Raw genomic sequence first — 54,454 nt, forward strand, 5'->3', positions numbered from 1 at the left:
CGCAAGCTTCTGGATCAGGGCCAGGCTGGCGACAACATCGGTGCGCTTCTTCGCGGTGTCGAGCGTGAGGGCGTTGAGCGCGGTCAGGTTCTGGCCAAGCCGGGTTCGGTTACGCCGCACACGAAGTTCAAGGCAGAAGCCTACATCCTGACGAAGGAAGAGGGCGGCCGTCATACGCCGTTCTTCACGAACTACCGCCCGCAGTTCTACTTCCGTACGACGGACGTGACGGGCATCGTTCACCTTCCGGAAGGCACGGAGATGGTGATGCCGGGCGACAATGTGACGGTCGACGTCGAGCTGATCGTGCCGATCGCCATGGAAGAGAAGCTGCGCTTCGCTATCCGTGAAGGCGGCCGCACCGTCGGTGCCGGCATCGTCGCATCGATCACTGAGTAAGAACGGCAACCTTCCGACGCGGCGCGGTTACCCGCGTCGCAGCGGAACAAGGAAGTGACACATGAACGGACAGAATATCCGTATCCGCCTCAAGGCGTTTGATCATCGCGTTCTTGATGCCTCGACGCGGGAAATCGTGTCTACGGCGAAACGCACGGGCGCGAACGTGCGCGGCCCGGTGCCGCTGCCCACGCGTATCGAGAAGTTTACTGTGAACCGGTCTCCTCACATCGACAAGAAGAGCCGCGAGCAGTTTGAGATGCGCACCCACAAGCGGCTGCTCGACATTGTCGATCCGACGCCGCAGACGGTCGACGCGCTGATGAAGCTCGACCTCGCTGCTGGTGTGGATGTCGAGATCAAGCTCTAGGGCGCAAGACAAAAAGTCAGGAACCCGAGCCTCTGTCCGTGACAACGGGTGAGGGGCTGGGAACCCCGAAAGGAAATCGAACCGATGCGTTCAGGTGTTATCGCACAAAAGATCGGTATGACACGCGTCTACAACGAAGCGGGCGAGCATGTGCCCGTGACGGTTCTGCGCATGGAGAACTGTCAGGTCGTTGCGCAGCGTACCGAGGAGAAGAACGGCTATACGGCTGTTCAGCTTGGCGTTGGACTGGCCAAGGTGAAGAACACGTCGAAGGCGCTGCGCGGCCATTTCGCGACCGCTTCCGTCGAGCCTAAGGCCAAGGTGGCCGAGTTCCGTGTGTCGCCCGACAACCTTCTGGATGTCGGCGCCGAGATCACGGTCGAGCATTTCGTCCCCGGCCAGAAGGTCGATGTGACGGGCACCTCGATCGGTAAGGGCTTCCAGGGTGTCATGAAGCGCCACAATTTCGGTGGTGGCCGTGCAACCCATGGTAACTCGGTTTCGCACCGTTCGCATGGTTCGACCGGTCAGCGCCAGGACCCCGGCAAGGTGTTCAAGGGCAAGAAGATGGCCGGGCACATGGGCGCGCATCGCGTGACCACGCAGAACCTGGAGATCGTCTCTACCGACACCGAGCGTGGCCTTATTCTGGTCCGCGGTGCCGTTCCCGGTTCCAAGGGTGCTTGGATTACAGTGCGTGACGCCGTTAAGGCTCCGCTGCCAGACAATGTGCCGATGCCGGCCGCTATCCGTAGCAATGGCGCTGCAAAGGCTGAAGAAGCTGCCGCCACCGAGGGGGCTGAATAATGGACATTAAAGTTACGACCCTCGCAGGCAAGGATGCCGGGAAGCTGAAGATCTCGGATGAGATTTTCGGTCTGGACCCCCGCGAAGACATCCTGCACCGCGTTGTGCGCTGGCAGCTTGCCAAGAAGCAGCAGGGCACACACAAGACCAAGGGACGCTCGGAGATCGCGCGTACCGGCGCGAAAATGTACCGTCAGAAGGGTACGGGTCGCGCGCGTCACTCTTCGGCTCGCGTGCCTCAGTTCCGCGGCGGTGGCCGTGCTCATGGTCCGGTCGTTCGCGACCACAGCCACGATCTTCCCAAGAAGGTTCGTGCGCTCGGCCTTAAGCATGCCCTGTCGGCCAAGGCGAAGGATTCCAGCCTCATCATTATTGATGATCTGGCACTCGCCGACGGCAAGACGAAGTCCCTGGTGGAGAGCTTCGCCAAGCTCGGCCTGAGCAACGCTCTGCTGATCGGTGGCGCCGAAGTCGATGCCGGCTTCAAGCGCGCTGCCCAAAACATCGCCAACATCGACGTTCTGCCGGTGCAGGGCATCAATGTTTACGACATTCTGCGCCGCGGCACGCTGGTCCTTTCCAAGGCCGCCGTCGAGGCCCTTGAGGAGCGTTTCAAATGACGGAGCTTCGCCACTATGACGTGATCGTCAGCCCGGCGATCACCGAGAAATCGACAATGGCGTCGGAAAACAACCAGGTGGTCTTCAATGTGGACCGCAAGGCGACGAAGCCGGAAATCAAGGCTGCTGTCGAGGCGCTCTTTGGCGTCAAGGTGACCGGTGTCAATACGCTTGTTCGCAAGGGCAAGGTGAAGCGTTTTCGCGGAACGATTGGCCGCCAGAGCGACGTGAAGAAAGCGATCGTCACGCTGGCCGAAGGTCATTCCATCGACATCGCGACTGGCCTCTAATCGGGCGGCGAGGAAGAGACAATGGCACTGAAGAAGTTTAAACCGGTAACCCCAGGCCAGCGCCAGCTGGTCATCGTTGACCGCTCCGGCCTTCACAAGGGCAAGCCCGTCAAGGGCCTGACCCAGGGGCTGACGGGCAAGGGCGGCCGCAACAACACGGGTCGCATCACCGCTCGCTTTCAGGGTGGCGGTCACAAGCGCACCTACCGTCTGATTGACTTCAAGCGTCGCAAGCTTGATATCTCGGCGACGGTGGAGCGTATCGAGTACGATCCCAACCGTACGGCGTTCATCGCGCTGGTGCGTTACGAAGACGGCGAGCTGTCCTACATCCTCGCTCCGCAGCGTCTGGCTGCCGGCGATAAGATCATCGCCAGCGACAAGGCGGTCGACGTAAAGCCGGGCAATGCGATGCCGCTCGCGGCGATGCCCATCGGCACGATCGTGCACAATGTTGAGATGAAGCCCGAGAAGGGCGGTCAGATCGCACGCTCAGCCGGCGCATATGTTCAGCTCGTCGGTCGTGACCAGGGTATGGCGATCCTTCGCCTCAATTCGGGCGAACAGCGCCTGGTGTCTGGTCGTTGCTTTGCAACCGTCGGCGCGGTGTCCAACCCCGACCATGGCAATGTCAGCCTGGGCAAGGCCGGTCGCAAGCGCTGGATGGGCAAACGCCCGCACAACCGCGGCGTCGTCATGAACCCGGTCGATCACCCCCATGGTGGTGGTGAAGGCCGTACCTCCGGTGGCCGTCACCCTGTGTCGCCCTGGGGCAAACCCACAAAGGGCATGAAGACCCGGTCGAACAAGTCGACCGACAAGTTCATCATGCGCTCGCGCCACAAGCGCAAGAGCTAAGGAAAGGTAGCGGCAAGTGTCCCGTTCAGTCTGGAAAGGCCCCTTCGTCGACGGCTATCTTCTGAAGAAGGCCGAGAAGGTGCGCGATAGCGGCCGTAACGAGGTCATCAAGATGTGGAGCCGTCGCTCCACCATTCTGCCCCAGTTCGTGGGTTTGACCTTCGGTGTTTACAACGGCCAAAAACACATTCCCGTTTCCGTCTCCGAGGAGATGGTCGGTCACAAGTTTGGTGAATTTGCTCCGACCCGCACCTATTACGGCCATGGGGCGGACAAGAAGGCAAAGAGGAAATAACGATGGGCAAGGCCAAAGCGCCGCGCAGGCTTGCTGACAATGAGGCCCGTGCCGTATTGCGCACGATCCGCGTCAGCCCGCAGAAGCTGAACCTCGTTGCTGCGATGATCCGCGGCAAGAAGGTGGCGACTGCGCTCGCCGACCTGGAGTTTTCGCGCAAGCGGATCGCCGAAACCGTCAAGAAGACGCTGGAATCGGCAATTGCAAATGCGGAAAACAATCACGACCTGGACGTGGATGCGCTGGTCGTGGCCGAAGCCCATGTCGGTAAGTCGATCGTCATGAAGCGGTTCCATGCGCGTGGTCGTGGCCGCGCCAGCCGCATCGAGAAGCCATTTTCACATCTGACGATTGTCGTGCGTGAAGTGGAAGAGAAAGTGGAGGCCGCCTGATGGGTCAGAAAATCAATCCGATCGGGTTCCGTCTCGGTATCAACCGCACGTGGGACTCTCGTTGGTACGCCAATGACGGCGAGTACGGCGATCTGCTGCATGAGGATTTCAAGATCCGCAACTATATCGAGAAGGAGCTGAAGCAGGCTGCCATCTCGAAGGTCGTGATCGAACGTCCGCACAAGAAGTGCCGCGTGACCATTCACTCTGCGCGTCCGGGCCTGATCATCGGCAAGAAGGGTGCGGACATCGAGAAGCTGCGCCGCAAGGTCTCGCAGATGACGAATGCGGAAACACATTTGAACATCGTCGAGGTCCGCAAGCCGGAGATCGATGCCACGCTGATCGCTCAGTCGATCGCTCAGCAGCTCGAGCGCCGTGTGGCTTTCCGCCGTGCCATGAAGCGTGCCGTCCAGTCGGCCATGCGTCTTGGTGCCGAGGGCATCCGTATCAACTGTGCGGGTCGTCTTGGCGGTGCGGAAATCGCCCGCATGGAATGGTACCGCGAGGGCCGTGTTCCGCTGCACACGCTGCGCGCCGATGTCGATTATGGCACGGCCGAAGCAAAAACCGCTTATGGCATTTGCGGCGTCAAGGTCTGGGTCTTCAAGGGCGAGATCCTTGAGCATGATCCGATGGCTTCCGAGCGCCGTGCCACCGAGGGTGACCAGGGCGGTAGCAGCAACCGGCGTCGCGAGAACGCTTAGGAATTTTGGAGTAGAGAACGATGCTGCAACCAAAGCGCACAAAGTTCCGCAAGCAGTTCAAGGGCCGTATCCACGGCGCTGCCAAGGGCGGCACGGAACTCAACTTCGGGTCCTTCGGTTTGAAGGCGCTCGAGCCGGAGCGCGTTACTGCGCGCCAGATTGAAGCGGCCCGCCGCGCGATCACACGCTACATGAAGCGTCAGGGTCGCGTCTGGATCCGCATTTTCCCGGACGTCCCGGTCACGTCGAAACCGACCGAAGTTCGTATGGGTAAGGGCAAGGGCTCCGTTGACTATTGGGCCTGCCGTGTTAAGCCCGGCCGCGTCATGTTTGAGATCGATGGCGTTGGTGCAGACATTGCGCGTGAAGCGCTGCGTCTGGGCGCTGCAAAGCTGCCGGTCAAGACGCGCTTCGTGCAGCGTATTGCAGAGTAGGAAAGGCGAACGCTATGAAGGCTGTTGATGTCAGGGCGATGACGCCGGACCAGCTCAACGATGAGCTGACAAAACTCAAGAAAGAGCAGTTCAACCTCCGCTTCCAGAAAGCGACCGGACAGCTCGAGAAAACCGCGCGCGTGAAAGAAATCCGTAGGGATATTGCGCGCATTAAGACAATCGCGGCCGAGAAGTCGGCCGGCAGCAAGGCCTGAGGACAGCGAACATGCCAAAGCGCGTTTTGCAGGGCACCGTGGTGAGCGACAAGAACGACAAGACCGTTGTCGTCCGTGTCGAGCGTCGCTTTACCCATCCGATGATGAAAAAGACGGTGCGTATGTCCAAGAAGTACAAGGCGCATGACGAAGAGAATGCGTGCAAGGTCGGCGATGTGGTCATGATTCAGGAGACCGCGCCGATTTCGAAGGACAAAAATTGGGTCGTCCTCAAAGACGCCCAGGCACAATAAACATTGAAATTGCCGGGAAGCGGAGTATCTGAGCCGCTTTCCATTGAACGAGAAGGCGGCCAGTCATGATTCAGATGCAAACAAACCTCGATGTGGCGGACAATTCCGGCGCCCGTCGTGTCATGTGCATCAAGGTGCTTGGCGGTTCGAAGCGGAAGTATGCCTCCGTGGGCGACATCATTGTCGTTTCCGTGAAAGAGGCGATCCCGCGCGGCCGCGTAAAGAAGGGCGACGTGATGAAGGCGGTTGTTGTGCGCACGGCGAAGGACATTCGCCGCGCTGACGGCAGCGTCATCCGTTTCGACAAGAACGCAGCTGTTCTCGTCGACAACAAGAAAGAGCCCGTCGGCACGCGTATTTTCGGACCGGTTCCGCGCGAGCTTCGCGCCAAAAACCACATGAAAATCATTTCGCTCGCGCCGGAAGTGCTCTAGGAGGCCGGGGATATGCAGAAGATCAAAAAAGGCGACAACGTCGTCGTGCTCGCCGGCAAGGACAAGGGCCGCACCGGCGAAGTGGTGAAGGTGATGCCGAAGGAAGACAAGGCGCTCGTGCGCGGTGTCAACCTGGTTCGCCGCCATCAGAAGCAGTCCGCTCAGGCAGAGGGCGGCATCATTACGAAGGAAGCGCCAATCCACCTGTCGAACCTGGCGCTGGCCGACCCGAAGGATGGCAAGCCGACCCGCGTTGGCTTCAAGGTCCAGGAAGACGGCAAGAAGGTGCGCGTGGCAAAGCGCTCTGGAGAATTGATCGATGGCTAATGCTCAGTACCAGCCGCGCTGGAAGAAGAAGTATGATGAGGTGATCCGCAAGGAACTCCTCGATACTTTCAAGTACGAGAACGAGATGCAGGTGCCGCGCATCGACAAAATCGTCATCAACATGGGTGTTGGCGAGGCGACGGGCGATTCCAAGAAGCCGACTTCGGCTGCTGAGGATCTTGCCAAAATCGCCGGTCAGAAGCCGGTCATCACCCGTGCTTCGAAGTCGATCGCCGGTTTCAAGGTGCGCGAGGGCATGCCGCTCGGCGCCAAGGTGACGCTCCGCAAGGACCGCATGTATGAGTTTCTGGACCGCCTCGTGACGATCGCGCTTCCGCGCGTCCGCGACTTTCGCGGTCTGAACCCGAAGAGCTTTGACGGCCGTGGCAACTTCGCCATGGGCCTGAAGGAGCATATCGTGTTCCCCGAGATCAACTATGATCAGGTCGATCAGATTTGGGGAATGGACATCATCGTTTGTACGACTGCAAAAACCGACGACGAAGCGCGGGCCTTGCTCAAGGCCTTCAACTTCCCGTTCCGGCAGTAACGGCAGGCGAGAAGAAGGACACTTTAAATGGCAAAAGTCAGCGCAGTCGAAAAGAACAAGCGTCGACGCAAGATGGTCGATCGCTACGCTGCAAAGCGCGCAGAGCTCAAGGCGATCGTCAAGGATCAGTCCAAGCCGATCGAGGAGCGCTTCCAGGCGCAGCTCAAGCTTGCTGCTCTCCCGCGCAACTCGTCCAAGACGCGTATCCGCAACCGTTGCGATGTGACCGGGCGTCCGCGTGCGTATTACCGCAAGCTTAAGATGTCGCGTGTCGCGCTGCGTGAACTGGGCAATAACGGGCTCATCCCGGGCCTGGTCAAGTCGAGCTGGTAAGGGGTAAGAACGATGTCCGTGAATGATCCGCTCGGCGATATGCTGACCCGTATCCGCAACGCCATCGGCCGCAACAAGCCGAAGGTTTCTACCCCGGCTTCGCGTCTGCGTGCCCGTGTGCTCGATGTTCTCAAGGCCGAAGGGTATATCCGCGATTATAGCCAGGTCGACTATGACAATGGCAAGTCCGAGATCGAAATCGAGCTGAAATATGCCGAAGGTGGCTCCGTGATCCGCGAGATCGCGCGTGTTTCGAAGCCGGGCCGTCGCGTGTATGTGTCGGTGAAATCCATCCCGCAGGTCGCCAACGGTCTCGGTATCGCCATCCTTTCAACGCCCAAGGGCGTGATGGCTGATCACGAGGCGCGCGAACAGAATGTGGGCGGCGAGGTGCTCTGCCAGATCTTCTGATCCGGCAGCAGGCATACGCAAAGAACGAGGGCAGACAAATGTCTCGCATTGGCAAAAAGCCGGTCCCGGTTCCACAGGGTGTTACTGCCCAGGTCGAGGGCCAGACCGTGACGGCCAAGGGGCCGAAGGGTGAACTGAAGTTCGTCGTCAACGACGAAGTTTTGGTGAAGCTCGAGAACGACGCAATCGCTGTTGACCCGCGCGATCAGTCCAAGGACGCTCGCTCCAAATGGGGCATGTCGCGCACGCAGATCGCCAACATCCTTCAGGGCGTGAAGGACGGTTTCGAGAAGCGTCTTGAGATCAATGGCGTCGGTTACCGTGCTGCGATGCAGGGAAAAAACCTGCAGCTTTCGCTTGGCTATAGCCACGAAGTGATTTACGAGGCTCCGGAAGGAATCAGCATCAGCTGTCCGAAGCCGACCGAAATCGTCATCGCAGGCATCGACAAGCAGGTTGTCGGTCAGGTAGCGGCTGAGATTCGCAAGAAGCGTGGCCCCGAGCCGTACAAGGGCAAGGGCGTCAAATATGCGGACGAGACGATCGTTCGCAAAGAAGGCAAGAAGAAGTAGGAACTCGAACCATGGTCTCGAAAGTCTCCGTCAAGCGGCGTGCGGGACGTGTTCGCCGGAAGATCAAGGCGGTCTCCAATGGCCAGCCCCGTCTTTCGGTCTACCGTTCCTCCAAGAACATCTATGTCCAGGTTATCGACGACGCCAAGGGCCATACGCTCGCGGCTGCTTCGACCCTGGACAAGGACCTCAAGGGTCAGATCAAGACTGGTGCCGATTCTGCTGCTGCTGCCGCCGTTGGCAAGCTGGTTGCAGAACGCGCCAAGAAGGCAGGCGTAGAGGAAGTGGTCTTCGACCGCGGCCCCTATCTTTTTCACGGTCGCGTCAAGGCTCTGGCCGATGCCGCCCGCGAAGGTGGCCTGAAATTCTAAACCGTTCGGGCGCTTCTGAAGGGGGCGCCCGAATTATCATTTTCAACCCCGTGCTTCCGGAAAAGAACAAGGAAAAGGGCAATGGCACAAGGACGTAGGGACGATCGCCGCGAGCGTGAAGAGCGCGACAGCGAATTCGTCGACAAGCTTGTACATATCAATCGCGTCGCCAAGGTGGTGAAGGGTGGCCGTCGTTTCGGTTTTGCCGCACTCGTCGTGGTCGGCGATCAGAAAGGCCGTGTTGGCTTCGGTCATGGCAAGGCACGCGAAGTGCCGGAGGCCATCCGCAAGGCGACCGAGAGCGCCAAGCGTGAGATGGTTTTCGTTCCGCTGCGCGGGGGCCGTACGCTGCATCACGATGTTTCGGGCCGTCATGGCGCCGGTCGTGTTCTCCTGCGCGCCGCGAAGCCTGGTACCGGCATCATCGCCGGTGGTCCGATGCGCGCCGTCTTCGAGACGCTCGGCGTTCAGGACGTGGTGGCCAAGTCGCTCGGCTCATCGAACCCCTACAACATGGTTCGTGCCACTTTCGATGCCCTGAAGCATCAGTTGCATCCCAAGGACGTTGCTGCCCAGCGCGGCATTAAATATTCCACGCTCCAGGCGCGCCGCGGCGCTGCTGCAGGCGGCGAGGAATAAGGATCACGGCAGATCGGCTCGTTTTCCAACGGGCTTTGATCGCCAGGTTTGCAAGGATTGATGAAAATGGCAGAGAAGAAGAAGGGCAAGACGGTCACCGTCGAACAGATCGGCAGCCCGATCCGCCGCCCGGCCAACCAGCGCCAGACGCTGATCGGCCTTGGTTTGAACAAGATGCACCGCCGTTCCACGCTTGAGGACACGCCGTCCGTGCGCGGCATGATCGCGTCAGTGCAACATCTCGTCCGCGTCGTGGACGAGGCCTGAGGATCCCAGGAGCGATATTATGAAACTGAACGAACTCAGGGATAAAGAAGGCGCCACCAAGTCGCGCAAGCGCGTCGGGCGGGGCATCGGTTCGGGCACCGGCAAGACCGGTGGCCGCGGCGTGAAGGGCCAGAAGTCACGCTCGGGCGTGTCGATCAACGGCTTCGAGGGTGGTCAGATGCCACTCTATCGCCGTCTGCCCAAGCGCGGCTTCAAGAACATCTTTGGCAACGACTTCAATGAAGTGTCGCTCGGCCGCATTCAGGCCGCGATCGACGCCAAGAAGCTTGATGGCAAGGCTGTTATCGATGTGGCAGCTCTGGTCTCTGCCGGTGTTCTGCGCCGTGCAAAGGATGGTGTTCGCGTCCTCAGCGACGGTGAACTGAAGACCAAGGTCACGCTCGAGGTCGCCGGTGCCTCCAAGGCTGCTGTCGAGAAAATCGAGAAGGCCGGCGGAACGGTCAAACTGCTCGAAGCAGCGGCCAAGGCCGAGTAATCCGATCCACAGGCGGCGGGCGATTGTCCGCCGCTTGCATCTATGCCTGTCAGACCCTATTTCGGGTTTTCGACAACGTGTGCCCGTATCGATTCGATAATCTGCGGGGCATGACGAAGCGGAGAATTCTTCATGGCATCGGCAGCGGAACAGCTTGCGTCCAATCTCAATTTCGCGGCCTTCGCGAAGGCTGAGGATCTCAAGAAACGCATCTGGTTCACGCTCGGGGCGTTGCTGGTTTATCGGCTGGGCACCTATATCCCGATGCCGGGCATCAACCCGGATGCTTTCGCTCAGGCTTTTCAGCAGCAGTCTGGCGGTGTTCTGGGCATGTTCAACATGTTCGCCGGTGGCGCCGTGGAGCGCATGGCGATCTTTGCCCTCGGCATCATGCCGTATATTTCCGCCTCCATCATTATGCAGCTCATGACATCGGTCGTCCCGTCGCTCGAGCAGCTGAAGAAGGAAGGTGAGCAGGGCCGCAAGGTCATCAACCAGTATACACGCTACGGCACGGTCATTCTCGCGACGGTTCAGGCCTACGGCATTGCCGTGGGATTGGAAGGCGGCGCGAACATCGTTGCTGATCCGGGCTGGTTCTTCCGTATTTCCGCCGTTATCACGCTTGTCGGCGGCACCATGTTCCTGATGTGGCTGGGTGAGCAGATCACCGCTCGCGGTATAGGTAACGGCATCTCTCTCATCATTTTCTCCGGCATTGTCGCTGGTCTGCCTTCTGCCATCGGCGGCACGCTCGAGCTTGGCCGCACTGGCGCGCTGTCGACCGGCCTCATCCTCGCGATCATTGTTCTGGTCGTTGCGGTGATTGCCGTGATCGTGTTCTTCGAGCGCGCCCAGCGCCGCCTTTTGATCCAGTATCCCAAGCGCCAGGTCGGAAACCGCATGTTCCAGGGCGACACGTCGCACCTGCCGCTCAAGCTCAACACGGCCGGTGTGATCCCGCCGATCTTCGCTTCGTCGCTTCTGCTGCTGCCTGCAACTGTCGCCGGTTTCTCCGACACGACACAGCTTCCTGGCTGGGCGTCCACCATGTTGGCCTCTCTGGGCCATGGTCAGCCGCTGTTCATGTTTCTCTACGCGGCGCTGATTGCATTCTTCGCCTTCTTCTACACGGCCATCGTGTTCAATCCGAAGGATACGGCCGACCAGTTGAAGAAGCATTCGGGCTTCATTCCGGGCTACCGTCCTGGCGAGCGCACGGCAGAATATATCGACTATGTTTTGACGCGTATCACCGTTATCGGTGCCATCTATCTTGTCTTGATCTGCCTTCTGCCGGAGTTCTTGATTTCGGCCACCGGCGTTCCCTTCTATCTCGGCGGCACGTCTCTGCTGATCGTGGTGAGCGTTACGCTCGACACTGTTGCCCAGATGCAGGGACATCTCATTGCCCATCAGTATGAAGGGCTGATCAAGAAATCCAAATTGCGTGGGGGTAAGAGGGGACGATGAGGCTTATACTTCTTGGACCGCCGGGAGCGGGTAAGGGCACTCAGGCCCAGCGGCTGGTCGAGAAGCACGGCGTTCCGCAACTCTCCACGGGTGACATGTTGCGGGCCGCGGTTGCAGCCGGAACGGAAGTCGGCAAGCGCGCGAAAGCCGTGATGGATGCCGGGGAGCTGGTGTCGGACGAGATCGTCAACGCGATCGTTGCAGAACGTATCGATCAGCCCGACTGCGCGAACGGTTTTATTCTCGACGGATATCCGCGAACTCTTGCGCAGGCTGATGCCGTTGAGGCGATGCTGGCCGAACGCGAAGTCAAGCTCGATGCGACCATTGAGCTTGTGGTCGACGACGCGGCTCTGGTGGGGCGTATCGAAAAGCGTGCGCAGGATGCCATCGCTGCCGGCCAGACGCCGCGCAAGGATGACAATGCTGCGGTTTTCGACGAGCGCCTGCGCGAATACTACAAAAAGACTGCAGCGCTGATTGGCTATTATCATGCCAAGGGTTTCCTGCGGCGGGTCGATGGGATGAAGTCCATCGATGAGGTGACAGCAGAGATCGAGCAGGTCCTCGCTTCACTTTAGGCCGAGGCGTTCTTCGGCAGTGCTTGACTGCGTGGTGTTTATCGATTAATGCCACTCGGTCTCCTGATCGAACGTAACGTTGGTCGGGCCGTCAGGCTCGGCCTTCTTGTTTGTAGGAACAATCATCTCCCGCAAGGGCCGGCCTCCACCGGACGCGGGCAAACGAAGCGCCGGGGAACCGGCTCACATGGAGAAGAAGATGGCCCGTATTGCAGGCGTCAATATTCCGACCAACAAGCGCGTTGTGATTGCGCTTCAGTATATCCACGGTATCGGTCCGAAGACCGCCGGGGATATCGTCAAGCAGGTCAACATCCCGCTCGAGCGTCGCGTCAGCGAGCTTACCGATGCCGAGATTCTCGCCATCCGCGAGACGATCGATCGCGACCTGCGCGTTGAGGGTGATCTTCGCCGCGAAGTTTCGATGAACATCAAGCGTCTGATGGACCTGGGCTGCTATCGCGGCCTGCGTCACCGTCGTTCGCTTCCGGTCCGCGGTCAGCGCACGCACACCAATGCACGCACCCGCAAGGGCCCTGCCAAGGCAATCGCCGGCAAGAAGAAGTAATTGAGTGAGTAGCGAATAGCGAATAGCGAATAGAAGCCGATCTTGTTTCTACCCGCTACTCGCTAACCACTATTCGCTTCTCCAGGTGGAGCCGCTGGTGTTACGGCGGTGTAGAGATCGACTGAAAGGAAGATTATGGCCAAGGAAGCCGCACGCGTTCGGCGTCGCGAACGTAAGAATATCTCGTCGGGTGTTGCTCACGTCAATTCGAGCTTCAACAACACGATGATCACCATCACGGACGCACAGGGCAATGCCATTGCCTGGTCGTCCGCTGGCGCACAGGGCTTCAAGGGCTCGCGTAAGTCGACCCCGTTTGCGGCCCAGGTTGCTGCCGAGGACTGCGCCCGCAAGGCTGCCGAGCATGGCATGCGCACGCTTGAGGTTGAGGTTTCCGGCCCCGGTTCGGGTCGTGAGTCCGCGCTGCGCGCGCTGCAGGCTGCCGGCTTCACCATCACGTCCATTCGCGATGTGACGCCGATCCCGCACAATGGTTGCCGTCCGCGCAAGAAGCGCCGCGTATAATCAGAGTTTTGCCGCAAGAGCGCTTCGGCGCTCCTCTGTGGTTTTCCAGATCGCCCGTCACGAATGGATTGTGGCGGGGTAACGGAAGGAACCCGGAATGATCCAGAAAAACTGGCAAGAGCTTATCAAGCCGAACAAGGTCGAGTTTTCGTCCAAGGGCCGCACCGTCACCACGCTGGTGGCTGAGCCTCTTGAGCGTGGCTTCGGTCTGACGCTCGGCAATGCACTGCGTCGTGTGCTCCTGTCGTCGCTTCGCGGCGCGGCCGTGACCGCGGTGCAGATCGACGGCGTGCTGCACGAATTCTCGTCGATCCCCGGCGTGCGTGAAGATGTGACGGACATCGTTCTGAACATCAAGGAAATCGCGCTCTCCATGGAAGGCGAGGGGCCCAAGCGCATGGTTGTGCGCAAGCAGGGACCCGGCACCGTGACGGCTGGCGACATCCAGACCGTAGGCGATGTGGAAGTTCTCAACCCCGACCACGTGCTGTGCACACTGGACGAGGGCGCGGAAATCCGCATGGAATTCACGGTCGACAACGGCAAGGGTTATGTCCCGGCCGAGCGCAACCGCGCCGAAGACGCGCCGATCGGTCTGATCCCGGTCGACAGCCTCTACTCGCCGGTTAAGAAGGTCTCCTACAAGGTCGAAAATACCCGCGAGGGCCAGGTTCTCGACTATGACAAGTTGACCATGACCATCGAGACCAATGGTTCGGTGACGGGCGAGGACGCGGTGGCTTTTGCTGCGCGCATCCTGCAGGACCAGCTTGCGCTGTTCGTCAACTTCGAAGAGCCGCAGAAGGAGCAGCCCGCCGAACAGGTGGCCGAGCTCGCCTTCAATCCGGCGCTTCTCAAGAAGGTGGACGAGCTGGAGCTTTCGGTTCGCTCTGCAAACTGCCTGAAGAACGACAACATCGTTTATATCGGCGACCTGATCCAGAAGACGGAAGCCGAGATGTTGCGCACGCCGAATTTCGGCCGCAAGTCGCTCAACGAAATCAAGGAAGTGCTGGCTTCGATGGGCCTTCACCTCGGCATGGATGTCGAGGACTGGCCGCCGGAAAATATCGAAGAACTCGCCAAGCGCTACGAAGACCAATACTAGGCCCGTAGAGCCCGCCAAGATCGGGCGACGGGGATTGAAGGAGAAAGGCCATGCGTCACGGAAAATCCGGCCGCAAGCTGAACAGGACGGCAAGCCACCGCAAGGCGCTCTTTGCCAACATGGCGGCTTCGCTGATCGAACATGAACAGATCGTCACCACTCTGCCCAAGGCGAAGGAACTTCGCCCGATCGTGGAAAAGCTGGTGACGCTCGGCAAGCGTGGTGACCTGCACGCCCGTCGTCAGGCCATTTCGGCCATCCGCGACGAGAGCCTGGTCAAGCGCCTGTTCGACACGCTCGCTCCGCGTTATGCAGAGCGCAATGGCGGCTACACCCGCATCATGAAGGCGGGCTTCCGCCATGGCGACAACGCACCGATGGCTGTCATCGAGTTCGTTGACCGCGATGTGGAAGCAAAGGGCGCTGCCGACCGTGCGCGTCTCGAAGCTGAAGGCGGCAACGAAGAGGCGGAGGCCGCATAAGCCGGCCAGTCTTGTACGTGCTTTTAAAAAAAAAAAGGGGCTTCGCGGCCCCTTTTTTGTTGCGCAAATTTCATTCTTTACGGGGCGGAGCCTTTCAATGTGCACAATGCTTTGAGAAAAGCGATTTGCGTCGCTGCACGATCATTAGCATTCTCCAGAAACGGATAGAGGCCAGGCATATGCGGATGCGTTCTGTTTTCCTAAGCGTTGTTCTTTTTGCTTCTTTTGCTGGAACCGTGGTCACGGGTTCGGTCCAAGCGCAGCAGGATGAAAACGGTACTCTGCGTGGATTCCTTTCCAACCTTCTGAATGGAGATGAAAGCAGGACGCTGGCTATCCCGCAGCAGAAAGCTGCAGAACGTCGCGTTCCTTTCGGGCGGGCCGATATTCAGTTGTCGTTCGCGCCATTGGTCAAGGAAACGTCGCCTGCAGTGGTGAATGTCTACGCATCGTCCACCGTTCAGGTGCGGTCGCCTTTCATGGGCGATCCGTTTTTCGAACAGTTCTTCGGCAGGCCTCAAATGCCGCCGCGCGTGCGTTCCTCGCTCGGTTCCGGCGTGTTGGTCGATCCAAGCGGTGTCATCGTAACGAACAATCACGTCATCAGCGATGCAGATGAGGTCAAGGTGGCGCTTGCGGACGGGCGTGAGTTTGAAAGCGAAATCCTGCTCAAAGACAAGGCACTCGATCTCGCGGTTTTGAAGATCTCCGGCAATGATGCCTTTCCGGCCGTCGGATTGGGCAACTCTGACAATCTCGAGGTGGGTGACCTCGTGCTTGCCATCGGCAATCCATTCGGTGTCGGCCAGACGACAACCAGCGGCATCGTGTCCGCGCTTGCGCGCAGCCATGTGGGCGTGTCCGATTTCGGTTTCTTCATCCAGACCGATGCAGCGATCAATCCGGGCAATTCCGGCGGCGCGCTGATCGATATGCGGGGGCAGGTGATTGGCATCAACACCGCCATTGTCAGCCGCAGCGGCGGTTCCATTGGTATCGGTTTTGCAATTCCCGCCAACATGGTGCGTGCGGTGGTAAATGCCGCACTGTCCGGTGCAGAGACTTTCGAGCGGCCATTCTTCGGCGCTTCCTTCGATCCGGTAACTGCACAGATTGCCGAGGCGCTGGGCATGGAGCGTCCCGTCGGCGCGCTGGTGCGTGAAGTGGCGCCGGACAGCCCCGCCGAGCGTGCCGGCCTGCGACCCGGCGATGTGGTGGTCGCCATGGACGGTGCTGATATCCAGCACCCCGATGCGCTCGAGTATCGGCTCGTGACGCATCCACTTGAGGAAAAAGGCGTCATCGGCGTGTTGCGCGAGGGGCGGACGCTGGAACTGGGCTTCACGCTCGAGCGCCTGTCCGATGGAGGAGACCCGACACCGGTAACGCTCGAGGGGCGTGGGCCCTTCGCCGGCGCAGCCATTGCCGCTCTCGAGCCGCGTCTTGCCCAGCGTCTGAAACTGCCACTGAACAAGAAGGGGGTCGTCATTCTGGAGGTCGACCGGCGTTCGCCCGCTGCCAGTGTCGGCCTGCGCCCGGGCGACATCATCCGCGAGGTCAACGGGATCGAGATTGAAGACGTGGAAACGATGCAGGTCGTGGCCGGTGACACAAGCCGCCGCTGGGCCTTTTCCGTGGAGCGGGACGGGCGCATATTGCGTCAGCGCCTGCGCTTCTGACCTGCCTGTTCGATGACTGACCAATGAGTGATCTCTTTTCCAATCCCGATGAAAGCGGCGCGCGCGTCAACCGTCCGCTCGCTGATCGCCTGCGGCCACAGAAACTCGACGAGGTGGTGGGCCAGGAGCATCTGACGGGCCCCGATGGGGTTTTGACCCGCATGATCGCAAGCCGCTCGCTGGGGTCGCTCATCTTCTGGGGACCGCCGGGCACCGGCAAAACCACGGTCGCGCGTCTTCTGGCCGGTGAAACGGAGCTGGCCTTCGAGCAGATCTCGGCGATCTTCTCAGGCGTGGCGGACTTGAAGAAAGTGTTCGAGGCGGCCCGTCTCAGGCGCAGTCAGGGAAGGCAGACGCTTCTGTTCGTCGACGAAATCCATCGCTTCAATCGCTCGCAGCAGGATTCGTTTCTGCCGGTGATGGAGGACGGCACCGTCGTGCTGGTCGGCGCGACAACGGAGAACCCGTCCTTCGAGCTCAACGCTGCGCTTCTGTCGCGTGCCCGTGTGCTCAATTTCAACACGCTCGGACCGGAAAGCCTGTTGCGCCTGCTCGAACGCGCTGAGGCGCTGGAGGAAAAGCCTTTGCCGCTGGATGAAGAGGCGCGGGCGGTTCTTGTGCGCATGGCCGATGGCGATGGACGCGCTTCGCTCACGCTTGCCGAAGAGGTCTGGCGTGCGGCGCGGGAGGGCGAGGTGTTCGATGCGGAGGCGCTGCAGCGTGTCGCCCAGCGCCGTGCCCCTGTCTACGACAAGGGGCAGGACGGGCACTACAATCTGATTTCCGCCCTGCACAAATCCGTTCGCGGCTCCGATCCCGACGCGGCACTGTATTATCTCTGCCGCATGTTCGATGCGGGCGAGACTCCGCTCTATATCGGCCGCAGGCTTGTGCGCATGGCTGTGGAAGACATTGGTCTTGCCGATCCTCAGGCTCTCGTCATCGCCAATGCGGCCAAGGATGCCTATGAATATCTCGGATCGCCGGAGGGCGAGCTCGCTCTGGCGCAGGCTTGTGTCTATCTGGCGACAGCACCGAAATCGAATGGCGTCTACACCGCTTTCAAACAGGCCTTTGCCGACGCGAAGGCCAACGGCTCCCTTCTGCCGCCCAAGCACATTCTCAACGCGCCGACCAAACTCATGAAGGAGACCGGTTACGGGGCCGGCTATGCCTATGATCACGACCAGCCGGATGCGTTTTCCGGGCAAAATTACTTTCCCGAAGAGATGGGGCGCAAGCGCTATTACGACCCGCCGGAGCGGGGTTTTGAACGTGAGATCCGCAAGCGGCTGGATTATTGGGCGCGCCTGCGCAAGGAGCGGGGAGAGCCATGATGTCGACGCTTGTTGATTTTTGCGCAGCTTCTGCGAAAAGGGCGGCATGAACCATCTGCTGATCGTAGCTGCCGGCGGGGCAATCGGCGCCAGCCTGAGACATTTGACCGGCCTTGCTGCCATGCGGTTGCTTGGAACTGGCTTTCCCTGGGGGACGCTGACGGTCAATCTGGCCGGCTCATTTGTAATGGGCGTGTTCGTCGAGTGGCTTGCACGGCGTGTAGGGGCTTCGCCGGAATTGCGATTGTTCATGGCCACAGGGCTGCTCGGCGGGTTCACGACGTTCTCGGCTTTTTCGCTTGATGTTGCCGTCCTGTGGGAACGGGGCGAAAATTTGCTGGCCGCATCTTATGTGCTTGTTAGTGTCTGCGGCGCGATTGCCGCGCTGTTCGGCGGGCTGTATCTGGTTCGGCATTTCGCCTGAGACGACTTTTTATGGATATGTGAAATGGCTGGCGTACAGCAGATCGAAGTGGACAAGGACGAGAGCGGAATGCGGCTTGACCGTTGGTTCAAGACGCATTTTCCAGGGCTCGGTTTCGGTCATTTGCAAAAGCTCCTGCGCTCTGGCCAGATCCGGGTGAGTGGCAGCCGTGCCAAGGCCGACACGCGTCTCGAGCCGGGGCAGGTGGTGCGTGTGCCCCCTCTGGATGTCGACCGCAAGGGCGATGGGCAGGCGACCGCCCACAGCCTGCGCAACACAGGCGATGCTGAAGCGCTCTCTCAAATGTTGCTCTATGAGGATCCGAAGGTTTTTGTCTTCAACAAGCCGGCCGGTCTTGCCGTGCAGGGTGGTTCGGGCGTCAATCGTCATGTGGACGGCATGCTGGAGGCGCTGCGGAACAAGAAGGGCGAAAAGCCGCGCCTGGTCCATCGCCTCGACCGCGACACGTCGGGTGTGCTCGTGGTGGCGCGCACGCGTCAGGCGGCCATGCGGCTTGCCGAGGCCTTTCGCGCCCGCGACACGAAAAAGACCTATTGGGCTCTCGTGAAGGGCGTGCCCAACAAAGACGAAGCGCGCATCTCCACCTGGCTCGCCAAGGAGCAAACGCCCGATGGCGACCGCATGCGCGTCGTGAAACACGGCGAGCCGGATTCCGATCATGCCGTTTCCAACTATCGGATTGTGGAAAGGGCTGGTTCAGCGCTCTCCTGGCTCGAAATGGAGCCCTATACGGGCCGTACGCACCAGCTTCGCGTTCACGCTGCCTATATCGGGTGCCCGATCATCGGCGATCCGAAATATTTCGAAGCCGATCAGAACTGGGAGTTTCCCGGCGGCATCCAGAAACGTCTGCATCTGCATGCGCGCCGCATCGTCATCCCGAATCCGGGGGGCGGCAAGATTGACGTGACGGCACCGCTGCCTCCCCATATGCGCCAGAGCTGGAACCTTCTCGGGTTTGATGAAGCCTCTGCGGAGGAGGGCGCGTGACGGCGCTGTCTCCCGGCCAGACGACGGGTCGGCAAGACGCAATAGATGCGTTCGCGACCGTCATTATGCTCGGCTTGACCCTGACATGGGGCGTCAATCAGGTTGCCATCAAGCTGGCCAATGTCGGCTTCAATCCAATGTTGTCCATGTTTCTGCGTTCTGCGGTGGCTACATTGCTCGTTTTCCTTTGGTGCCGCTACCGCGGCATTCACCTGTTTGAGCGCGATGGCACTCTGAGACCGGGAATACTGGCCGGGCTTCTATTCGGTTTCGAGTTCATCCTGGTATTTCTCGGTCTCGATTACACATCGGCTGCGCGCGGCGCTCTGATGCTCAACACAATGCCGTTTTGGGTCCTGCTTGGCGGCCATTTCTTCCTCGGAGAAAAGATGTCGGCGCTGAAATTCGGCGGGCTTCTCCTGGCCTTTGCAGGCGTGGTGCTTGTTTTCTCGGACAGTCTCAGCCTACCGGGACCCGATGCGCTCTTTGGCGATGTTCTGTGTCTCGTCGCGGGCATTGCATGGGCCGCCACGATTGTCGTTATCAAACAGTCCAGCCTCTCCAATGCAGGAGCGGAAAAGACTTTGCTCTACCAACTTTCCGTTTCGGCCATTGTTACCGTTCCATTCATCCCGTTCGGCGGGTCGCTTTTGCGCGAGGTAAGCGCACTGGCAACCAGTGCATTGGTGTTCCAGGCCGTGTTCGTCGTCTCCTTCACCTATCTCGTCTGGTTCTGGCTGATGCGCCGTTATCCTGCATCAGGGCTTTCCAGTTTCGCTTTCCTGACGCCAGTCTTCGGCGTTTTGTCGGGTGGCCTTCTTCTGGGCGAACCCCTGACTATCAAAATCCTTCTGGCTCTTTGTCTGATCGCCATCGGACTGACCGTGGTCAACCGGCCGCGCCGTCGCGTCGTCCCCGCATAGCGAAATGACAAACACACACTATATGTAGACCCATGCGCGACCTTCTGAACGATCTTGAAAGCGGAAAGACCCCGGCGGAGCTAGATCCGATCCGACGGGCGCAGAGCACCATTCGCAAACCACTTCCCAAGCGCTTTTACAACGAAGTCTCGCTGAGTGCCGACGAGGAGGGTGGTTTCTCGGTTCAACTCGACGGCAAGTCGGTGCGGACCCCGGGAGCAAGCGCCGTTGTTTTGCCCAACGAGGCGGCAGCGCTTTTGGTGGCAGCGGAATATGAGGCTCAAGGTGAGCACATCGATCCTGCGACGATGCCTGTGACCCGGCTTGTCAACACGGCGATAGACGGCGTTGCCGTTCACAGCCAGGCTGTGCTGGAGGATGTTCTGCGCTACAGCACGGGCGATCTTCTGTGCTACCGCGCAGCGTCTCCGGAACGACTGGTGGCACTGCAGGCAGAGGCCTGGGATCCCGTTCTGGATTGGGCGCAGGAGCATATGGGCGCGCATTTCGTGCTGGCGGAGGGGGTGATCCATGTGGAGCAGCCCCGAGAGGCAATCGCTGCCGTGAGCGCGTATTTGCGCCAGAAAAACGATCCCTTCCGACTGGCGGCTCTTCATGTAATGACCACGCTGACAGGGTCGGCGCTGCTGGCACTCGCGGTGGAAGCTGGCGCACTCGATCCCCTGGCGGCATGGAAAGCCGCTCATGTGGACGAGGATTGGAACATTTCCCTGTGGGGAGAGGATGGCGAGGCCGCACAGCGCCGCGCCTTTCGCGAACGCGACATGATGGCCGCCGCAAAGCTTTTGGCTGCGCTCGACTGATACCGGTAGGCTTCGGCTGGCTGTTGCCAGCCGCTACCGGCCACCGAACATCTGGTAGATGACACCGGCAATCTCGCTTTCCAACGGAAACGAGAGCATTCCCATGACCGAGTATCCGAGCAGCCAGGGCATCAAGTAGAACCGGATCATGAAGAAGAACCAGGCGACGTAGACCGGCACCAGCGGTTCCAGCAGGAAGCCCGGCGTGATGGGCCGAAACAGTTTCAGTATCGGATCGGTGACGCGCACGAAAAAGCGCATGAAGAAAAAGCTGGAGTCTTCGGGCAGGAATATGCCCATGGCGGCACGCCCGATCAGCGTCCACATGATGACGCCCAACACATAGTCCAGCACCAGTACCCAGATTGGAAATGCAGCCATGCTTCCCTGCATCAAGTCTCTCCCAGCACGCGAATCGGGGGCGGGTTATCCCGCCCCCGAACGCCGATCATAGCGTGATCAGTGTTTGTCAGAAAGAATGGCCGGACCAGTCGGCACGCGTGTTTCTTCCACCATGCGCTGGATTTCTTCATCGGGCGCAGGCGTCAGCAGCGTGACCACCACCATCGCAACCAGGCTCACGGCCATGCCGACAATGCCGAAGCGCAGATGGTCCAGTCCGAACCATGGCGTTCCGCCAGTGTAGACATAGTAGAGGTAGAGGCTGCCTGCGATGAAGCCTGCGGCCATACCGGCAACCGCGCCTGGCCTGTTCGCCCGTTTCCACCACACACCGAGGGCGAGCGGGAAGAAAAGCCCGGAACAGGCAAAGCAGAATGCCCAGGCAACGGCACCAAGAATGCCTGTCAGCTGAAGCGATGCGATCAGCGCGCCCAGAGCACCAATGCCTACCAGCAGGATGCGTGCCACGATGAGCCGAACCGCCGTGTCGGCCTTCGGGTCGATCATCTTGTAGTAGAGATCGTGGCTCAACGCGTTGGCGATCGCCAGGAGCAGACCGTCAGCGGTTGACATGGCAGCTGCCATACCACCGGCAGCGACAAGGCCGGATATCACATAGGGAAGCCCTGCGATCTCTGGTGTTGCAAGCACGACGATGTCCGGCCGCATGAAGAACTCGTTGAGCTGCAATATGCCATCGCTGTTCTGGTCGGCAATCGCAAGGAAGCCCACACTTGACCAGTTCTGGATCCAGGCCAGCGATGCCACCTCCTCAAATGGCTTGCCGATGATGGCGGTTGGCAGGTTCGGATCAAGAAGCTGCAGTTTGGTGAGTGTCGCCAGTGCCGGTGCCGTGAAGTACAGCAGGAAAATGAACAGCAGCGACCATGCCACGGATTTGCGCGCCGACCGCACGGTCGGGGTTGTGAAATAGCGCATCAGAATGTGGGGTAGGGAAGCCGTTCCGCACATCATGCAAAGAGCAAGTGTGATGAACTTCCATTCTGCATAGTCACCCACCGGGCCGGTATGCGGCGTTGTGAGCACTGAAAGGCCCGCTATAGCTTCGGCTGGCGGGTTCAGGCCGTACTGGGCCTCGAAATTCGCCATGTTTGCTGCCGCTTCGCCATAGGTGAAATGCGGGATGAGACCGAAGCCCTGGGCATTCGACATCCAGATCACCGGAACCAGATAGGCGATGATCAGCACGATGTACTGCGCCACCTGCGTCCACGTGACAGCGCGCATTCCACCCAGCATCGAGCATAACAGAATGCCCAGAAGGCCGAACCACACACCGTAGGAGAATGGAATGTGGAGCGCGCGCGCGGCGATGGTGCCGGTCGCGTTGATCTGGGCGGTCACATAGGTGAACGATGCTACGACCAGAACGATCACGGCGCACAGGCGTGCGAGATTGCCGCCATATCGTGTGCCGATGAAGTCCGGTACCGTGTAGCAGCCGAACTTACGCAAATATGGCGCCATCAGCGAGTTGACGAGCACATAGCCGCCGGTCCAGCCGACGATGAAGGCCATATAACCATAACCGCCGAAATAGACGCCGCCGGCAAGGGCGACAAACGATGCGCCAGACATCCAGTCCGCTGCGGTCGCCATACCATTATAAACGGCAGGAACCTGCCGCCCGGCTACATAATAGGCGTCCACTTCCATGGTGCGCGAAAGCCAGCCGATAAGGGCGTAGATCGCGATGGTGAAGGCGACGAACAGAATGCCGATCGTGTCGGCGCCAACACCTAACTGTTCCAGAACCGCCATCAACAGGATGAAGGCAAGGAACCCACCGGTGTATATCGCATACACCCGGCCGATATTGTCGATGAACCGTCCTTGAATCAAAGCCATGCCGGTTCCTCCCTATTCTTCTTCGCCAAAGCCGAACTCGTCGTCGATGGCATCCTGGCGCCAGTTCTGCACCCAGATGATGACGACGAAAGCGATCAGCGAGCCCTGGGCAATCATGTAGAAGCCGAAGGGGAAGCCAAGAAATGTGAATTGGTTGAGTGTCGAAACCATTGCTGGAACTACAAGTGAGAAGAACGCCCACAAGGCCAGAACCACGATTGTCAGGTTCCTGGTTTTGGCCCAGTAACGATCCCTCACATCACCTGCGTCATTAGCGGACATGGTGTCCTCCTCCCTAAAAACGTCAGCGACGAAAGTCGTTAACTGCCGCCATTGCGGTTCTGTGGATTAGGAATCACAATGGCATGTCTCAAGCATTGGGCATCTTCTGAGCAATGAAAATCGAGACATTGGTCGTATGACAGGAGGATGTGTCTTATGGGAATTGCCTGGATCAGGGGGATGGCGTTTCTGCGTGAAGCGGCGGCTAGGCTCACGATCAAACGTGATAATGCGCCCATTGATACGGTGGACGCGCTTTGCACCTTCATTGCCACGCGGTCCTCGTTTGTCGCTCAGAAAAAGCTCTACGGCTATCTGAAGGCGCGGATGGGGACGCGCTATCCGTCAATGTTCGAGGATGATGTGTTCGTCCAATCCATCAACGTGGCCAAGCTCCATGTCTTCGCGGCCTGTCTCTCCGATCTCACCCTTCACGCTGTCGCGAAGATCGCTTCCGAAGGTCTGCTAGATCGGGAAGAGGCTGCTGCGCTGGCCCGTCATTGCCATTCAGAGGGGCTCACCCACAATCGGGATGCACTTCCCCAGTCGGAAACGGTGGATGAATGGCGTGACGCGTTTGAAAAGCGCATCGCGAAGACCCATTGGCAGAATGTGGCGGTAGACGGAGGGGCGTTTACCGAGAGCCCGCAGGCGCTTTTCCGTTGGGCGCCGATCGCCGATCAATTGAAGCGCCACGACAGGGAAATCGTGGAAAACTCGATCCGTTTCGCGTTCGGTGAAGTGACCCGCGCTTTTCGTGCGCGCGCCGACTTGTCTGCTCTCGCCCGGAACTGGAAGAACCAGCTGAAAAGCGGCTGAACAAAAAAAGGGGCCCCGTCCGTGGACGGAGCCCCCGCAATCGCCTTGGGAGGAGCGATTAGACCGAGTAGTACATCTCGAACTCGACCGGGTGCGGCGTCATTTCGTAACGCAGAACTTCCGCCATCTTCAGTTCGATATAGGCGTCGATCTGATCATCGTCGAACACACCGCCAGCCTTCAGGAAGCCGCGATCCTTGTCGAGGCTCATGAGCGCTTCGCGCAGTGATCCGCAGACGGTCGGAACCTTCTTCAGCTCCTTCGGCGGCAGGTCATAAAGATCCTTGTCCATGGCCTGGCCGGGATGAATCTTGTTCTTGATGCCGTCGATGCCGGCCATCAGCATAGCTGCGAAGGCCAGATAGGGGTTTGCGCCCGGATCGGGGAAACGGACCTCGACGCGTTTGGCTTTTGGTGAGGAGCCAAACGGAATGCGGCATGAAGCAGAGCGGTTGCGGGCCGAATAGGCGAGCAAGACCGGAGCTTCAAAACCCGGAACCAGACGCTTGTAGGAGTTGGTGATCGGGTTGGTGAAGGCGTTGATAGCCTTGGCATGCTTGATGATGCCGCCGATATAGAACAGACAGTTCTCCGACAGACCTGCATATTCATTGCCAGCGAAGGTCGGCTTGCCTTCCTTCCAGATCGACTGGTGAACATGCATACCCGAGCCGTTGTCGCCATAGATCGGCTTTGGCATGAAGGTTGCCGTCTTGCCATAGGCATTGGCAACCTGATGAACGCCGTATTTGAACTTCTGAACGCTGTCTGCGCTCTTAAGCAACGTCTCGAACTTGATGCCCAGTTCATGCTGTGCGGCACCGACCTCGTGGTGATGCTTCTCGACGATCACGCCCATCTCGGTGAGAACCGTCAGCATTTCCGAGCGCATGTCCTGAGCTGAATCGATCGGCGGCACAGGGAAATATCCGCCCTTCACGCGCGGGCGGTGGCCGAGATTGCCCGTTTCATATTCCGCATCATCGTTGCTTGGCAGTTCGCTCGAGTCGAGCTTGAACCCGGTGTTGTAGGGATCTGCCTTGTATTTCACATCGTCGAAGATGAAGAATTCCGGTTCGGGGCCGACATACACGGTATCGCCAATCCCTTCCGACTTCAGGAAGGCTTCTGCCTTCTTGGCCGTGCCGCGCGGGTCGCGGTTGTAGGCCTCACCCGAAATCGGGTCGAGAATGTCGCAGAAAATGGCCATGGTCGACTGGGCGAAGAACGGGTCCATATGGGCCGTATCGGTCTCCGGCATCAAAACCATGTCGGATTCATTAATGGCCTTCCAGCCGGCGATGGACGAGCCGTCGAACATAACGCCGTCGGCGAACATGTCCTCGTCCACGGCGGAGACATCCATGGTGACGTGCTGCAGCTTGCCTTTGGGATCCGTGAAGCGCAGATCGACAAACTTTACGTCGTTTTCCTTGATCTGCTTCATGATGTCTTGTGCAGTGGTCATATTCGCCTTCCTATTTGCGATGGTCTTGCCTGATGATCCCGGAGGTGTTCCGGGAAAGAGAATAATTGCGGATCAAACGGCGTCGGCACCGGTCTCGCCGGTACGGATGCGGATAACTTCTTCCACATTGGTCACGAAAATCTTCCCGTCGCCGATGCGGCCCGTCTGGGCGGCCTTGCGGATCGCCTCGATTGCCGCATCAACCGTTTCGTCCGGCAGGACAACTTCGATCTTCACCTTTGGGAGAAAGTCGACGACATATTCTGCCCCGCGATAGAGTTCGGTGTGCCCCTTCTGGCGCCCGAACCCCTTCGCCTCGATCACGGTTATGCCCTGAAGGCCGATTTCCTGAAGGGCTTCCTTCACTTCGTCGAGCTTGAAGGGTTTGATGATCGCTTCGACCTTTTTCATGCCTTAGTGGCCTCCAAATGAGTTCAGGAACGGTGATCCCGCGCCCCTTGTTGTTCCGGTTCGAATAAAGCACGAAACATGCCAACTCCAATGAGAGCCTTGCATGAACCGTGCCAATCGCTGCATTGTGTCCTCCGGATGCTACAATCGCACGGGTTTTCAGGCAGCGACATGTTGCGCGCTCACCTTTGAAAATCATCAAGGGACACATGTGGAGCGCGGCACAGTTTGAAGCCTGCTTAAAAAATATGCAATGCGCTCAATAAAACGGCAGCGAGTGATGCATTTGGAGATCGTTACGCCTGAAGAGATGGGTAGGGTGGACCGCGCCGCCATCGCTGATGGGCCGCTGGCCGGTTATTGTCTGATGCGCCATGCGGGCGCGGCGGTGGCAGGTGAAATCCTGGCTCGCTATGCGGAAGCAGAAGGCGTTTTTGTCCTTTGCGGTCCGGGCAACAATGGCGGTGACGGCTATGTCGTTGCGCGCCTGCTGGCAGAACGAGGCCTCCGTGTCCGCGTTTTTGCCGAGGCCAAACCGGTCGCGAGCGGCGATGTGTCGCGCGCGCTTGAGGATTGCCCGGTTGAGGCAGAGCCATTCACCGCTTTCCAACCCACGCGAGGATGGATTGTGGTGGATGCGTTGTTCGGCGCAGGCCTGAAACGCCCGCTTGAAGGGAGGGCAGCCGAGATTGTCGCCAGGGTAAGCAGCAGTGGGCTGCCTGTGGTCGCCATCGATCTGCCTTCCGGCGTTTGCGGGGTATCCGGAAAGCCACTCGGCGCCGCCCTCTCGGCGGAAGTGACTGTCACCTTTTTTCGCAAGAAGCCGGGGCACCTCCTGGTGCCGGGACGGCAAATGTGCGGTGACCTTGTCGTTGCGGATATCGGCATCGCAGACAGCGCGCTTGATACAGTTGGTGGAGCACTTTGGGAGAACCAGCCTGCTTTGTGGCGGGAAGCCGTGCCGAAGCCCTGTATCAGCGCGCACAAATATTCGCGCGGTCATGTGGCGGTAATTTCTGGTGGGGCAACCTCGACGGGTGCGGCTCGGCTTGCCGCGCGGGCAGCGGCGCGTGCGGGGGCAGGGGCCGTGACGATGCTTTCGCCCACGAACGCGCTTTCGATTAATGCGATGCATTTGACATCGATCATGTTGCGCAAGGCCGACACGGTCGGCGAGTTGCAGGCCTTCCTCGCCCACCGCTTACCCTCCGGGGTGGTTCTGGGACCAGGAGCAGGCACTGGAGAGCGAACGCGCAGTTTCGCACGCGCGCTTCTCCATCAGGCCAATGACGCAAGCGGGTTGGTTTTCGATGCTGACGCCCTCACGGCCTTTAGCGACAAGCCGGATATGTTTTTCGGTATGATCAAGGGTTCCGCCGCGCAGGTCGTTCTCACGCCGCACGAAGGGGAGTTCTCCCGACTGTTTCCAGGCCTGGAGGACGCGCCAGCGATTTCCAAAGTGCAAAGAGCGCGGGAGGCGGCAAGACGGTCCGGGGCGACGATCGTGCTCAAGGGGCCTGATACGATCGTTGCGGCGCCCGACGGGCGAGGGGCAATCAATGCCAACGCTACGCCACATCTGGCAACGGCCGGATCAGGCGATGTCCTGTCAGGAATTGCCGCAAGCCTTCTGGCTCAAGGGATGCCGGCCTTTGAGGCAGCGTGCGCTGCTGTTTGGATTCACGCAGAATGCGGTCGGTCATTCGGACCCGGTCTGATCGCCGAAGACCTGCCTGAAATGCTGCCGAAGGTGCTGCAGGGACTCGCTTGAGAAAACGCTCCCTGGACTTCGCCAGTTGGCCCTTGAGCCCCATGTCGAATTCATGAACAGCAGCTTGGGCATGCTCCCTCGACGCCGGGTCAATAACGGCGCATCAACCCCACCAGACGCCCCTGGACCTTCACCCGGTCGGGGCCGAATATCCGTGTCTCATACGCCGGATTGGCAGCCTCAAGGGCGATCGATGCTCCCTTGCGACGGAAACGTTTCAAGGTCGCTTCTTCCTGATCGACCAAAGCAACCACAATCTCGCCGGGGTTGGCAGTCTGCGTTTCGCGGATGATGACGGTATCACCATCAAAAATTCCCGCCTCGATCATCGAATCGCCTTTGACCTCCAACGCGTAGTGATCGCCTCCACTCAGCATGTCTGGAGGCACGGCGATGGAATGGGTCTGGTGCTGGATGGCATCGATCGGAACACCCGCAGCGATGCGCCCCATGACAGGCACGGAAACGACACCGGCGAGAGCGTCGTCATTGCTGGCTGCCGGTTTGGGCGGGGCAGGTGGCGCTTTGCCGAGGCTGCCTTCGATAACGCTTGGAGAAAATTTGCGTGCGCCCGCATTCAGGCCCGGCGCAATCGAATCGGGCAGGCGCAACACCTCGAGCGCACGGGCGCGATTAGGAAGGCGTCGGATAAAGCCACGTTCCTCCAGGGCGGTGATCAACCGGTGAATGCCAGACTTGGACGCAAGGTCCAGCGCCTCCTTCATTTCATCGAAGGAGGGCGGGATTCCGGTCTCCTTCAAGCGCTCGTGAATGAACAGGAGAAGTTCGTGCTGCTTGCGGGTCAGCATGGTCGCCACCGAGAATCAGTTAAAAACAAAACCAGAACATACTGTATATGTTCCAGTTGTGTTCCGCAACTGCCGGTATTTTCTTCTCATTTAGGCGCTATGGCGCGTCAAACAGAGCCTTTGCGCCATCCGCTACGAACTGAACAGCGAGAGCAGCCAGTATCACGCCGAGAAGTCTGGTCAGGATCGATCGTCCGGTCTCGCCCAGAAAACGATCGACGCGCTCTGCGAGCGTAAAAACGGCATAGGTGATGCCGATCGTCGTCAATAGAATTGCCAGCAGTGCGGCGGTTCCGCCGAGACCGCCGAATGAGCCGGAAAGAAGCACCGTGGCCGAAATCGCGCCGGGGCCGGCAATCAGAGGTATGGCCAACGGAAAAGCTGCGATGTTTCGGATCATGTCGCGCGTGATGGCGCGTTCGGCACTTTTTTCATGCCGCTCCTGGCGGCGTTCGAATATCATTTCGAAGGCGATGAAGAAGAGAAGCAGACCGCCTGCCACACGGAAAGCAGGCAGGGTGATCCCGAAAATGGAAAGTATCGCACTGCCGGCCACGCCGAAGAGTGCAAGGACTGCGAAACCGATGATTGCGGCGCGAACTGCGACCTGATTCCGCTCAGATCGGTTCATTCCGACCGTCAACGCCAGAAAGAGCGGTGCCAGACCCGGTGGATCCACGGTCACGAGCAGCGTGACGAATGCGTTGAACAAGGTCTCGTAACCTGCCATCGGGGCCTCCCTTCAGACTGTCTAACCCAGTTGGGAGGCTTCAGAAAAGCTCTGATTGCGACCCTGTGCGCGTGTGCTGCGTCAATTTGTCTACGACACCATTCACAGACCAGCCATATGCGTCTGAAATCGCGTTGGATTTCCTTGGCTTCCGTCACTGCTCCGATTGGAGAATCAACGGCGCTTCATATATAAGAAGTCAGTGATTCCTTATTCTGTGTGTGACTCGATTTGACTGACCAGACAACGCCGACCGGATCGGGCGAGCCCGACGATATCGAGCCGATTTCCATCATAGAGGAGATGCAGCGCTCCTACCTCGATTACGCGATGAGCGTTATCGTGAGCCGCGCTCTGCCGGATGCGCGCGATGGTTTGAAGCCGGTGCATCGGCGCATTCTCTACGCTTCGCATGAGAGCGGTTATCACTGGAACCGCAAGTATGTGAAATCGGCACGTCCGGTCGCCGATGTGATGGGTAAGTATCACCCTCATGGCGATGCGGCGATCTACGATGCGCTCGTGCGCATGGCGCAGCATTGGTCCATGCGTTTGCCGCTGATCGATGGTCAGGGCAATTTTGGCTCAATTGACGGCGATCCGCCGGCGGCCATGCGCTATACCGAATCGCGGCTTACCAAAGGCGCTCACGAGCTTTTGGAAGACATCGATAAGGAAACGGTCGACTTCCAGGACACGTATGACGGTTCCGGCAGCGAACCCAAAGTGCTGCCGGCGCGCTATCCGAACCTTCTGGTCAATGGTTCCGGTGGTATCGCGGTTGGTATGGCGACCAATATTCCGCCGCACAATCTTTCGGAAGTCATCAATGGCTGCGTGGCCATGATCGACAATCCGGCGATTGGTCTGCCTGAATTGCAGGAACTGATTCCGGGCCCGGACTTCCCGACCGGCGGTCTCATTCTCGGGCGTTCCGGCATCCGCAGCGCCTATGAGACCGGACGCGGTTCCATCATGATGCGCGGCAAGGTTGCCATCGAACCGGCGCGCAACGACCGTGAAGCGATTGTGATTACGGAAATTCCCTACCAGGTCAACAAGGCCTCGATGATCGAGAAGATGGCCGAATTGGTGCGCGACAAGCGCATCGAGGGTATTTCCGACATCCGAGACGAAAGTGACCGCCAGGGCTATCGCGTCGTGGTTGAGCTGAAACGCGATGCGGTTGCCGATGTCGTACTGAACCAGCTTTATCGCTTTACGCCGCTGCAAACCTCCTTTGGCGCGAACATGGTGGCGCTGAATGGCGGCAAGCCCGAGCAGATGAACCTGCTCGATCTCTTGAAGGCCTTTGTCCATTTCCGCGAAGAGGTCGTCAGCCGCCGCACTAAATATCTGCTGCGCAAGGCGCGTGACCGCGCGCATGTGCTGGTCGGTCTTGCCATCGCTGTCGCCAATATCGACGAGGTGATCAAGCTTATCCGCCATGCGCCCGATCCGCAGACAGCGCGGGAGCAATTGATGGAGCGCCGTTGGCCGGCCTCTGACGTGGAAGCCTTGATCCTTCTGATCGACGATCCGCGGCATCGCATCAATGAGGATGGCACCTATAACCTTTCCGAGGAGCAGGCACGCGCAATCCTCGAACTGCGCCTGCAGCGTTTGACGGCACTCGGTCGCGATGAAATCGCGGATGAGTTGAACCAGATCGGCGCGGAAATCAGCGATTACCTGGAAATCCTGGCATCGCGCGCTCGGATCCAGCAAATCGTCAAGGATGAGCTTATCGCGGTCCGGGATGAATTTGGCACGCCCCGCCGGACCGAGATCACGGAAGGTGGAGCCGACCTTGACGATGAGGATCTGATCCAGCGCGAGGAAATGGTCGTTACCGTCACGCGCAAGGGTTATATCAAGCGCGTGCCCCTTTCCATCTACCGGGCGCAGGCGCGTGGCGGCAAGGGCCGTTCGGGCATGTCGACCAAGGACGAGGATTTCGTCACGCGGCTGTTCGTGGCCAACACGCACACACCCATTCTGTTCTTCTCCTCACGCGGCATTGTCTACAAGGAAAAGGTCTGGCGCCTGCCGGTTGGCACGCCGCAATCCGTCGGCAAATTCCTGCGCAACATGCTGCCGCTTGAGGAGGGCGAGAGCATTACGACGATCATGCCGCTGCCTGAGGACGAGGAGAGCTGGGGTGCGCTGGACGTCATGTTCGCCACCACACGAGGCACGGTGCGTCGCAACAAACTTTCGGATTTTGTTCAGGTCAATCGCAACGGCAAGATTGCGATGAAGCTCGAGGATCCGAACGATGAGATCCTCGGTGTCTACACCTGTACGGAAGATGACGACGTGCTGCTGACCGCAGCTTCGGGCCAGTGCATCCGGTTCTGTGTCTCGGATGTGCGCGTTTTTGCGGGCCGCAATTCGATCGGCGTGCGCGGAATTAATCTGGCGGAGGGCGACCGGGTTATCTCCATGGCGATACTTTCCCACGTCGAAGCAAGCCCGGCTGCTCGTGCCGCTTATCTCAAGCAGGCAGCGGCAGAACGCCGGCAGGCAAACGGGGATGAGGAAGACGTCGCTCTTACCAACGAGGAACTGGGAGAAGAAGAGAGCCTTTCACCTGAACGCTATGAGGAATTGAAGGCCCGGGAGCAGATGGTTTTGACCGTCAGCGAATTCGGCTATGGAAAACGCTCCTCGAGCTATGATTTCCGGGTGACTGGTCGAGGCGGTAAGGGCATTCGAGCCACTGATGTCAGCAAAACCGATGAGATCGGTCCTTTGGTGGCCGCCTTCCCGGTGGAGGAGGATGATCAGATCATGCTGGTGTCGAATGCCGGGCAGGTCATTCGCGTTCCGGTCAACGGAATACGTATCGCCAGCCGCGCCACAAAGGGTGTTACCATCTTCAACACCGCTAAGGGGGAGAAGGTTGTTTCGGTAGAGCGCATTTCGGATACGCAGACCGAAGAGGAAATATCATCCGGCGATGAACCCGTAGCCAGCGAAACGGATACGGAACCGCAAGGAGGGGCCACAGAATGATTGGCCTTTGTACCGTTCCAGACTCTTTCGCGGCTCTGCGCCGGATTTAATGAAAGCGGCGGTTGGCAGAGCTGCGGACCCGGTTTTCCAGCTTGATGCGGCTGGCTTCTTCGTGGAGACCGACGACGGTGGCAATCAGCATCGCGACGGTCATTGCGGCAGCGAGCGTAAAGATCAGCATGGCTTGTCTCCTTTTGGCCTATTAACGTGACGAACCGCGATTTGGTTTCATTTTTCCGCGCGGCGTTCCTGTAGGCATTGGTGACCTGACTAGCCGATTGGGTTCAAACCGCTGTTGAATGAGGCATTCAGGCGTTGTTCATCTTTTGCGACCTAAGCGGTTCTGGCCAGGGCTCAAGAGGCGCGATTGTCGAATTGCCAACCCCTGTTAAGACGGATACAAGCACGCCATGACCGAGCGAACAGCTTTCTACGCGGGATCCTTCGACCCTTTGACCAACGGGCACCTCGACGTGCTCAAAGGTGCGTTGACCGTGGCTGACAAGGTGGTTGTTGGAATCGGCGTGCATCCGGGCAAAAAGCCGCTTTTCAGCTATGAGGAGCGCGTTTCGCTGATCCAGCGTTCCGCGGTGGTTGAGTTGGGTCTAGACGCCGGGCGGATCGAGGTCGTGGCTTTCGACAAGCTGGTGATCGACGCTGCGCGCGCACAGGGCGCCTCGATCATGATCCGCGGTCTGCGCGACGGCACGGATCTGGATTACGAAATGCAGATGGCGGGCATGAACGAGACCATGGCACCGGATCTGCAGACCGTTTTTTTACCAGCAAGCCCTTCGGTGCGCACCATTACCGCCACACTCGTCCGGCAGATCGCTTCCATGGGTGGAGACATCGCGCCATTCGTGCCTTCCGTGGTGCTGGCAGCGCTTAAGGCCAAATTCCCCGCCTGAAACCAAAAGGAGAGTTTTATGCAGCTTCGCAAGCTCGTTTCGTCTGCGCTCGTGGTCGGGGCCTTTCTTGCCGGGCTCGGCGTGGCATCAGCCGCCGAGCCGGAGAATACAATGATTCTAACGCTCAAAAACGGCGAGGTGACCATAGCGTTACGACCAGATCTCGCACCGAAACATGTGGAGCAGGTCAAGGCCCTGGTTGCGGAGGGGGCTTACGACAATGTCGCTTTTCATCGGGTCATCGATGGCTTCATGGCGCAGACCGGTGATGTTCAGTACGGTGATGTCGAGGACGGATTTGATGCACGGCGTGTCGGAACCGGCGGTTCGGACAAACCCAATTTGCCGGCGGAATTCTCTGAGGCTGCGTTCACGCGCGGCACCGTCGGGATGGCACGCTCCCAGGATCCCAACTCCGCCAATTCTCAGTTTTTCATCATGTTCGCCCCTGCCGAACACCTGAACGGACAATACACGGTGATCGGTGAGGTCGAATCGGGCATGGAACTGGTCGATGCGATCAAGAAGGGCGATGCGGCACAGAATGGTATGGTGCAGAACCCGGACAAGATCCTGAGTGCACGCATGGCAAGTGACGGCGCGAATTGAACGCGTCGACAAAAGAAAGGTTTAAGAATGGCTGATATCAAGGATCCGGAAAACACCATCGTGATGGAAACGACCAAGGGCAAGGTCATCATCCAGCTCTTTCCGGACGTCGCTCCCGAACATGTGAAGCGCATCAAGGAACTCGCGCGCGACAAGTTTTACGATGGTATCGTGTTCCATCGTGTGATCGACGGTTTCATGGCGCAAACCGGAGATCCGACCGGTACGGGTATGGGCGGATCGGACAAGCCTGATCTCAAGGCCGAGTTCTCGAACATGGCTCATGAACGCGGCACCTGCTCGATGGCACGTTCGCAGAACCCGAACTCTGCCAACTCCCAGTTCTTCATCTGCTTCAACAAGGCGCCTTGGCTCGATCGTCAGTACTCCGTCTGGGGTCAGGTGACTGAAGGCATGGACAGTATCGACAAGATCAAGCGTGGCGAGCCGGTCTCCGAACCCGACTCCATCATCTCCATGCGGGTCGCGGCGGACGTTGCCTAACATTTTGATACCGGGCGGCGCAGGGTCGCCCGGTCTTTTCTGCCGACCGGTTTGTAATGCGTGTAGACATCTTTGATTTCGAGCTGCCGGAGGAGCGGATTGCGCTGAGACCTGCCAATCCGCGCGATTCAGCACGCCTTTTGAAGGTCGAAGGTGGAGCCCTGACCGATCACGTGGTCCGCGCGCTTCCCAAAATATTACGACCAGGCGATGCCTTGGTTTTCAATGACACGAAAGTCATTCCCGCTCGCCTCAGCGGTGTTCGCCGGCGAGGGGAGACCGAGGCGCGCATCGAGGCAACGTTGCATATGCGCGAAGGGCCGGATCGCTGGCGGGCATTCCTGAAGCCGGCGAAGCGCGTGAACGCAGGCGAGCGCATCCAGTTTGGCCATGATGGTGAAAGCTGTTTCCTCGGTACGCTTGAAGCAACAGTAGCGGAAAAGGGCGAAGGGGGCGAAGCGCTCCTGGTGTTTGATTTCTCAGGTCCGGTACTGGACGAGGCGATCGCGGCTGCTGGCCACATGCCGCTTCCACCCTATATTGCAGGCAAACGCGCAGAAGATGAGCGCGACGAAGTCGATTACCAGACGATTTATGCCCGTGAAGAGGGAGCGGTTGCGGCGCCCACGGCCGGTCTCCATTTCACCCCGGAACTGATGCAGGCGCTGGACGTAGCCGGGATCGAGCGCCATTTCGTGACCTTGCATGTAGGAGCGGGTACCTTTCTCCCAGTCAAGGTTGACGATACGGACGACCACAAGATGCACTCGGAATGGGGGGAGGTGGATGCCGAGACGGCGGAAGCCCTGAATGCGGTCCGGAAACGGGGCGGGCGCGTTGTTTCAGTGGGCACCACCTCCTTGCGGCTCCTGGAAAGCGCATCTCAGCGCACCGGGACGCTGGAGGCGTGGTCAGGCGCGACCGATATTTTCATCACACCTGGATATCGTTTCCGTACGGTCGACGTGTTGATGACGAATTTTCATCTGCCGCGCTCGACGCTTTTCATGCTCGTTTCGGCCTTTTGCGGGACGGAGACCATGAAGCGTGCCTATGATCATGCGATCCGCAATGAATACCGCTTCTATTCCTATGGTGATGCCAGCCTGCTTTTCAGGGACGAACAGTTGTGAGTGACCAGTTCACCTTCCGCCTTCTGGCGACGGATGGCGATGCCCGACGCGGCGAAATCTCCATGCCGCGCGGTACGATCCGTACCCCCGCCTTCATGCCGGTGGGAACGGCAGGCACGGTCAAGGCCATGTATATGGATCAGGTGCGTGAGCTGGGTGCCGACATTATCCTCGGCAACACGTATCATCTGATGCTGCGGCCAGGGGCCGAGCGGATGGCGCGGCTTGGTGGATTGCACGAATTCGCGGGCTGGCCATACCCGATCCTGACGGATTCGGGCGGATTTCAGGTCATGTCTTTGGCGGACTTGCGTAAAATCACCGAAAGAGGCGTGACCTTCCGCTCGCATGTGGATGGACAAGTGTTCGAAATGTCGCCCGAGAGGTCGATCGAGATACAGGGGCTCCTTGGTTCGGACATCCAGATGCAGCTTGATGAGTGCGTGGCATTGCCGGCGGAAGAATCCGATATTGAACGCGCCATGGAGCTGTCGCTGCGCTGGGCGGAACGCTGCAAGTCGGCGTTCGGTAATCAATCTGGCAAAGCGATGTTCGGCATCGTCCAGGGCGGAGACAAGCCGCATTTGCGCGAGCGTTCCGCGCGGGCTCTCGCTGCAATGGATCTGAAAGGCTATGCCGTGGGCGGGCTGGCCGTGGGTGAACCGCAGGCGGTCATGCTCGAGATGCTCGAGGCCACCTGTCCGGTTCTACCGGCCGAAAAACCGCGCTACCTGATGGGTGTTGGAACGCCCGATGACATTCTGAAATCGGTCGCGCGCGGCATCGACATGTTCGATTGCGTGATGCCGACCCGTGCTGGGCGGCACGGGCTTGCCTATACACGGCGCGGCAAGATCAACCTCAAGAACGCTCGCCATGCTGAGGATACCCGTCCGCTCGATGAAGAGAGCGATTGCCCCGCAGCGCGGGATTATTCGCGTGCCTATCTTCATCATCTGGTGAAAGCGGGAGAGTCGCTCGCCGGCATGTTGCTGACCTGGAACAACCTCGCATACTACCAGTCTTTGATGCAGGACATTCGTGACGCCATCGAAGCCGGTCGTTTCGAGCAGCGAGCAGCGGAAATTCGCGCGGCCTGGGAAGAGGGCGATATCCCAACGCTTTGAACAAGCTTGCCCAAAGAATGAGCAAGTCACTCGACTTGCAGCTCAGTAATTGTGCATCATCTCCCGTTCTCTGCTCCAATTGTCGTAACATTTAGAAACGACTTGCTTTTTTCCGGCTTCCCCGTTGAAATGCTTCTGAGAGGAGCATTTCTTGACGCCATTTGACGAGATGCGCCTGGGGGGCCAGGCCCGAGATCCCTACGAAGATTACCAGAGCTGGTTTGACCGGCAGGACGCCAAACGCCTGAAGCAGAAGGCGGGCGACGCGGAACGGGTTTTCCGCAGAACCGGTATCACTTTTGCTGTCTATGGCGATCAGGAGGCGGCGGAACGGCTGATCCCGTTCGACATTGTCCCACGCATCATCTCCGGCAAGGAATGGCGCCGGCTGGTCCAGGGGATCGAGCAGCGTGTTCAGGCGCTCAATGCGTTTCTCGAAGACATCTATCATCGACAGGAAATTCTGCGTGCGGGGCGCATACCCCGCGAAATCATCTCCGGCAATGAGGCCTTCTTGCCGGAAATGATCGGTGTGAAACCGCCTGGAGGGGTCTACACCCACATTACCGGCGTCGACATTGTACGGACTGGGGAAGACGACTTCTTCGTTCTGGAAGACAATGCCCGCACCCCCTCAGGTGTCTCTTATATGCTGGAAAACCGGGAGACCATGATGCAGCTCTTTCCCGAGCTGTTTCAGCAGGTCAAGGTGCGCCCGGTCGAGAATTACCCGCAGCTCCTGCGCGATTCTCTCGCCCGCGTGAAACCGGAGCTTTGCGAGGGAAAGCCGACCATCGCCGTTCTGACACCCGGTAGCTTCAATTCAGCCTATTTCGAGCATGCTTTCCTCGCCGACCAGATGGGCGTGGAACTGGTGGAAGGATCGGATCTCCGCGTTGTGGACGGTCATGTGGCCATGCGAACCACGCAGGGCTACAGGCGTATTGATGTTCTCTATCGCAGGATTGACGACGACTATCTCGACCCGCTGACCTTCCGGCCGGACTCGGTCCTTGGTGTGCCGGGCATCATGGATGTCTATCGGGCCGGCAAGATCACCATTGCAAACGCTCCGGGGACCGGGATATGCGACGACAAGGCGATTTATTCCTATATGCCCGAGATTGTGGAGTTTTATACGGGGCGCAAGGCGATTTTGCCCAATGTTCCCACCTGGCGCTGCTCGGAGCCGGACAGTCTTGCCTATGTGCTTGAACATCTTGACGAGCTGGTCGTCAAGGAAGTCCATGGTTCCGGCGGTTATGGCATGCTGGTGGGGCCAGCCGCTTCGAAGAAGGAGAGGGCGGCTTTTGCAAAGAAACTGAAGGCCCGGCCGAAAAACTACATCGCCCAGCCGACGCTATCGCTCTCCACCTGTCCGATCCTGACCAGCAAGGGGCTGGCGCCACGCCATGTGGATCTGCGCCCCTTCGTCCTCGTGTCGGATCGCATTCGGATCGTACCGGGTGGGCTCACGAGAGTGGCGTTGAAGAAGGGATCCCTCGTGGTCAACTCCTCACAAGGGGGTGGAACCAAGGATACCTGGGTTCTCGATGATTAGGGCGCGCTGACATGCTTCTTGGACGTTCAGCAAACGGTCTTTACTGGATGGCCCGTTACATCGAGCGGGCGGAGAACATGGCGCGTCTGGTCGATACCGGGCTGAGGCTTGCTTTGACCCAGACCAGCGCCTCATCTGATGAATGGGCATCGGTTCTCACGAGCGCCGGTGTGCGTGATCTGTTTGAACAGGGCAATGATGCGTTTGACACGGCCACGGTGACAAATTTCCTGCTCCGGGACACGGCGAACCCCTCTAGCGTGCTGTCTTCCATAGATACGGCGCGGATGAACGCGCGGATGGTGAGGACAGCGCTCACACGAGAGACGTGGGAGAGTGTCAACGAAGCATGGATGGCCATGCATCGCATGCTCAAACGGCGCGTCGACGAGCAGGACCTGCCTGCCGTTCTTGATGCGGTCAAACGCGAAACAGCACTTATTCGTGGCGCGTTTCAAGGCACGATGCTGCGCAACGAAATCTTCGATTTCGCGCAGATGGGTACGATGATTGAACGCGCGGACAACACGTCCCGCATTCTTGATGTCAAATACTATGTGCTTCTGCCCTCGGCCGCTTGGGTCGGTTCCCCACTCGACAATATCCAGTGGCAAACGATCTTGCGTTCAGTCTCCGCCCTGCGGTCATACCGCTGGACCCATGAAGGTGATTTCAATCCGGCAAACATTGCCGATTATCTCATATTGAACCGGCGCATGCCGCGGTCCCTGGCGTTCTGTTACCGGCATATCTGTGATTCTCTGGACTATCTGGCGGATGAATATGGTGTGCGGCAACGGTGCAATGAGATGGCCGATGCCAAATTCGAGAAACTGAAAACGGCCGCAGTTTCGGATATATTCGATGAAGGTTTGCACGAATTTTTGAGTGATTTTATCCGCGACAATGCCGCTTTGGGCAATCAGATCGCAACAGATTTCCGCTTTTATTGAGGGCAATCCGATGCGTCTGAAAATCACTCACCGGACAGAATACCGCTATGATGCCCCTCTTTCCTATGCGTTGCAGCGCCTTCGGCTGTGCCCTCAAAGCGGCCCGACCCAGGACGTTGTGGAGTGGTCGTTGAAGACAGAAGGCGCGACTGAGGAAGCACAATTCATCGATGGCTTTGGCAACGACACGCGTCTGGTGAGTATAGATGGCGAACCGCACACGATCGTTCTTCAAGCATCGGGCATCGTGGAAACCCGTGACACCGCGGGGGTCACGGGCAAGCATCAGGGGCTCGCTCCGTTATGGCTTTTTGAGCAGCAGACCCCACTTTGTACGGCTGGACGCGGGATAGCAGCGTTGGTGCGCGACATCACAGGTGCCGCTGATGTGGAGCGATTGCATGCCCTGATGAATGAAGTGCGCGAGCGCGTCGCCTATCGGATCGGCGCCACGGACGCGGCCACGACGGCGGAAGAGGCGCTCGCAAACGGTGAGGGGGTCTGCCAGGATCACACCCACATCTTCCTGGCATCTGCGCGACTGATGGGCTTTCCCGCGCGGTATGTGAGCGGATACCTGCGGATGGATGACAGTGATGATCAGGCTGCGAGCCATGCTTGGGCCGAAGCGCATCTGGAAGGGCTGGGCTGGGTTGCCTTTGATTGCTCCAACGGCATTTCGGCGGATGATCGGTATGTCCGGGTGGCCACGGGGCGTGACTACCGCGATGCGATGCCTGTGATGGGGATCAGAATCGGTCACGCTCAGGAAGAGCTTGCGGTTCAGATCACGGTGGAGCAGTAGTCTTTCAGAGCGAATCTTTATGAGGCACGGTCCAGATGACCTATTGCGTCGGGCTGAAAACGCAGCATGGCCTTGTGTTCATGTCGGACACACGGACAAATGCCGGCGTGGACAACATTTCCACCTTTCGCAAAATGCATTGCTGGCAAAAGCCGGATGACCGCGTTCTGGTACTGCTTTCGGCTGGCAATCTGGCAACCACACAAGCCGTGGTCAGCCTGCTTGACGAGCGTACCAAGGCGCCGGATGAACGAACTCCCTCCATGATTGAAACGCCATCCATGTATCAGGCGGCCCGCCTGGTCGGTGATACGGTGAAGGAAGTTATCCGTCAGTCGGCGCCCGTCGGACAGAGTGCTGACGCTTTTGGCGCCTCCTTCATCCTTGGTGGCCAGATCCGCGGCATGGCACCGCGCCTGTTCCTGATTTACCCGGAGGGGAATTTCATTGAGGTCAGCGCCGATACGCCGTTCTTCCAGATTGGCGAGACCAAATATGGCAAACCCATTCTGGTGCGTGCGTTCGATCCGGCCATGAGCCTGGAGGAAACGGTGAAGCTTCTGTTGGTTTCCTTCGATTCCACGCTGAAGTCCAATTTGTCCGTCGGCCTGCCAATCGATCTTTTATACTATGAGAACGACACGTTCCGCATCGGCTACGAAAAGCGCATCGAAGCCGACGATCCCTATCTGCGGGAAATCTCGGAGGGCTGGTCCGACGCGTTGAAGAGGGCTTTCAAGAGTCTTCCTGACTTCAAGCGCTAGGGTGTCAGGCTACCCGGCTCACATCGTTGCGCGCTTCAGATCGCAAGGTCTCATGCCTCTCTCAGTCTGACTGCCGAGATCCGATAGGTACCATCGGCCTGTTGTTTCACTGTGAGGCTTCATGGCTTTTGCCGTTCGGGTCGGTCGTCAGCAGGTGCAAGACAACGGTTGTCCTTTGATCGAAGATTGCGCTGCGCGGATTTCTGCTTCGCCTGCGAAAGCGAAAAAAGGCGCAAGCAGCACCAGCGCGATAGTCGATAACGCGGTTTTCGTGGTGTGGTTCTCCCTTTTCTGCGCCTGACCACCTCTGTTCCTTCAGACAATCCGCATTTTTGGTCCGGTTTGAAGTCACGAGACGCGCGCGGGAATGGTTTGCCGCGTGATGTCGGCCGCGATGACGGCAAGGCGTTTGGCAGGGCTGGAACCGAGGAGAGCTTGCTCGATTTTCGTTTTTGCATTTAAATGCCAAAAACGAACATTGAGATCATCATGAACCCTTCCTTCCTGACGCCACGGCTGGCCGAAATCCTCGAGCAGGCGAAGGAGCATGGCCGCGTCCTCGTCGATGATCTGGCCGTGCATTTCGGTGTGACGCCGCAGACGATACGGCGTGATCTCAACGAGCTTTGCGATCGGCGCCTTCTGACCCGGATCCATGGCGGGGCTCTGTTGCCTTCCGGCATAGAAAATATGGAGTATGAAGCGCGGCGTAAAATCGCTTCGGAAGAAAAGCGCGCAATCGGACAGGCTGCGGCGCGGATCATCCCCGACAGGGCGTCGCTTTTTGTGAATATCGGCACGACCACTGAGGCGGTGAGTGACGCTTTGCTCGATCATGAAGGTCTCATGGTGATCACCAATAATATCAATGTTGCCAATCGGATGAGGGTTTTTCCTTCCTTTGAGGTGATCATTGCAGGCGGTGTGGTGCGTGGGTCGGATGGCGGGATCGTCGGCGAGGCCGCGGTGGACTTCATCCGTCAGTTCAAGGTCGACTACGCGGTCATTGGTGTCTCTTCTATCGACCCCGATGGTGCGCTCTATGATTTCGATTTTCGCGAGGTGAAGGTGGCGCAGGCCATCATCGCCAATGCGCGCCACGTGATCCTGGTGTCGGATTCCACCAAATTTGAGCGCGGTGCGCCGGTCCGGATCGGACACTTATCCCAAGTCGACACGTTCATCACGGACCATTGCCCGCTGCCGGCGATGCGGGCGCTCTGCGAGGAGGCGGGTGTCCGGTTGATCGAGACGGAATGTTAACGAATATTGATTTTCGTTTGACATTCATTTTTCTTTCGAAATAATTCCTTTATTTCCAAGGCAGGAAAGTTTCCTGTGATCCCAGAGGCAGGGGAGAAACGCGTGCCCGCTTCCAAGTCCACCAGTTCCAGGATTTTCGACGTGTTCGTCATTGGTGGCGGAATCAATGGATGCGGCATAGCGCGTGACGCTGTCGGGCGTGGATACTCCGTATTTTTGGCGGAGATGAACGACCTGGCGAGCGGCACATCCTCCGGATCGACCAAGCTCATCCATGGTGGCTTGCGCTATCTGGAATATTACGAGTTCCGTCTCGTTCGCGAGGCGCTCATGGAGCGCGAGATCCTGTGGCGCAACGCGCCGCATATCATTTGGCCCATGCGTTTCGTTCTGCCGCTGCACAAGGGTCTCCGCCCCGCCTGGCTCGTCCGGCTCGGGCTTTTCATTTACGATCATATTGGTGGGAGGAAACTGCTTCCCAAGACACGTACGCTCGACATGCGCACCGACCCCGCCGGCAAGCCGCTCAAAGGTTCCTACCGCCGCGCGTTCGAATACTCCGATTGCTGGGTCAACGATGCCCGCTTTGTCGTGCTCAATGCCCGAGACGCCGCCGATCGCGGAGCGGATGTGCGGGTGCGCACTCGGGTCACCTCGGCTGAAGACGAAAAAGGGATCTGGAAAATTGGTATCCAGAATCTTTTGACCGGTGAGACCGAGACCGTGCGGGCGCGCTATCTCGTCAATGCAGCTGGGCCCTGGGTGGATCACGTCATTTCGGGCGTGCTCGGTCAGAACGATGTTCAAAACGTGCGTCTGGTGAAGGGAAGTCATATCGTCGTCCGGAGCAAGTTCGACGATCCGCGCGCTTATTTCTTTCAAAACTCGGATGGACGGATCATTTTCGCCATACCCTATGAGAATGATTTCACGCTGATCGGCACCACCGATCAGGATTATGATGGCGATCCGAAGGAAGTTGCGATCAGCGACAACGAGGTCGACTATCTGTGTGCGGCCGCCAGCGCATATTTCGTCGAACCGGTGCGCCGCGATGATATTGTGTGGACCTATTCAGGTGTGCGCCCGCTGTTCGATGACGGTGCCTCTAAAGCTCAGGAAGCCACCCGGGACTATGTTCTGAAATCGGAGACCGGGCGGGGCGGGGCGCCCATGGTGCATGTGTTCGGCGGCAAGATAACGACCTATCGCAAGCTGGCTGAATCGGCGCTGGAGAAAATCGCCGAATCCATCGGCGCAAAAGGTCGACCATGGACCCACTCGGCCACGCTACCGGGTGGCGAGTTCGCTTTTGACGGTTATGAAGCGCAGGTAGAAGCGCTGCTGCGCGACTACGCGTTTCTCGATCGCCATCATGCAGCCCGGCTGGTCAGGCTTTACGGCCTCTGTGCCCGAGAGGTTCTCGGGAATGCTCAATCGCCGCGCGATCTCGGGCGGCATTTCGGTGTCGATCTTTACGAAGCTGAACTGCGCTATTTGACCGCTCGTGAATGGGCAGTCACCGGGGAAGACGTGCTTTGGCGCAGAACCAAGCGCGGTTTGCGGCTGACGCCGGAGGAGGCGGCGGAGGTCGACGATTTCATGCGTGATATTTCGGGAATGCAAGACCAGGCGGCCAACGCTGGGGGAGGACATGCTTGAACTGCGCAAGGTTTCAAAGGTCGTTTCCGGCGAAACGCATATAGATGATGTTTCGCTGCGGCTGGAGCCGGGCTCACTCAATGTGCTGCTCGGACCGACGCTTGCCGGCAAAACCAGCCTGATGCGGCTCATGGCCGGGCTCGATCGACCCACATCCGGCAGCGTGTGGATGGAAGGAGAGGATGTTACCGGCATTCCCGTCCAGAAGCGCAGCGTTGCCATGGTCTATCAGCAATTTATCAATTATCCGGCGATGACCGTTTACGAAAACATCGCCTCGCCGCTACGGGTCGCTGGCACAGAAAAGCGGGTTATCGAGGAAAAGGTCCGGCAGGCGGCAGAGCTTCTGCACCTGACACCGCATCTGGAGCGTACCCCGCTGGAACTTTCCGGCGGACAGCAGCAGCGCACCGCCCTGGCCCGCGCCATGGTCAAGGAAGCACGCCTCGTGCTTCTGGATGAACCGCTCGCCAATCTGGATTACAAGCTGCGCGAGGAATTGCGGGCAGAACTGCCCAAGATCTTTGCCGCTTCGGGCGCGATCTTCGTCTATGCCACCACAGAGCCGAGCGAAGCGTTGCTTCTGGGGGGCAACACGGCAACGCTCAGCCGGGGACGCCTCACGCAGTTCGGCCCGACCATCGATGTGTTCCGCAAGCCGGTCGATCTCGTGACAGCGCGCACCTTTTCCGATCCGCCCCTGAACACGGTTTCGGTGGAAAAATCAGGCGCAAGTTTCCTCCTCGACAAAACCGTTCGATTGCCTGTGCCGCAGGGGCTCGAAAGCGCGCCGGACGGTTCCTACACGCTTGGTTTCCAGCCGCATCACCTTTCTCTTGCGCCACGTGAGGCCAGTGCGGTTTCTGTCCGCGCCACCGTGTCGGTGACGGAGATCACCGGATCAGAGAGCTTCGTCCATCTCGACTTCGCGGGGCACCGCTGGGTGATGCTGGAAGAGGGGATTCATCGGCTCGACGTAGGCGAAGCCGTCGAGGTCTTCATCGACACCCGCCACATGCTGGTGTTCGACGATGCAAGCCGGCGTGTCACGATCGGCGAAAGCCGGGCTGCATAGGAGGCGGGAATGGCGCGAATTGATCTCAACAACATCCGCCACGCCTATCTGCCCAATCCAGCGAGTGATGATGATTACGCACTGAAGCGGGTCCACCACACGTTTGACGATGGCGGCGCCTATGCGCTGCTTGGTCCGTCGGGCTGCGGCAAGACCACGCTTTTGAATATCATTTCAGGGCTCCTGCGGCCGACCGAAGGCCAGATCCTCTTCGATGGGAAAAATGTCACTGACCTCTCAACCGAAGACCGGAACATCGCGCAGGTGTTTCAGTTTCCGGTCGTCTACGACACGATGACCGTCTACCAGAATCTTGCCTTTCCCCTGCGCAATCGCGGCGTTGCGGCCGACGAGATCGATCGGCGCGTGCGTGAAACACTCGAAATGATCGATCTGGCGGAACGCGCCGACCAGAAAGCCAAGGGACTGACCGCTGACGACAAGCAGAAGATCGCGCTCGGCCGTGGGCTGGTGCGCTCCGATGTCAGCGCCATTCTCTTCGACGAACCGCTCACTGTTATCGATCCGCACATGAAATGGGTGCTGCGCTCGCAATTGAAGGAGCTCCACCGGCGCTTTGCCTTTACCATGGTCTATGTGACCCACGACCAGACCGAGGCGCTCACCTTTGCCGATCAGGTCGTGGTGATGAATGAAGGCGAAATCGTTCAGATCGGAACGCCTGAAGAGCTTTTCGAACGCCCCAACCACACCTTTGTCGGCTATTTCATCGGCTCTCCGGGCATGAATGTCCTGCCCGTCCGGATCGACGGGCAGGGTGCCCATATCGGTTCCCACGCCATCTCACTTGACGGGCAGTTGCCGGGAAACAGCGATGCCAGGATGGAGCTCGGTGTGCGTCCCGAATATGTCCGGATTGGCGAGAAGGGCATACCCGCGCAGATCCTGCGCGTGGAGGATACCGGTCGCCGAAAGATCGTTCATGCGACCGTCGAGGGACAGCCCATTGCCGCGATTGTTGCCGAAGGAACGGCTCTGCCGAGCGAACCGCGCATCAGTTTCGATCCGGCAGGCATCAATCTCTATGCCGATTCATGGCGCGTTGACCCGGTCTCCGCGCGTCAGGAGGGAGCGACATGACCAAGACATGGAACAACCGCGCCTGGTTTCTCGTCCTGCCGGTCCTGCTGCTGGTGGCCTTCAACGCCATCATTCCGTTGATGACGGTTGTGAACTACTCGGTTCAGGAAACCTTCGGCAACAATCTGTTCTTCTTCGAGGGAACGAAATGGTATGAGGATGTGCTCACCTCCGACCGTTTTCACGCCTCGCTTTTCCGGCAGTTTCTGTTCACCGGGATCATTCTTCTGATCGAGGTGCCGCTTGGTGTTGCCATCGCTCTCACCATGCCCCGTTCCGGCCCCTGGGTGTCGGTCTGTCTCGTTTTGATGGCACTGCCGCTGCTCATCCCGTGGAATGTGGTCGGCGCCATGTGGAACATCATGGCCCTGCCGGATATCGGCCTTCTGGGCTATGGGCTCAATGCACTCGGCATCCCCTACAACTTCACGCGTCAGCCTATCTCCGCATGGTTCACCGTGGTGTTGATGGATGTCTGGCACTGGACGTCACTCGTTGTGCTGCTTGCCTATGCGGGCCTGCGTTCCATTCCCGAAGCCTATTACCAGGCTGCGAGGATCGATGGCGCATCGCGCTGGTCGGTGTTCCGCTACATCCAGTTGCCCAAGATGAACCGTGTCCTGACGATCGCAATTCTCCTGCGCTTCATGGATTCCTTCATGATCTACACCGAGCCTTTCGTCTTGACCGGAGGCGGGCCGGGCAATGCCACGACCTTCCTGTCCATCGATCTGGTGAAGGCGGCTCTGGGTGAATTCAATCTCGGCATCGCAGCAGCCATGAGCATCATCTACTTCCTGATGACGCTCCTGGTGAGCTGGATCTTCTACACGCTGATGACCCGGGGAGAAGACCAATGAGAGTGACCCGCTGGCTTGTTCCAACGCTCTACATCATCTTCCTGCTCCTGCCGATCTACTGGCTCGTGAATATGTCCTTCAAGACGACCAACGAGATCCTCGGCGGCTTCAGCCCATGGCCGAAAAACTTCACCATCGACAGCTATGTGGAGATCCTCACCAATCCGGTCTGGTACAACGGTTACATTAGCTCCATCAGTTATGTTCTTATAAACACGGTGATTTCCGTCGCCTTTGCACTGCCTGCCGCCTATGCGTTCTCACGCTATCGCTTCCTGGGCGACAAGCACCTGTTTTTCTGGCTCCTGACCAACCGGATGGCGCCGCCGGCGGTCTTTGCCTTGCCGTTCTACCAGCTCTATTCCGCCGTCGGCCTGTTCGATACACCGTGGGCCGTTGCGCTCGCCCACTGCCTCTTCAACATTCCGCTGGCGGTGTGGATCCTCGAAGGCTTCATGTCTGGCGTGCCCAAGGAGATCGATGAAACAGCCTATATCGACGGCTATTCGTTTCCGCGTTTCTTCGTGAAGATCTTCATGCCGCTCATTGCGTCGGGCATCGGTGTCACGGCCTTCTTCTGCTTCATGTTCTCATGGGTGGAGCTGCTTCTGGCCAAGACGCTGACCTCTGTCGCTGCCAAGCCGATCGCCGCCGTCATGACCCGCACGGCGAGCACATCTGGCTACGAGCTGGGGCTTCTGGCGGCTGCCGGGGTTTTGACCATTATCCCGGGTGCCATCGTGATCTGGTTCGTGCGCAATTACATCGCCAAGGGCTTTGCCCTCGGGCGCGTCTAGGGAGGACTTCATGCCCCATTGGCTTGATCTCACATGGATGGCCTGGACGTGGCAGACGGCCACATTCTTCCTCGTCATCTTCGCGCTTCTGTGCGCCATGACCGTCTGGGAATGGGCGAGCCCCGGCGGAGGGCCGCGGCACGGGATTCTCGGTCTCGATACCACGCGGGGAGACCGTCTTTTCATCTCGTTGCTCGGCAGCGCCTTTATCCATCTGGGGTGGCTGGGCCTGACTGATATGCCGCTTTGGGGCGGCACGATTTTGTCTTTGATCTATGCCTATGCGGTGTTCCGCTGGGTGTAGGTTCCGGACAAAGCAAAGCGGGATGCAAAGCGTCCCGCAAACCGGCGGTCAAGAGCTCCCAAATGGGCTCATTGAGCGTCAAACCACATTCATCGAATGAGTGTGGAAACAGGAGGAGGAGTTTGAAATGAAAGCGCATTTGAAGACTTCTGTCGCAGCGCTTGCCCTGCTCTGGCTGCCCGGCCAGGCCATGGCAGACATGGCGGCTGCGGAAAAGTGGATCGACAGTGAGTTCCAGCCTTCCTCTCTCAGCCGTGAGGAGCAGCTGGCCGAAATGGAATGGTTCATCAAGGCAGCGGAACCGTTTCAGGGAATGGAGATCAACGTTCTCTCCGAAACCATACCGACACATTCCTACGAATCCGAAACCCTGACCAAGGCATTTCAGGAGATCACGGGCATCAAGGTGAACCACCAGCTTCTGGGAGAAGGCGAGGTGGTGCAGGCTGTACAGACCCAGATGCAGACCAACCGCAATCTCTATGACGCCTATGTCAACGATGCCGATCTGGTGGGAACGCATTCGCGCCTGCAAAGTGCAGTCAACCTCACCGACTGGATGGAAGGCGAAGGTGCAGACGTCACGTCGCCGACCCTCGATCTTGAGGATTTCATCGGCGTCGCCTCTGCTACCGGACCGGACGGCAAGCTCTGGCAATTGCCGGACCAGCAATTTGCCAACCTCTACTGGTTCCGAAAGGACTGGTTTGATCGCCCTGAAATCAAAGAGAAATTCAAGGAGAAATACGGGTACGAGCTTGGCGTTCCAGTCAACTGGTCGGCCTATGAGGATATCGCCGACTTCTTCACCAATGACGTGAAGGAGATCGATGGTGTTCGCGTCTATGGTCATATGGACTACGGCAAGCGCGCACCGGATCTCGGCTGGCGCATGACGGACGCCTGGCTCTCCATGGCCGGTGCTGGCTCCAAGGGGCTGCCCAATGGCCGCCCGATCGATGAATGGGGCATCCGCATGGAGGAGGGGTCGTGCAATCCTGCCGGCGCTTCCGTCACTCGGGGTGGTGCTGCCAATGGACCTGCCGCCGTCTACGCCATCCGCAAATGGGATGAGTGGCTGCGCCAGTATGCGCCTCCAGGTGCCGCCGATCTCGACTTCTATCAGTCGCTGCCGGCGCTCAGCCAGGGCAATGTCGCCCAGCAGATATTCTGGTACACCGCCTTCACCGCCGATATGGTCAAGCCGAAAAGCGAGGGCAACAACACCGTCGATGACGAAGGCAATCTGCTCTGGAAGATGGCACCGTCACCGCATGGGCCCTACTGGGAAGAGGGCATGAAGCTCGGTTATCAGGATGTGGGCTCCTGGACGCTGTTCAAATCCACGCCTGTGGATCGCCGCAAGGCGGCCTGGCTCTACGCCCAGTTCGTCACCTCGAAAACGGTCGACGTGAAGAAGAGCCATGTCGGTCTCACGATCATTCGCGATTCCACGGTGAATCACGAATCCTTCACCGAGCGCTCTCCGAAGCTCGGCGGTCTCGTGGAGTTCTATCGCTCGCCGGACCGGGTTCTGTGGACAGACACGGGCGTCAATGTGCCGGACTATCCAAAGCTCGCCCAGATCTGGTGGCAGCAGATCGGCGATGTGAACTCCGGCGCGTTCACCCCGCAGGAGGCCATGGATCGTCTGGCCGGTGAAATGGATATCACCATGGCCCGCATGCAGGCAGCGGACGAAAGCGCCAATGTCTATGGCGGTTGCGGTCCACGCTTGAATGAGGAAAAGGATCCCTCCGAATGGATCGGTAAGGGCGGCGCTAAAGCCAAACTCGAAAACGAAAAGCCCCAGGGCGAAACCATCGTTTACGAGGAAATCGTCAAGCGCTGGCAGTGAGGCCGGTTGCAACATGCCTGAATGGCATCAAAATGGACGGGGAGCCGGCAAGCCCGGCTCCCCGTTTGGCAAACAGTTTCTGACCGATCCGGAGGACCAATGAGCGGTTATGTATTGGCGATAGACCAGGGCACGACATCCAGCAGGACCATCCTGTTCGACGCTTCAATGCAGCCGGTGGCGACCGGGCAAAAGGAATTTCAGCAGCACTATCCGAATTCGGGCTGGGTTGAACACGATCCCGAAGACATCTGGAAGGGTGTTGTGTCGACCGCGCGCAGCGCCCTGCGTAAGGCGAAGCTGGAAGCAACCGATGTAGCAGCCATCGGCATCACCAATCAGCGCGAAACCATCGTCGTGTGGGAGCGCGATACCGGCAAGCCCGTTCACAATGCAATCGTCTGGCAGGACCGTCGCACCGCCCCCATGTGCGAAAAGCTGAAGGCGGAAGGGCTGGAAAAAACCTTTACGGCAAAAACCGGTCTGCTTCTCGATCCCTATTTTTCCGGAACCAAACTCGCCTGGATCCTCGATGAGGTGAAAGGAGCGCGCGAGCGGGCAGAGAAGGGGGAACTCCTTGCCGGCACCATCGACACGTTTCTGATCTGGCGCCTGACCGGCGGCAAGGCGCATGTCACGGATGCCACGAATGCCTCGCGCACGCTTCTTTACAACATCGAGACCAATGAATGGGATGACGAACTCCTGAAAATCCTGCGCGTGCCGAAAACACTCTTGCCTGAGGTGAAGGACAGCGCCGCAGATTTCGGTGTCACCGAGAAGAAGCTTTTCGGCACGGCAATTCCTATACTCGGCGTTGCCGGCGATCAGCAGGCAGCCGTGATCGGTCAGGCCTGTTTCGAACCGGGCATGCTCAAGGCCACCTATGGCACGGGATGTTTTGCCGTGCTCAACACGGGTCAGACGATGGTGTCCTCCAAAAACCGTCTTCTTACGACCATCGCCTACCGGCTCGACGGGGTGACAACCTACGCGCTTGAAGGCTCGATCTTTGTCGCTGGTGCAGCCGTTCAATGGCTGCGCGACGGCTTGAAGATCATCGGCAAGGCTGCCGATTCGGGCGCCCTGGCGGAGAAAGCCGATCCCACCCAGCAGCTCTATCTCGTGCCCGCCTTTGTCGGGCTTGGCGCCCCACACTGGGATGCGGAAGCGCGGGGAGCGATCTATGGCCTCACACGCAATTCTGGCCCGGCAGAATTCGCGCGCGCCACGCTCGAATCGGTCGCATACCAGACACGCGACCTGCTTGATGCCATGCGCAAGGACTGGCACGACGGGGAAAACGACACCGTGCTGCGGGTCGATGGCGGTATGGTTGCCAGCGACTGGATGCTGCAATTCCTGGCCGACATGCTCGACGCGCCGGTCGACCGGCCGACTCAGCTCGAAACCACGGCGCTGGGCGCTGCCTGGCTTGCGGGATCGCGGGCCGGTGTCTGGCCCGGCGCCGAGGAATTCGCTGCCGGCTGGAAGCTTGATCGTCAGTTTTGCCCGCAAATGGACGCAGCCGAACGGGAAACGAGGCTGAAGGGCTGGCGTGATGCGGTGCGCAGAACGCTCAGCACCACTTGAAACCCTTGTGGGAGAGGGACTTTGATACGGGAACAAAAAAGTCGGGCGAAAGACGCTTTTTTCCGGTTGACCGCAGATAAGCCCCTCTCTATGTTCCGCCGCAATTTCCGGGGTTCGAAAAACCCGCAGGGAGCGCGTAGCTCAGTTGGTAGAGCAACTGACTTTTAATCAGTAGGTCCAGGGTTCGAGCCCCTGCGCGCTCACCATATTTCTGCTCCATCCAGATAAGACAAAATTCTCGTGTCTCGATGTGTTCACGGGCATTCATCGCGACGGTATGCCACGCAAAGGTGATTGGCGTGTGCGGGTGCGTCTGCTTATAGGGAAGGCGCATTCAAAGACGCGCGGTTTGCGCTTTCAGTTTGAGACGAAGCATGGCGATTGATGTCGGATATTTAAGCGCGGCGGGTGCTGGAGCACTATCATTTCTGTCTCCCTGCGTGTTGCCGCTTGTTCCGCCTTATCTGTGCTACATGGCCGGCGTTTCGGTTGAGCAGTTCCAGGGTGAGGGGGCAAGCAAAGCCAGTTCGGCCTCCATGAGCACCACGCGCTTTGCGCTCTTCTCGGCATCTCTTTCCTTCGTGCTTGGCTTCACCACGGTCTTTGTGCTCCTGGGGGCCGGCGCGTCGACCATTGGCGCCGTCTTGCGGACATGGCAGCAGGAACTCGCCATCGCGGCAGGCATCGTCATCATCGTCATGGGGCTCAACTTCCTTGGCGTGGTGCGCATCCCCTTCCTGTCGCGGGAGGCGCGCATTCAGGCGGGCGGAAAGCCAGCCACGAGAATTGGTGCTTACGTAATGGGGCTCGCCTTCGCCTTCGGATGGACGCCGTGCATCGGCCCGGTGCTCGGCCCGATCCTGACACTGGCTGGAGGGCGCGAGACCGTGGCTGATGGCGCATTGCTTCTGGCGGTGTATTCGCTGGGCCTTGGTGTGCCCTTTCTTCTCGCAGCGCTTTTCTCGGGAAGCTTCATGCGCTTCCTTTCCCGCTTCCGCATGCATCTGGGGCGCGTCGAAAAGGTGATGGGCGGTTTGCTCGTCCTGGCCGGTGTCCTTTTCTTAACCGGCGGCATGCAATCCATGGCGTTCTGGCTTCTTGAGACCTTTCCGGCCCTTGGCAAACTCGGTTGAGAGCGGATTGGTGCCGTAAGGGCAGGATGCTAGAAAAGACGAATCGTCAAAAGCATTACGGGCATCAATCCATGAGCGAACGCACCTGCCTTTCGGTTATCCTCGCAGCGGGCGAGGGCACGCGCATGAAAAGCGCAACGCCCAAGGTGCTGCACAAGATTGCCGGGCTGGAGATGCTTGGCCATGTGACACGGGCACTCAATGCAGCCGGTGCCGGTGACATGGCGCTGGTGGTGGGCCATGGCGCCGAGGCGGTGTCCCGTGCAGCCGAGGGCTTTGCTCCCGGTGCCGAGACATTCGTTCAATCGGAGCGGCTGGGCACTGGCCACGCGGTGCTGGCAGCACGCGCTGCAATCGCCCGTGGATATGACGATGTTCTCGTCTCCTTTGGCGACACGCCGCTTATTTCGCTCGAGGCTCTTAAGGCGCTGCGCGCAGGCCTTTCCGAAGGCGCACACGTCGTCGTTATGGGATTTCGCACTGAGCGGCCTTCTGGCTATGGGCGGCTGATCGAAGATGGCGAGGCGCTGGTTGCCATCCGTGAGGAGAAGGACTGCACCGATGAAGAGCGCCGCATCACCTTCTGTAATGGCGGAGCAATGGGGATTGCCGGCAGCCAGGCGCTGGAGCTGCTCGAAGCCATCGGCAATGACAACGCCAAGGGTGAATACTACCTGACGGACATCGTCAAGATCGCAACCGCCCGAGGGCTCAAGGTGCGCGCCATCGAGGCCGATTATGAAAGCGCGCTCGGCATCAACAACCGCGCCGAACTCGCAGCCGCGGAAGCCATCTGGCAACAGCGCTGCCGAAATAGGGTGATGCTTGACGGCGTGACCCTTATCGCACCGGAAACCGTGTATTTTTCGCATGATACCGTCATCGGTCGCGATACGATCATCGAGCCCAATGTCTTCTTCGGTCCCGGTGTGACAATTGGAGATAACGTCACCCTCAGGGCAAATTCGCATCTCGAGGAGGCGCGTGTCGACGCGGGCGCCTCAGTCGGCCCCTTCGCGAGACTGCGCCCGGGTGCCGAAATCATGGACGGTGCGAAGGTCGGAAACTTCGTAGAGATCAAGAAGGCGCGTGTGGAGCCGGGTGCCAAGGTCCCGCACCTTTCCTATGTGGGCGATGCACGGGTGGGAGCAGGAGCCAATCTCGGTGCCGGCACCATCACCTGTAACTATGACGGTTTCTCAAAACATTTCACCGATATCGAGCCTGGCGCGTTTGTCGGAACCAATTCATCTCTGGTTGCACCGGTCACCATCGGGGCGGGCGCCTATGTGGCATCCGGTAGCGTGATCACCGAGTCCGTGCCTGCCGACGCCTTGGCTTTCGGACGCGCCAGACAGTCCAATCGGGAGGGGCTCGGAAAACGCCTGCGCGACCGGCTGGCGGCGCTTAAGGCCCGCCGTTCGAGTAGCTGATGTAGGGGCATCAAAACGGCCGTACCGGCTTGATACGAAGTGAAAGACTTGTTGATTTTCATCCCCTTCTTCCGCGACCTAGAAGAATTGCGTGAATCGGGGATCGATTGTTTGGTGGGAGGCTGAGACAGCCATATGTGTGGAATTGTTGGCATTGTCGGGCAGACGCCGGTGGCGCCGCTCATCGTCGACGCGCTGAAGCGGCTTGAGTATCGCGGATATGATTCAGCCGGTGTTGCAACCCTGGATAATGGCAGGCTCGATCGACGCCGTGCCGAGGGCAAGCTGGTAAACCTTGAGAAGAGGCTGGGGGAGGATCCCCTAGGCGGCTTGATCGGCATCGGCCACACGCGCTGGGCAACCCACGGTGTTCCCAACGAAACCAACGCGCATCCGCATTTCGCCGGCGACGTGGCCGTCGTCCACAACGGCATCATCGAAAATTTCGCTGAA

At 59.0% G+C, this 54,454-nt stretch carries 66 protein-coding genes, 1 tRNA gene and 1 pseudogene (1 of these 68 cut by a window edge); 60 read left to right on the forward strand and 8 right to left on the reverse strand.

The window, feature by feature from the left end; translation table 11 throughout:
* The 34 genes and pseudogenes from tuf to H7H48_RS00170 form a co-directional block, all read left to right on the forward strand.
* Positions 1–399, forward strand: a pseudogene (tuf, locus tag H7H48_RS00005) (elongation factor Tu); the annotation flags it as partial.
* 61 nt (positions 400–460) lie between these two features.
* Positions 461–769, forward strand: a complete 309-nt coding sequence (rpsJ, locus tag H7H48_RS00010) for a 30S ribosomal protein S10 (protein WP_007009511.1) — start codon at positions 461–463, stop codon at positions 767–769.
* An 84-nt stretch (positions 770–853) separates the two neighbouring features.
* On the forward strand, positions 854–1,576 hold the full coding sequence (rplC, locus tag H7H48_RS00015) for a 50S ribosomal protein L3 (RefSeq protein WP_007009512.1): 723 nt from the start codon (positions 854–856) through the stop codon (positions 1,574–1,576).
* On the forward strand, positions 1,576–2,196 hold the full coding sequence (gene rplD, locus H7H48_RS00020; protein WP_229446814.1) for a 50S ribosomal protein L4: 621 nt from the start codon (positions 1,576–1,578) through the stop codon (positions 2,194–2,196). Before rplC ends, rplD begins: the two co-directional genes overlap by 1 nt.
* Positions 2,193–2,486: a 50S ribosomal protein L23 gene (locus H7H48_RS00025; RefSeq protein ID WP_007009515.1), complete on the forward strand. Its 294-nt coding sequence runs from the start codon at positions 2,193–2,195 to the stop codon at positions 2,484–2,486. Before rplD ends, H7H48_RS00025 begins: the two co-directional genes overlap by 4 nt.
* Before the next feature lie 21 nt (positions 2,487–2,507).
* A complete protein-coding gene (gene rplB / locus H7H48_RS00030) occupies positions 2,508–3,344 on the forward strand; it encodes a 50S ribosomal protein L2 (RefSeq protein WP_229446815.1) in 837 nt (278 codons plus the stop codon).
* A 16-nt stretch (positions 3,345–3,360) separates the two neighbouring features.
* The gene (gene rpsS, locus H7H48_RS00035; RefSeq protein ID WP_009452531.1) at positions 3,361–3,639 is read left to right on the forward strand and encodes a 30S ribosomal protein S19; all 279 of its coding nucleotides are present in this window, start codon (positions 3,361–3,363) and stop codon (positions 3,637–3,639) included.
* 2 nt (positions 3,640–3,641) lie between these two features.
* Positions 3,642–4,031 (forward strand): 50S ribosomal protein L22, encoded by a 390-nt coding sequence (gene rplV, locus H7H48_RS00040; protein WP_007009518.1) that lies wholly within the window; start codon positions 3,642–3,644, stop codon positions 4,029–4,031.
* A complete protein-coding gene (gene rpsC, locus H7H48_RS00045; protein ID WP_223020757.1) occupies positions 4,031–4,738 on the forward strand; it encodes a 30S ribosomal protein S3 in 708 nt (235 codons plus the stop codon). Before rplV ends, rpsC begins: the two co-directional genes overlap by 1 nt.
* 20 nt (positions 4,739–4,758) lie before the next feature.
* A complete protein-coding gene (gene rplP / locus H7H48_RS00050; RefSeq protein WP_229446816.1) occupies positions 4,759–5,172 on the forward strand; it encodes a 50S ribosomal protein L16 in 414 nt (137 codons plus the stop codon).
* A 14-nt stretch (positions 5,173–5,186) separates the two neighbouring features.
* Complete coding sequence (gene rpmC, locus H7H48_RS00055; RefSeq protein ID WP_229446817.1) at positions 5,187–5,387, forward strand: 50S ribosomal protein L29; 201 nt, start codon at positions 5,187–5,189, stop codon at positions 5,385–5,387.
* Between the two features lie 11 nt (positions 5,388–5,398).
* The gene (gene rpsQ / locus H7H48_RS00060; RefSeq protein ID WP_223020755.1) at positions 5,399–5,641 is read left to right on the forward strand and encodes a 30S ribosomal protein S17; all 243 of its coding nucleotides are present in this window, start codon (positions 5,399–5,401) and stop codon (positions 5,639–5,641) included.
* 65 nt (positions 5,642–5,706) lie between these two features.
* Positions 5,707–6,075: a 50S ribosomal protein L14 gene (gene rplN / locus H7H48_RS00065; RefSeq protein ID WP_007009523.1), complete on the forward strand. Its 369-nt coding sequence runs from the start codon at positions 5,707–5,709 to the stop codon at positions 6,073–6,075.
* A gap of 12 nt (positions 6,076–6,087) precedes the next feature.
* Positions 6,088–6,402, forward strand: coding sequence for a 50S ribosomal protein L24 (gene rplX, locus H7H48_RS00070; protein ID WP_007009524.1), 315 nt, complete (start codon positions 6,088–6,090; stop codon positions 6,400–6,402).
* Positions 6,395–6,952: a 50S ribosomal protein L5 gene (gene rplE, locus H7H48_RS00075; protein WP_229446818.1), complete on the forward strand. Its 558-nt coding sequence runs from the start codon at positions 6,395–6,397 to the stop codon at positions 6,950–6,952. Before rplX ends, rplE begins: the two co-directional genes overlap by 8 nt.
* Before the next feature lie 27 nt (positions 6,953–6,979).
* Positions 6,980–7,285, forward strand: a complete 306-nt coding sequence (gene rpsN, locus H7H48_RS00080) for a 30S ribosomal protein S14 (RefSeq protein ID WP_007009526.1) — start codon at positions 6,980–6,982, stop codon at positions 7,283–7,285.
* 12 nt (positions 7,286–7,297) lie between these two features.
* The gene (gene rpsH, locus H7H48_RS00085) at positions 7,298–7,696 is read left to right on the forward strand and encodes a 30S ribosomal protein S8 (protein ID WP_229446819.1); all 399 of its coding nucleotides are present in this window, start codon (positions 7,298–7,300) and stop codon (positions 7,694–7,696) included.
* A gap of 38 nt (positions 7,697–7,734) precedes the next feature.
* Entirely contained in the window at positions 7,735–8,268 is a 534-nt protein-coding gene (gene rplF / locus H7H48_RS00090) for a 50S ribosomal protein L6 (protein ID WP_007009529.1), read from the forward strand.
* A gap of 11 nt (positions 8,269–8,279) precedes the next feature.
* Positions 8,280–8,639, forward strand: coding sequence for a 50S ribosomal protein L18 (gene rplR / locus H7H48_RS00095; protein WP_007009530.1), 360 nt, complete (start codon positions 8,280–8,282; stop codon positions 8,637–8,639).
* Between the two features lie 81 nt (positions 8,640–8,720).
* Positions 8,721–9,278, forward strand: coding sequence for a 30S ribosomal protein S5 (rpsE, locus tag H7H48_RS00100; protein ID WP_229446820.1), 558 nt, complete (start codon positions 8,721–8,723; stop codon positions 9,276–9,278).
* 66 nt (positions 9,279–9,344) lie between these two features.
* Entirely contained in the window at positions 9,345–9,545 is a 201-nt protein-coding gene (gene rpmD / locus H7H48_RS00105) for a 50S ribosomal protein L30 (protein ID WP_229446821.1), read from the forward strand.
* Between the two features lie 19 nt (positions 9,546–9,564).
* Positions 9,565–10,041 (forward strand): 50S ribosomal protein L15, encoded by a 477-nt coding sequence (gene rplO / locus H7H48_RS00110; protein ID WP_229446822.1) that lies wholly within the window; start codon positions 9,565–9,567, stop codon positions 10,039–10,041.
* A 132-nt stretch (positions 10,042–10,173) separates the two neighbouring features.
* The gene (secY, locus tag H7H48_RS00115) at positions 10,174–11,514 is read left to right on the forward strand and encodes a preprotein translocase subunit SecY (RefSeq protein ID WP_229446823.1); all 1,341 of its coding nucleotides are present in this window, start codon (positions 10,174–10,176) and stop codon (positions 11,512–11,514) included.
* Positions 11,511–12,095: an adenylate kinase gene (locus H7H48_RS00120; protein ID WP_065815258.1), complete on the forward strand. Its 585-nt coding sequence runs from the start codon at positions 11,511–11,513 to the stop codon at positions 12,093–12,095. The genes secY and H7H48_RS00120 overlap by 4 nt, the downstream gene beginning before the upstream one ends.
* A gap of 199 nt (positions 12,096–12,294) precedes the next feature.
* Positions 12,295–12,663 carry a 30S ribosomal protein S13 gene (rpsM, locus tag H7H48_RS00125; protein WP_007009536.1) on the forward strand — a complete coding sequence of 123 codons (369 nt, stop codon included), beginning with the start codon at positions 12,295–12,297 and terminating at the stop codon, positions 12,661–12,663.
* 135 nt (positions 12,664–12,798) lie between these two features.
* Positions 12,799–13,188: a 30S ribosomal protein S11 gene (gene rpsK / locus H7H48_RS00130; protein ID WP_007009537.1), complete on the forward strand. Its 390-nt coding sequence runs from the start codon at positions 12,799–12,801 to the stop codon at positions 13,186–13,188.
* Positions 13,189–13,285: 97 nt separating this feature from the next.
* Positions 13,286–14,296, forward strand: a complete 1,011-nt coding sequence (locus H7H48_RS00135) for a DNA-directed RNA polymerase subunit alpha (RefSeq protein WP_229446824.1) — start codon at positions 13,286–13,288, stop codon at positions 14,294–14,296.
* A gap of 50 nt (positions 14,297–14,346) precedes the next feature.
* Positions 14,347–14,778: a 50S ribosomal protein L17 gene (rplQ, locus tag H7H48_RS00140; RefSeq protein ID WP_007009539.1), complete on the forward strand. Its 432-nt coding sequence runs from the start codon at positions 14,347–14,349 to the stop codon at positions 14,776–14,778.
* Positions 14,779–14,963: 185 nt separating this feature from the next.
* Positions 14,964–16,457, forward strand: a complete 1,494-nt coding sequence (locus H7H48_RS00145) for a DegQ family serine endoprotease (RefSeq protein ID WP_370633296.1) — start codon at positions 14,964–14,966, stop codon at positions 16,455–16,457.
* Positions 16,458–16,480: 23 nt separating this feature from the next.
* Complete coding sequence (locus H7H48_RS00150; RefSeq protein WP_229446826.1) at positions 16,481–17,794, forward strand: replication-associated recombination protein A; 1,314 nt, start codon at positions 16,481–16,483, stop codon at positions 17,792–17,794.
* A 46-nt stretch (positions 17,795–17,840) separates the two neighbouring features.
* A complete protein-coding gene (crcB, locus tag H7H48_RS00155; RefSeq protein WP_229446827.1) occupies positions 17,841–18,218 on the forward strand; it encodes a fluoride efflux transporter CrcB in 378 nt (125 codons plus the stop codon).
* A gap of 24 nt (positions 18,219–18,242) precedes the next feature.
* Positions 18,243–19,229 (forward strand): RluA family pseudouridine synthase, encoded by a 987-nt coding sequence (locus H7H48_RS00160; protein WP_229446828.1) that lies wholly within the window; start codon positions 18,243–18,245, stop codon positions 19,227–19,229.
* Positions 19,230–19,294: 65 nt separating this feature from the next.
* Positions 19,295–20,152, forward strand: a complete 858-nt coding sequence (locus H7H48_RS00165) for a DMT family transporter (protein WP_229448021.1) — start codon at positions 19,295–19,297, stop codon at positions 20,150–20,152.
* A 32-nt stretch (positions 20,153–20,184) separates the two neighbouring features.
* Positions 20,185–20,976: an ATP12 family chaperone protein gene (locus H7H48_RS00170; protein ID WP_229446829.1), complete on the forward strand. Its 792-nt coding sequence runs from the start codon at positions 20,185–20,187 to the stop codon at positions 20,974–20,976.
* A 33-nt stretch (positions 20,977–21,009) separates the two neighbouring features.
* On the opposite strand, the gene H7H48_RS00175 is transcribed toward H7H48_RS00170, so the two are convergent.
* The 3 genes from H7H48_RS00175 to H7H48_RS00185 all read right to left on the reverse strand — a co-directional run bounded on the left by H7H48_RS00175 (position 21,010) and on the right by H7H48_RS00185 (position 23,529).
* Complete coding sequence (locus H7H48_RS00175; protein ID WP_229446830.1) at positions 21,010–21,357, reverse strand: YggT family protein; 348 nt, start codon at positions 21,355–21,357, stop codon at positions 21,010–21,012.
* Positions 21,358–21,435: 78 nt separating this feature from the next.
* On the reverse strand, positions 21,436–23,247 hold the full coding sequence (locus H7H48_RS00180; RefSeq protein WP_229446831.1) for a sodium:solute symporter family protein: 1,812 nt from the start codon (positions 23,245–23,247) through the stop codon (positions 21,436–21,438).
* 12 nt (positions 23,248–23,259) lie between these two features.
* Positions 23,260–23,529, reverse strand: a complete 270-nt coding sequence (locus H7H48_RS00185) for a DUF4212 domain-containing protein (protein ID WP_223020739.1) — start codon at positions 23,527–23,529, stop codon at positions 23,260–23,262.
* Positions 23,530–23,709: 180 nt separating this feature from the next.
* Here H7H48_RS00185 and H7H48_RS00190 point away from each other — a divergent pair, with 180 nt between their 5' ends.
* Positions 23,710–24,348: a hypothetical protein gene (locus H7H48_RS00190; RefSeq protein ID WP_229446832.1), complete on the forward strand. Its 639-nt coding sequence runs from the start codon at positions 23,710–23,712 to the stop codon at positions 24,346–24,348.
* A gap of 58 nt (positions 24,349–24,406) precedes the next feature.
* Here the strand turns inward: H7H48_RS00190 and glnA are convergent, their stop codons facing one another.
* Together glnA and H7H48_RS00200 are read right to left on the reverse strand one after the other, a co-directional pair.
* Complete coding sequence (gene glnA / locus H7H48_RS00195; protein ID WP_229446833.1) at positions 24,407–25,816, reverse strand: type I glutamate--ammonia ligase; 1,410 nt, start codon at positions 25,814–25,816, stop codon at positions 24,407–24,409.
* 72 nt (positions 25,817–25,888) lie between these two features.
* Complete coding sequence (locus H7H48_RS00200) at positions 25,889–26,227, reverse strand: P-II family nitrogen regulator (RefSeq protein WP_007009552.1); 339 nt, start codon at positions 26,225–26,227, stop codon at positions 25,889–25,891.
* A gap of 280 nt (positions 26,228–26,507) precedes the next feature.
* Between H7H48_RS00200 and H7H48_RS00205 the strand changes: the two genes are divergently transcribed.
* A complete protein-coding gene (locus H7H48_RS00205) occupies positions 26,508–27,998 on the forward strand; it encodes an NAD(P)H-hydrate dehydratase (RefSeq protein ID WP_229446834.1) in 1,491 nt (496 codons plus the stop codon).
* 89 nt (positions 27,999–28,087) lie between these two features.
* Here the strand turns inward: H7H48_RS00205 and lexA are convergent, their stop codons facing one another.
* A complete protein-coding gene (gene lexA, locus H7H48_RS00210; protein WP_229446835.1) occupies positions 28,088–28,807 on the reverse strand; it encodes a transcriptional repressor LexA in 720 nt (239 codons plus the stop codon).
* 97 nt (positions 28,808–28,904) lie between these two features.
* Positions 28,905–29,537, reverse strand: coding sequence for a MarC family protein (locus H7H48_RS00215; RefSeq protein ID WP_229446836.1), 633 nt, complete (start codon positions 29,535–29,537; stop codon positions 28,905–28,907).
* A 231-nt stretch (positions 29,538–29,768) separates the two neighbouring features.
* Here H7H48_RS00215 and gyrA point away from each other — a divergent pair, with 231 nt between their 5' ends.
* Positions 29,769–32,555 carry a DNA gyrase subunit A gene (gene gyrA, locus H7H48_RS00220; RefSeq protein ID WP_229446837.1) on the forward strand — a complete coding sequence of 929 codons (2,787 nt, stop codon included), beginning with the start codon at positions 29,769–29,771 and terminating at the stop codon, positions 32,553–32,555.
* A 46-nt stretch (positions 32,556–32,601) separates the two neighbouring features.
* Here the strand turns inward: gyrA and H7H48_RS20065 are convergent, their stop codons facing one another.
* Positions 32,602–32,736: a hypothetical protein gene (locus tag H7H48_RS20065; RefSeq protein ID WP_255663312.1), complete on the reverse strand. Its 135-nt coding sequence runs from the start codon at positions 32,734–32,736 to the stop codon at positions 32,602–32,604.
* Positions 32,737–32,965: 229 nt separating this feature from the next.
* Here H7H48_RS20065 and coaD point away from each other — a divergent pair, with 229 nt between their 5' ends.
* From coaD to glmS, 23 genes are all read left to right on the forward strand, one after another.
* Positions 32,966–33,466: a pantetheine-phosphate adenylyltransferase gene (gene coaD, locus H7H48_RS00225; RefSeq protein WP_229446838.1), complete on the forward strand. Its 501-nt coding sequence runs from the start codon at positions 32,966–32,968 to the stop codon at positions 33,464–33,466.
* A gap of 18 nt (positions 33,467–33,484) precedes the next feature.
* A complete protein-coding gene (locus H7H48_RS00230; protein WP_229446839.1) occupies positions 33,485–34,075 on the forward strand; it encodes a peptidylprolyl isomerase in 591 nt (196 codons plus the stop codon).
* A 27-nt stretch (positions 34,076–34,102) separates the two neighbouring features.
* Entirely contained in the window at positions 34,103–34,579 is a 477-nt protein-coding gene (locus tag H7H48_RS00235) for a peptidylprolyl isomerase (protein WP_229446840.1), read from the forward strand.
* 56 nt (positions 34,580–34,635) lie between these two features.
* Positions 34,636–35,712 (forward strand): tRNA preQ1(34) S-adenosylmethionine ribosyltransferase-isomerase QueA, encoded by a 1,077-nt coding sequence (queA, locus tag H7H48_RS00240; protein WP_229446841.1) that lies wholly within the window; start codon positions 34,636–34,638, stop codon positions 35,710–35,712.
* Entirely contained in the window at positions 35,709–36,839 is a 1,131-nt protein-coding gene (gene tgt, locus H7H48_RS00245) for a tRNA guanosine(34) transglycosylase Tgt (protein WP_229446842.1), read from the forward strand. Before queA ends, tgt begins: the two co-directional genes overlap by 4 nt.
* Before the next feature lie 151 nt (positions 36,840–36,990).
* The gene (locus H7H48_RS00250; RefSeq protein ID WP_229446843.1) at positions 36,991–38,400 is read left to right on the forward strand and encodes a circularly permuted type 2 ATP-grasp protein; all 1,410 of its coding nucleotides are present in this window, start codon (positions 36,991–36,993) and stop codon (positions 38,398–38,400) included.
* 11 nt (positions 38,401–38,411) lie between these two features.
* Positions 38,412–39,353 carry an alpha-E domain-containing protein gene (locus H7H48_RS00255; RefSeq protein ID WP_229446844.1) on the forward strand — a complete coding sequence of 314 codons (942 nt, stop codon included), beginning with the start codon at positions 38,412–38,414 and terminating at the stop codon, positions 39,351–39,353.
* 10 nt (positions 39,354–39,363) lie between these two features.
* Positions 39,364–40,158: a transglutaminase family protein gene (locus H7H48_RS00260; RefSeq protein ID WP_229446845.1), complete on the forward strand. Its 795-nt coding sequence runs from the start codon at positions 39,364–39,366 to the stop codon at positions 40,156–40,158.
* 35 nt (positions 40,159–40,193) lie between these two features.
* Positions 40,194–40,922, forward strand: a complete 729-nt coding sequence (locus tag H7H48_RS00265) for a proteasome-type protease (RefSeq protein ID WP_229446846.1) — start codon at positions 40,194–40,196, stop codon at positions 40,920–40,922.
* 121 nt (positions 40,923–41,043) lie between these two features.
* Positions 41,044–41,223: a hypothetical protein gene (locus H7H48_RS00270; protein ID WP_229446847.1), complete on the forward strand. Its 180-nt coding sequence runs from the start codon at positions 41,044–41,046 to the stop codon at positions 41,221–41,223.
* Positions 41,224–41,411: 188 nt separating this feature from the next.
* Entirely contained in the window at positions 41,412–42,185 is a 774-nt protein-coding gene (locus tag H7H48_RS00275) for a DeoR/GlpR family DNA-binding transcription regulator (RefSeq protein ID WP_229446848.1), read from the forward strand.
* A 102-nt stretch (positions 42,186–42,287) separates the two neighbouring features.
* Positions 42,288–43,847, forward strand: a complete 1,560-nt coding sequence (glpD, locus tag H7H48_RS00280) for a glycerol-3-phosphate dehydrogenase (RefSeq protein WP_229446849.1) — start codon at positions 42,288–42,290, stop codon at positions 43,845–43,847.
* A complete protein-coding gene (locus H7H48_RS00285; protein ID WP_229446850.1) occupies positions 43,840–44,922 on the forward strand; it encodes an ABC transporter ATP-binding protein in 1,083 nt (360 codons plus the stop codon). The genes glpD and H7H48_RS00285 overlap by 8 nt, the downstream gene beginning before the upstream one ends.
* A gap of 9 nt (positions 44,923–44,931) precedes the next feature.
* Positions 44,932–46,023, forward strand: coding sequence for an ABC transporter ATP-binding protein (locus H7H48_RS00290; RefSeq protein ID WP_229446851.1), 1,092 nt, complete (start codon positions 44,932–44,934; stop codon positions 46,021–46,023).
* Positions 46,020–46,883 (forward strand): carbohydrate ABC transporter permease, encoded by an 864-nt coding sequence (locus H7H48_RS00295; protein WP_229446852.1) that lies wholly within the window; start codon positions 46,020–46,022, stop codon positions 46,881–46,883. The genes H7H48_RS00290 and H7H48_RS00295 overlap by 4 nt, the downstream gene beginning before the upstream one ends.
* Positions 46,880–47,680 (forward strand): carbohydrate ABC transporter permease, encoded by an 801-nt coding sequence (locus tag H7H48_RS00300; protein ID WP_229446853.1) that lies wholly within the window; start codon positions 46,880–46,882, stop codon positions 47,678–47,680. The genes H7H48_RS00295 and H7H48_RS00300 overlap by 4 nt, the downstream gene beginning before the upstream one ends.
* A gap of 10 nt (positions 47,681–47,690) precedes the next feature.
* Positions 47,691–47,984: a DUF2160 domain-containing protein gene (locus H7H48_RS00305; protein WP_007009573.1), complete on the forward strand. Its 294-nt coding sequence runs from the start codon at positions 47,691–47,693 to the stop codon at positions 47,982–47,984.
* Between the two features lie 127 nt (positions 47,985–48,111).
* Positions 48,112–49,842, forward strand: coding sequence for an ABC transporter substrate-binding protein (locus H7H48_RS00310; RefSeq protein ID WP_229446854.1), 1,731 nt, complete (start codon positions 48,112–48,114; stop codon positions 49,840–49,842).
* A 99-nt stretch (positions 49,843–49,941) separates the two neighbouring features.
* Positions 49,942–51,435 carry a glycerol kinase GlpK gene (glpK, locus tag H7H48_RS00315; protein WP_229446855.1) on the forward strand — a complete coding sequence of 498 codons (1,494 nt, stop codon included), beginning with the start codon at positions 49,942–49,944 and terminating at the stop codon, positions 51,433–51,435.
* Between the two features lie 130 nt (positions 51,436–51,565).
* Positions 51,566–51,641: transfer RNA gene (locus tag H7H48_RS00320), tRNA-Lys, on the forward strand.
* A 168-nt stretch (positions 51,642–51,809) separates the two neighbouring features.
* Positions 51,810–52,568 (forward strand): cytochrome c biogenesis CcdA family protein, encoded by a 759-nt coding sequence (locus H7H48_RS00325; RefSeq protein WP_370633297.1) that lies wholly within the window; start codon positions 51,810–51,812, stop codon positions 52,566–52,568.
* A 71-nt stretch (positions 52,569–52,639) separates the two neighbouring features.
* Complete coding sequence (gene glmU, locus H7H48_RS00330) at positions 52,640–54,001, forward strand: bifunctional UDP-N-acetylglucosamine diphosphorylase/glucosamine-1-phosphate N-acetyltransferase GlmU (RefSeq protein WP_229446857.1); 1,362 nt, start codon at positions 52,640–52,642, stop codon at positions 53,999–54,001.
* Between the two features lie 135 nt (positions 54,002–54,136).
* Positions 54,137–54,454 carry the start of a glutamine--fructose-6-phosphate transaminase (isomerizing) gene (gene glmS / locus H7H48_RS00335; protein ID WP_229446858.1) on the forward strand. It continues 1,506 nt past the right edge of the window, so 318 of the gene's 1,824 nt are visible here — the first part of the coding sequence; it begins with the start codon at positions 54,137–54,139; its stop codon lies off the right edge, out of view.

The organism is Nitratireductor sp. B36 (assembly GCF_020833685.1).
Classification (GTDB): domain Bacteria; phylum Pseudomonadota; class Alphaproteobacteria; order Rhizobiales; family Rhizobiaceae; genus Nitratireductor.

Excerpts from the sequence above, each read along its gene's own strand:
- H7H48_RS00260 (WP_229446845.1), top strand. The coding sequence starts at position 39,364 with ATGCGTCTGAAAATCACTCACCGGACAGAATACCGCTATGATGCCCCT.
- H7H48_RS00200 (WP_007009552.1), bottom strand. The coding sequence starts at position 26,227 with ATGAAAAAGGTCGAAGCGATCATCAAACCCTTCAAGCTCGACGAAGTG.
- H7H48_RS00175 (WP_229446830.1), bottom strand. The coding sequence starts at position 21,357 with ATGGCTGCATTTCCAATCTGGGTACTGGTGCTGGACTATGTGTTGGGC.
- rplQ (WP_007009539.1), top strand. The coding sequence starts at position 14,347 with ATGCGTCACGGAAAATCCGGCCGCAAGCTGAACAGGACGGCAAGCCAC.
- H7H48_RS00285 (WP_229446850.1), top strand. The coding sequence starts at position 43,840 with ATGCTTGAACTGCGCAAGGTTTCAAAGGTCGTTTCCGGCGAAACGCAT.
- rpsJ (WP_007009511.1), top strand. The coding sequence starts at position 461 with ATGAACGGACAGAATATCCGTATCCGCCTCAAGGCGTTTGATCATCGC.
- H7H48_RS00265 (WP_229446846.1), top strand. The coding sequence starts at position 40,194 with ATGACCTATTGCGTCGGGCTGAAAACGCAGCATGGCCTTGTGTTCATG.
- rplD (WP_229446814.1), top strand. The coding sequence starts at position 1,576 with ATGGACATTAAAGTTACGACCCTCGCAGGCAAGGATGCCGGGAAGCTG.
- rpsQ (WP_223020755.1), top strand. The coding sequence starts at position 5,399 with ATGCCAAAGCGCGTTTTGCAGGGCACCGTGGTGAGCGACAAGAACGAC.
- H7H48_RS00150 (WP_229446826.1), top strand. The coding sequence starts at position 16,481 with ATGAGTGATCTCTTTTCCAATCCCGATGAAAGCGGCGCGCGCGTCAAC.
- H7H48_RS00275 (WP_229446848.1), top strand. The coding sequence starts at position 41,412 with ATGAACCCTTCCTTCCTGACGCCACGGCTGGCCGAAATCCTCGAGCAG.
- glpK (WP_229446855.1), top strand. The coding sequence starts at position 49,942 with ATGAGCGGTTATGTATTGGCGATAGACCAGGGCACGACATCCAGCAGG.
- rplF (WP_007009529.1), top strand. The coding sequence starts at position 7,735 with ATGTCTCGCATTGGCAAAAAGCCGGTCCCGGTTCCACAGGGTGTTACT.
- rpsM (WP_007009536.1), top strand. The coding sequence starts at position 12,295 with ATGGCCCGTATTGCAGGCGTCAATATTCCGACCAACAAGCGCGTTGTG.
- H7H48_RS00120 (WP_065815258.1), top strand. The coding sequence starts at position 11,511 with ATGAGGCTTATACTTCTTGGACCGCCGGGAGCGGGTAAGGGCACTCAG.
- H7H48_RS00255 (WP_229446844.1), top strand. The coding sequence starts at position 38,412 with ATGCTTCTTGGACGTTCAGCAAACGGTCTTTACTGGATGGCCCGTTAC.
- rplV (WP_007009518.1), top strand. The coding sequence starts at position 3,642 with ATGGGCAAGGCCAAAGCGCCGCGCAGGCTTGCTGACAATGAGGCCCGT.
- H7H48_RS00290 (WP_229446851.1), top strand. The coding sequence starts at position 44,932 with ATGGCGCGAATTGATCTCAACAACATCCGCCACGCCTATCTGCCCAAT.
- rplC (WP_007009512.1), top strand. The coding sequence starts at position 854 with ATGCGTTCAGGTGTTATCGCACAAAAGATCGGTATGACACGCGTCTAC.
- rplO (WP_229446822.1), top strand. The coding sequence starts at position 9,565 with ATGAAACTGAACGAACTCAGGGATAAAGAAGGCGCCACCAAGTCGCGC.
- H7H48_RS00300 (WP_229446853.1), top strand. The coding sequence starts at position 46,880 with ATGAGAGTGACCCGCTGGCTTGTTCCAACGCTCTACATCATCTTCCTG.
- H7H48_RS00310 (WP_229446854.1), top strand. The coding sequence starts at position 48,112 with ATGAAAGCGCATTTGAAGACTTCTGTCGCAGCGCTTGCCCTGCTCTGG.
- rplE (WP_229446818.1), top strand. The coding sequence starts at position 6,395 with ATGGCTAATGCTCAGTACCAGCCGCGCTGGAAGAAGAAGTATGATGAG.
- H7H48_RS00305 (WP_007009573.1), top strand. The coding sequence starts at position 47,691 with ATGCCCCATTGGCTTGATCTCACATGGATGGCCTGGACGTGGCAGACG.
- H7H48_RS00025 (WP_007009515.1), top strand. The coding sequence starts at position 2,193 with ATGACGGAGCTTCGCCACTATGACGTGATCGTCAGCCCGGCGATCACC.
- secY (WP_229446823.1), top strand. The coding sequence starts at position 10,174 with ATGGCATCGGCAGCGGAACAGCTTGCGTCCAATCTCAATTTCGCGGCC.
- H7H48_RS00325 (WP_370633297.1), top strand. The coding sequence starts at position 51,810 with ATGGCGATTGATGTCGGATATTTAAGCGCGGCGGGTGCTGGAGCACTA.
- H7H48_RS00230 (WP_229446839.1), top strand. The coding sequence starts at position 33,485 with ATGCAGCTTCGCAAGCTCGTTTCGTCTGCGCTCGTGGTCGGGGCCTTT.
- rplB (WP_229446815.1), top strand. The coding sequence starts at position 2,508 with ATGGCACTGAAGAAGTTTAAACCGGTAACCCCAGGCCAGCGCCAGCTG.
- rplR (WP_007009530.1), top strand. The coding sequence starts at position 8,280 with ATGGTCTCGAAAGTCTCCGTCAAGCGGCGTGCGGGACGTGTTCGCCGG.
- rplP (WP_229446816.1), top strand. The coding sequence starts at position 4,759 with ATGCTGCAACCAAAGCGCACAAAGTTCCGCAAGCAGTTCAAGGGCCGT.
- glmU (WP_229446857.1), top strand. The coding sequence starts at position 52,640 with ATGAGCGAACGCACCTGCCTTTCGGTTATCCTCGCAGCGGGCGAGGGC.
- rpsK (WP_007009537.1), top strand. The coding sequence starts at position 12,799 with ATGGCCAAGGAAGCCGCACGCGTTCGGCGTCGCGAACGTAAGAATATC.
- crcB (WP_229446827.1), top strand. The coding sequence starts at position 17,841 with ATGAACCATCTGCTGATCGTAGCTGCCGGCGGGGCAATCGGCGCCAGC.
- H7H48_RS20065 (WP_255663312.1), bottom strand. The coding sequence starts at position 32,736 with ATGCTGATCTTTACGCTCGCTGCCGCAATGACCGTCGCGATGCTGATT.
- rpsC (WP_223020757.1), top strand. The coding sequence starts at position 4,031 with ATGGGTCAGAAAATCAATCCGATCGGGTTCCGTCTCGGTATCAACCGC.
- rpsE (WP_229446820.1), top strand. The coding sequence starts at position 8,721 with ATGGCACAAGGACGTAGGGACGATCGCCGCGAGCGTGAAGAGCGCGAC.
- lexA (WP_229446835.1), bottom strand. The coding sequence starts at position 28,807 with ATGCTGACCCGCAAGCAGCACGAACTTCTCCTGTTCATTCACGAGCGC.
- H7H48_RS00235 (WP_229446840.1), top strand. The coding sequence starts at position 34,103 with ATGGCTGATATCAAGGATCCGGAAAACACCATCGTGATGGAAACGACC.
- H7H48_RS00180 (WP_229446831.1), bottom strand. The coding sequence starts at position 23,247 with ATGGCTTTGATTCAAGGACGGTTCATCGACAATATCGGCCGGGTGTAT.
- H7H48_RS00135 (WP_229446824.1), top strand. The coding sequence starts at position 13,286 with ATGATCCAGAAAAACTGGCAAGAGCTTATCAAGCCGAACAAGGTCGAG.
- H7H48_RS00145 (WP_370633296.1), top strand. The coding sequence starts at position 14,964 with ATGCGTTCTGTTTTCCTAAGCGTTGTTCTTTTTGCTTCTTTTGCTGGA.
- H7H48_RS00205 (WP_229446834.1), top strand. The coding sequence starts at position 26,508 with ATGCATTTGGAGATCGTTACGCCTGAAGAGATGGGTAGGGTGGACCGC.
- coaD (WP_229446838.1), top strand. The coding sequence starts at position 32,966 with ATGACCGAGCGAACAGCTTTCTACGCGGGATCCTTCGACCCTTTGACC.
- rpmC (WP_229446817.1), top strand. The coding sequence starts at position 5,187 with ATGAAGGCTGTTGATGTCAGGGCGATGACGCCGGACCAGCTCAACGAT.
- H7H48_RS00170 (WP_229446829.1), top strand. The coding sequence starts at position 20,185 with ATGCGCGACCTTCTGAACGATCTTGAAAGCGGAAAGACCCCGGCGGAG.
- H7H48_RS00295 (WP_229446852.1), top strand. The coding sequence starts at position 46,020 with ATGACCAAGACATGGAACAACCGCGCCTGGTTTCTCGTCCTGCCGGTC.
- H7H48_RS00270 (WP_229446847.1), top strand. The coding sequence starts at position 41,044 with ATGGCTTTTGCCGTTCGGGTCGGTCGTCAGCAGGTGCAAGACAACGGT.
- H7H48_RS00190 (WP_229446832.1), top strand. The coding sequence starts at position 23,710 with ATGGCGTTTCTGCGTGAAGCGGCGGCTAGGCTCACGATCAAACGTGAT.
- queA (WP_229446841.1), top strand. The coding sequence starts at position 34,636 with ATGCGTGTAGACATCTTTGATTTCGAGCTGCCGGAGGAGCGGATTGCG.
- rpsH (WP_229446819.1), top strand. The coding sequence starts at position 7,298 with ATGTCCGTGAATGATCCGCTCGGCGATATGCTGACCCGTATCCGCAAC.
- rpmD (WP_229446821.1), top strand. The coding sequence starts at position 9,345 with ATGGCAGAGAAGAAGAAGGGCAAGACGGTCACCGTCGAACAGATCGGC.
- H7H48_RS00165 (WP_229448021.1), top strand. The coding sequence starts at position 19,295 with ATGCTCGGCTTGACCCTGACATGGGGCGTCAATCAGGTTGCCATCAAG.
- H7H48_RS00185 (WP_223020739.1), bottom strand. The coding sequence starts at position 23,529 with ATGTCCGCTAATGACGCAGGTGATGTGAGGGATCGTTACTGGGCCAAA.
- glnA (WP_229446833.1), bottom strand. The coding sequence starts at position 25,816 with ATGACCACTGCACAAGACATCATGAAGCAGATCAAGGAAAACGACGTA.
- rplX (WP_007009524.1), top strand. The coding sequence starts at position 6,088 with ATGCAGAAGATCAAAAAAGGCGACAACGTCGTCGTGCTCGCCGGCAAG.
- H7H48_RS00215 (WP_229446836.1), bottom strand. The coding sequence starts at position 29,537 with ATGGCAGGTTACGAGACCTTGTTCAACGCATTCGTCACGCTGCTCGTG.
- rplN (WP_007009523.1), top strand. The coding sequence starts at position 5,707 with ATGATTCAGATGCAAACAAACCTCGATGTGGCGGACAATTCCGGCGCC.
- rpsN (WP_007009526.1), top strand. The coding sequence starts at position 6,980 with ATGGCAAAAGTCAGCGCAGTCGAAAAGAACAAGCGTCGACGCAAGATG.
- H7H48_RS00160 (WP_229446828.1), top strand. The coding sequence starts at position 18,243 with ATGGCTGGCGTACAGCAGATCGAAGTGGACAAGGACGAGAGCGGAATG.